This is a genomic window from Sporolactobacillus terrae (assembly GCF_019930545.1).
Taxonomy (GTDB): domain Bacteria; phylum Bacillota; class Bacilli; order Bacillales; family Sporolactobacillaceae; genus Sporolactobacillus; species Sporolactobacillus terrae.
The window spans coordinates 2,593,260-2,650,930 of record NZ_CP082837.1; the positions used below are offsets into that span (position 1 = coordinate 2,593,260).

Annotated in this window: 52 protein-coding genes and 1 pseudogene (2 of these 53 cut by a window edge); 25 read left to right on the top strand and 28 right to left on the bottom strand. The window is 43.4% G+C overall.

Annotation, left to right across the window (positions count from 1 at the left end; translation table 11 throughout):
* Positions 1-1,631, top strand: partial view of a hybrid sensor histidine kinase/response regulator gene (locus K7399_RS12375; protein ID WP_223362610.1) — the 3' portion only. The gene continues 1,414 nt to the left of window position 1, outside the view; 1,631 of the gene's 3,045 nt are visible here — the last part of the coding sequence; its start codon lies off the left edge, out of view; the stop codon is at positions 1,629-1,631.
* A gap of 127 nt (positions 1,632-1,758) precedes the next feature.
* Here the strand turns inward: K7399_RS12375 and helD are convergent, their stop codons facing one another.
* Positions 1,759-4,089, bottom strand: coding sequence for an RNA polymerase recycling motor HelD (helD, locus tag K7399_RS12380; RefSeq protein ID WP_338061687.1), 2,331 nt, complete (start codon positions 4,087-4,089; stop codon positions 1,759-1,761).
* 494 nt (positions 4,090-4,583) lie between these two features.
* Here helD and K7399_RS12385 point away from each other — a divergent pair, with 494 nt between their 5' ends.
* Both K7399_RS12385 and K7399_RS12390 read left to right on the top strand, forming a co-directional pair.
* A complete protein-coding gene (locus K7399_RS12385; protein WP_010025380.1) occupies positions 4,584-4,976 on the top strand; it encodes a hypothetical protein in 393 nt (130 codons plus the stop codon).
* 55 nt (positions 4,977-5,031) lie between these two features.
* The gene (locus K7399_RS12390; protein ID WP_028978064.1) at positions 5,032-5,514 is read left to right on the top strand and encodes a hypothetical protein; all 483 of its coding nucleotides are present in this window, start codon (positions 5,032-5,034) and stop codon (positions 5,512-5,514) included.
* An 83-nt stretch (positions 5,515-5,597) separates the two neighbouring features.
* Here the strand turns inward: K7399_RS12390 and ybaK are convergent, their stop codons facing one another.
* From ybaK to K7399_RS12420, 6 genes are all read right to left on the bottom strand, one after another.
* Positions 5,598-6,080, bottom strand: coding sequence for a Cys-tRNA(Pro) deacylase (ybaK, locus tag K7399_RS12395; RefSeq protein ID WP_223362313.1), 483 nt, complete (start codon positions 6,078-6,080; stop codon positions 5,598-5,600).
* 523 nt (positions 6,081-6,603) lie between these two features.
* On the bottom strand, positions 6,604-7,650 hold the full coding sequence (locus K7399_RS12400) for a PTS sugar transporter subunit IIC (protein WP_028978066.1): 1,047 nt from the start codon (positions 7,648-7,650) through the stop codon (positions 6,604-6,606).
* A gap of 498 nt (positions 7,651-8,148) precedes the next feature.
* Positions 8,149-8,748: a DNA-3-methyladenine glycosylase gene (locus K7399_RS12405; protein ID WP_028978067.1), complete on the bottom strand. Its 600-nt coding sequence runs from the start codon at positions 8,746-8,748 to the stop codon at positions 8,149-8,151.
* A 28-nt stretch (positions 8,749-8,776) separates the two neighbouring features.
* Positions 8,777-9,427 carry a M15 family metallopeptidase gene (locus K7399_RS12410; protein ID WP_028978068.1) on the bottom strand — a complete coding sequence of 217 codons (651 nt, stop codon included), beginning with the start codon at positions 9,425-9,427 and terminating at the stop codon, positions 8,777-8,779.
* A gap of 93 nt (positions 9,428-9,520) precedes the next feature.
* The gene (locus K7399_RS12415; RefSeq protein WP_223362314.1) at positions 9,521-10,294 is read right to left on the bottom strand and encodes a TerB family tellurite resistance protein; all 774 of its coding nucleotides are present in this window, start codon (positions 10,292-10,294) and stop codon (positions 9,521-9,523) included.
* 285 nt (positions 10,295-10,579) lie between these two features.
* A complete protein-coding gene (locus K7399_RS12420) occupies positions 10,580-11,917 on the bottom strand; it encodes an MFS transporter (protein ID WP_420854104.1) in 1,338 nt (445 codons plus the stop codon).
* A gap of 197 nt (positions 11,918-12,114) precedes the next feature.
* On the opposite strand from K7399_RS12420, the gene K7399_RS12425 reads away from it, so the two are divergent.
* The gene (locus K7399_RS12425) at positions 12,115-13,500 is read left to right on the top strand and encodes a hypothetical protein (RefSeq protein ID WP_223362316.1); all 1,386 of its coding nucleotides are present in this window, start codon (positions 12,115-12,117) and stop codon (positions 13,498-13,500) included.
* A gap of 146 nt (positions 13,501-13,646) precedes the next feature.
* On the opposite strand, the gene K7399_RS12430 is transcribed toward K7399_RS12425, so the two are convergent.
* The 3 genes from K7399_RS12430 to K7399_RS12440 are packed head-to-tail and all read right to left on the bottom strand — an operon-like array spanning position 13,647 to position 16,310.
* Positions 13,647-14,666 (bottom strand): ABC transporter substrate-binding protein, encoded by a 1,020-nt coding sequence (locus K7399_RS12430; protein WP_081791819.1) that lies wholly within the window; start codon positions 14,664-14,666, stop codon positions 13,647-13,649.
* An 8-nt stretch (positions 14,667-14,674) separates the two neighbouring features.
* Positions 14,675-15,493, bottom strand: coding sequence for an ABC transporter permease (locus tag K7399_RS12435; RefSeq protein ID WP_223362317.1), 819 nt, complete (start codon positions 15,491-15,493; stop codon positions 14,675-14,677).
* A 49-nt stretch (positions 15,494-15,542) separates the two neighbouring features.
* Positions 15,543-16,310 (bottom strand): ABC transporter ATP-binding protein, encoded by a 768-nt coding sequence (locus tag K7399_RS12440; RefSeq protein ID WP_223362318.1) that lies wholly within the window; start codon positions 16,308-16,310, stop codon positions 15,543-15,545.
* 290 nt (positions 16,311-16,600) lie between these two features.
* Here K7399_RS12440 and K7399_RS12445 point away from each other — a divergent pair, with 290 nt between their 5' ends.
* Both K7399_RS12445 and K7399_RS12450 read left to right on the top strand, forming a co-directional pair.
* Positions 16,601-17,398: an ABC transporter ATP-binding protein gene (locus tag K7399_RS12445; protein WP_223362319.1), complete on the top strand. Its 798-nt coding sequence runs from the start codon at positions 16,601-16,603 to the stop codon at positions 17,396-17,398.
* Between the two features lie 3 nt (positions 17,399-17,401).
* On the top strand, positions 17,402-19,036 hold the full coding sequence (locus tag K7399_RS12450; protein ID WP_223362320.1) for a hypothetical protein: 1,635 nt from the start codon (positions 17,402-17,404) through the stop codon (positions 19,034-19,036).
* Between the two features lie 548 nt (positions 19,037-19,584).
* Here the strand turns inward: K7399_RS12450 and K7399_RS12455 are convergent.
* Positions 19,585-19,773, bottom strand: a complete 189-nt coding sequence (locus tag K7399_RS12455; protein ID WP_139692242.1) for a hypothetical protein — start codon at positions 19,771-19,773, stop codon at positions 19,585-19,587.
* 357 nt (positions 19,774-20,130) lie between these two features.
* Here K7399_RS12455 and K7399_RS12460 point away from each other — a divergent pair, with 357 nt between their 5' ends.
* Entirely contained in the window at positions 20,131-20,553 is a 423-nt protein-coding gene (locus K7399_RS12460) for a hypothetical protein (protein ID WP_223362321.1), read from the top strand.
* Here K7399_RS12460 and K7399_RS12465 read toward each other — a convergent pair.
* Entirely contained in the window at positions 20,546-22,378 is a 1,833-nt protein-coding gene (locus K7399_RS12465; RefSeq protein ID WP_223362322.1) for a glycoside hydrolase domain-containing protein, read from the bottom strand. The two genes, K7399_RS12460 and K7399_RS12465, sit on opposite strands and share 8 nt — an antisense overlap.
* A gap of 416 nt (positions 22,379-22,794) precedes the next feature.
* Positions 22,795-25,110, bottom strand: coding sequence for a glycoside hydrolase domain-containing protein (locus K7399_RS12470; protein ID WP_223362323.1), 2,316 nt, complete (start codon positions 25,108-25,110; stop codon positions 22,795-22,797).
* 226 nt (positions 25,111-25,336) lie between these two features.
* On the opposite strand from K7399_RS12470, the gene K7399_RS12475 reads away from it, so the two are divergent.
* Positions 25,337-25,825: a hypothetical protein gene (locus tag K7399_RS12475; protein ID WP_028978079.1), complete on the top strand. Its 489-nt coding sequence runs from the start codon at positions 25,337-25,339 to the stop codon at positions 25,823-25,825.
* Positions 25,826-25,965: 140 nt separating this feature from the next.
* Here K7399_RS12475 and K7399_RS12480 read toward each other — a convergent pair whose 3' ends face one another.
* Positions 25,966-26,496 carry a hypothetical protein gene (locus K7399_RS12480; RefSeq protein ID WP_223362324.1) on the bottom strand — a complete coding sequence of 177 codons (531 nt, stop codon included), beginning with the start codon at positions 26,494-26,496 and terminating at the stop codon, positions 25,966-25,968.
* Between the two features lie 436 nt (positions 26,497-26,932).
* Here K7399_RS12480 and K7399_RS12485 point away from each other — a divergent pair.
* A protein-coding gene (locus K7399_RS12485; protein ID WP_223362325.1) for an IS3 family transposase occupies positions 26,933-28,047 on the top strand; the annotation gives its coding sequence in 2 pieces (ribosomal slippage) (positions 26,933-27,185 and positions 27,185-28,047; 1,116 coding nt in all).
* 161 nt (positions 28,048-28,208) lie between these two features.
* Here K7399_RS12485 and K7399_RS12490 read toward each other — a convergent pair.
* Positions 28,209-28,307: a hypothetical protein gene (locus tag K7399_RS12490; RefSeq protein WP_338061688.1), complete on the bottom strand. Its 99-nt coding sequence runs from the start codon at positions 28,305-28,307 to the stop codon at positions 28,209-28,211.
* Between the two features lie 355 nt (positions 28,308-28,662).
* Here K7399_RS12490 and K7399_RS12495 point away from each other — a divergent pair, with 355 nt between their 5' ends.
* From K7399_RS12495 to K7399_RS12510, 4 genes are all read left to right on the top strand, one after another.
* Positions 28,663-28,824 (top strand): hypothetical protein, encoded by a 162-nt coding sequence (locus K7399_RS12495; protein WP_223362326.1) that lies wholly within the window; start codon positions 28,663-28,665, stop codon positions 28,822-28,824.
* Between the two features lie 67 nt (positions 28,825-28,891).
* A complete protein-coding gene (locus K7399_RS12500) occupies positions 28,892-29,773 on the top strand; it encodes an aKG-HExxH-type peptide beta-hydroxylase (protein ID WP_223362327.1) in 882 nt (293 codons plus the stop codon).
* The gene (locus K7399_RS12505; RefSeq protein WP_223362328.1) at positions 29,757-30,590 is read left to right on the top strand and encodes an aKG-HExxH-type peptide beta-hydroxylase; all 834 of its coding nucleotides are present in this window, start codon (positions 29,757-29,759) and stop codon (positions 30,588-30,590) included. Before K7399_RS12500 ends, K7399_RS12505 begins: the two co-directional genes overlap by 17 nt.
* Positions 30,587-31,414: an SAM-dependent methyltransferase gene (locus tag K7399_RS12510; protein ID WP_223362329.1), complete on the top strand. Its 828-nt coding sequence runs from the start codon at positions 30,587-30,589 to the stop codon at positions 31,412-31,414. Before K7399_RS12505 ends, K7399_RS12510 begins: the two co-directional genes overlap by 4 nt.
* A gap of 33 nt (positions 31,415-31,447) precedes the next feature.
* Here K7399_RS12510 and K7399_RS12515 read toward each other — a convergent pair whose 3' ends face one another.
* The gene (locus K7399_RS12515) at positions 31,448-32,683 is read right to left on the bottom strand and encodes an MFS transporter (protein ID WP_152080804.1); all 1,236 of its coding nucleotides are present in this window, start codon (positions 32,681-32,683) and stop codon (positions 31,448-31,450) included.
* A gap of 433 nt (positions 32,684-33,116) precedes the next feature.
* Between K7399_RS12515 and K7399_RS12520 the strand changes: the two genes are divergently transcribed.
* From K7399_RS12520 to K7399_RS12530, 3 genes and pseudogenes are all read left to right on the top strand, one after another.
* The gene (locus K7399_RS12520) at positions 33,117-34,088 is read left to right on the top strand and encodes an IS110 family RNA-guided transposase (RefSeq protein ID WP_223362330.1); all 972 of its coding nucleotides are present in this window, start codon (positions 33,117-33,119) and stop codon (positions 34,086-34,088) included.
* A 682-nt stretch (positions 34,089-34,770) separates the two neighbouring features.
* Positions 34,771-34,884: a recombinase family protein gene (locus K7399_RS12525; protein ID WP_223362331.1), complete on the top strand. Its 114-nt coding sequence runs from the start codon at positions 34,771-34,773 to the stop codon at positions 34,882-34,884.
* Between the two features lie 136 nt (positions 34,885-35,020).
* A pseudogene (locus K7399_RS12530) lies at positions 35,021-36,381 on the top strand (IS4 family transposase).
* Between the two features lie 30 nt (positions 36,382-36,411).
* Here K7399_RS12530 and K7399_RS12535 read toward each other — a convergent pair.
* Together K7399_RS12535 and K7399_RS12540 are read right to left on the bottom strand one after the other, a co-directional pair.
* Positions 36,412-36,558 carry a hypothetical protein gene (locus tag K7399_RS12535; protein ID WP_176557809.1) on the bottom strand — a complete coding sequence of 49 codons (147 nt, stop codon included), beginning with the start codon at positions 36,556-36,558 and terminating at the stop codon, positions 36,412-36,414.
* Positions 36,558-36,962, bottom strand: coding sequence for a hypothetical protein (locus K7399_RS12540; RefSeq protein WP_139692245.1), 405 nt, complete (start codon positions 36,960-36,962; stop codon positions 36,558-36,560). The genes K7399_RS12535 and K7399_RS12540 overlap by 1 nt, the downstream gene beginning before the upstream one ends.
* Before the next feature lie 174 nt (positions 36,963-37,136).
* Between K7399_RS12540 and K7399_RS12545 the strand changes: the two genes are divergently transcribed.
* The 4 genes from K7399_RS12545 (at position 37,137) to K7399_RS12560 (ending at position 40,922) form a co-directional block, all read left to right on the top strand.
* Positions 37,137-37,763, top strand: a complete 627-nt coding sequence (locus tag K7399_RS12545) for a hypothetical protein (RefSeq protein ID WP_223362332.1) — start codon at positions 37,137-37,139, stop codon at positions 37,761-37,763.
* Positions 37,764-37,971: 208 nt separating this feature from the next.
* The gene (locus K7399_RS12550; RefSeq protein WP_223362333.1) at positions 37,972-38,760 is read left to right on the top strand and encodes an ABC transporter permease; all 789 of its coding nucleotides are present in this window, start codon (positions 37,972-37,974) and stop codon (positions 38,758-38,760) included.
* Between the two features lie 844 nt (positions 38,761-39,604).
* On the top strand, positions 39,605-40,273 hold the full coding sequence (locus tag K7399_RS12555) for a hypothetical protein (protein ID WP_223362334.1): 669 nt from the start codon (positions 39,605-39,607) through the stop codon (positions 40,271-40,273).
* Between the two features lie 13 nt (positions 40,274-40,286).
* Positions 40,287-40,922 (top strand): ABC transporter ATP-binding protein, encoded by a 636-nt coding sequence (locus K7399_RS12560; RefSeq protein ID WP_152080808.1) that lies wholly within the window; start codon positions 40,287-40,289, stop codon positions 40,920-40,922.
* Positions 40,923-41,190: 268 nt separating this feature from the next.
* Here the strand turns inward: K7399_RS12560 and K7399_RS12565 are convergent, their stop codons facing one another.
* Positions 41,191-42,135, bottom strand: coding sequence for a nucleoside hydrolase (locus K7399_RS12565; protein ID WP_420854098.1), 945 nt, complete (start codon positions 42,133-42,135; stop codon positions 41,191-41,193).
* Positions 42,136-42,287: 152 nt separating this feature from the next.
* Here K7399_RS12565 and pepT point away from each other — a divergent pair, with 152 nt between their 5' ends.
* The gene (gene pepT, locus K7399_RS12570; RefSeq protein ID WP_223362336.1) at positions 42,288-43,520 is read left to right on the top strand and encodes a peptidase T; all 1,233 of its coding nucleotides are present in this window, start codon (positions 42,288-42,290) and stop codon (positions 43,518-43,520) included.
* 89 nt (positions 43,521-43,609) lie between these two features.
* Here the strand turns inward: pepT and K7399_RS12575 are convergent, their stop codons facing one another.
* Positions 43,610-45,007 carry an MFS transporter gene (locus K7399_RS12575; RefSeq protein WP_128167230.1) on the bottom strand — a complete coding sequence of 466 codons (1,398 nt, stop codon included), beginning with the start codon at positions 45,005-45,007 and terminating at the stop codon, positions 43,610-43,612.
* Between the two features lie 174 nt (positions 45,008-45,181).
* Here K7399_RS12575 and K7399_RS12580 point away from each other — a divergent pair, with 174 nt between their 5' ends.
* From K7399_RS12580 to K7399_RS12595, 4 genes are all read left to right on the top strand, one after another.
* Positions 45,182-46,354 carry an MGDG synthase family glycosyltransferase gene (locus K7399_RS12580; RefSeq protein ID WP_028978092.1) on the top strand — a complete coding sequence of 391 codons (1,173 nt, stop codon included), beginning with the start codon at positions 45,182-45,184 and terminating at the stop codon, positions 46,352-46,354.
* Positions 46,355-46,580: 226 nt separating this feature from the next.
* A complete protein-coding gene (locus K7399_RS12585) occupies positions 46,581-47,297 on the top strand; it encodes a DUF2271 domain-containing protein (protein ID WP_028978093.1) in 717 nt (238 codons plus the stop codon).
* Positions 47,298-47,299: 2 nt separating this feature from the next.
* On the top strand, positions 47,300-48,241 hold the full coding sequence (locus K7399_RS12590; RefSeq protein ID WP_223362337.1) for an FAD:protein FMN transferase: 942 nt from the start codon (positions 47,300-47,302) through the stop codon (positions 48,239-48,241).
* 18 nt (positions 48,242-48,259) lie between these two features.
* Positions 48,260-48,943: a hypothetical protein gene (locus tag K7399_RS12595; RefSeq protein ID WP_028978094.1), complete on the top strand. Its 684-nt coding sequence runs from the start codon at positions 48,260-48,262 to the stop codon at positions 48,941-48,943.
* Between the two features lie 263 nt (positions 48,944-49,206).
* On the opposite strand, the gene rlmN is transcribed toward K7399_RS12595, so the two are convergent.
* The 8 genes from rlmN to K7399_RS12635 form a co-directional block, all read right to left on the bottom strand.
* Positions 49,207-50,286 (bottom strand): dual-specificity RNA methyltransferase RlmN, encoded by a 1,080-nt coding sequence (rlmN, locus tag K7399_RS12600; RefSeq protein ID WP_223362338.1) that lies wholly within the window; start codon positions 50,284-50,286, stop codon positions 49,207-49,209.
* A 142-nt stretch (positions 50,287-50,428) separates the two neighbouring features.
* Positions 50,429-51,463: an AI-2E family transporter gene (locus K7399_RS12605; protein WP_028978096.1), complete on the bottom strand. Its 1,035-nt coding sequence runs from the start codon at positions 51,461-51,463 to the stop codon at positions 50,429-50,431.
* 319 nt (positions 51,464-51,782) lie between these two features.
* On the bottom strand, positions 51,783-53,123 hold the full coding sequence (locus tag K7399_RS12610; protein WP_263282747.1) for a C1 family peptidase: 1,341 nt from the start codon (positions 53,121-53,123) through the stop codon (positions 51,783-51,785).
* Positions 53,124-53,199: 76 nt separating this feature from the next.
* Positions 53,200-54,210, bottom strand: coding sequence for a 5-oxoprolinase subunit C family protein (locus K7399_RS12615; RefSeq protein WP_028978098.1), 1,011 nt, complete (start codon positions 54,208-54,210; stop codon positions 53,200-53,202).
* A complete protein-coding gene (gene pxpB / locus K7399_RS12620; protein ID WP_223362339.1) occupies positions 54,207-54,923 on the bottom strand; it encodes a 5-oxoprolinase subunit PxpB in 717 nt (238 codons plus the stop codon). Before pxpB ends, K7399_RS12615 begins: the two co-directional genes overlap by 4 nt.
* 646 nt (positions 54,924-55,569) lie before the next feature.
* A complete protein-coding gene (locus K7399_RS12625; RefSeq protein WP_010027616.1) occupies positions 55,570-56,367 on the bottom strand; it encodes a putative hydro-lyase in 798 nt (265 codons plus the stop codon).
* 17 nt (positions 56,368-56,384) lie between these two features.
* Positions 56,385-57,146, bottom strand: a complete 762-nt coding sequence (locus K7399_RS12630) for a LamB/YcsF family protein (protein ID WP_139692261.1) — start codon at positions 57,144-57,146, stop codon at positions 56,385-56,387.
* Positions 57,147-57,220: 74 nt separating this feature from the next.
* Positions 57,221-57,671, bottom strand: the 3' portion of a protein-coding gene (locus K7399_RS12635; protein ID WP_152080812.1) for an NRAMP family divalent metal transporter. It continues 758 nt past the right edge of the window; 451 of the gene's 1,209 nt are visible here — the last part of the coding sequence; its start codon lies beyond the right edge, outside the window; the stop codon is at positions 57,221-57,223.

The window sequence follows — 57,671 nt, forward strand, 5'->3', positions numbered from 1 at the left end:
TTGGTTACCGGCTGTCCGACTTGGTCAACGATATTTTAGATATTGAGAAATTAAAACATGGCACTCTAGCTGTCCGGCCGGTTCCGCTTGACGTCGCTGCAGTCGTTCAAGCAGAACTCGCCTTCTATAAATTGCTTGCGGAGAAAAAAGGCTTGTACTTAGTCAATCAGATTCCAACCGATCTTCCGCTTATCTACGCTGATGAGAATCGGTTTCGTCAGATCATCAATAACTTGGTTGACAATGCGATCAAGTACACCCAGTCCGGCAAAATCACAATTCGTGCGAAAAGGAACACAGACGGCGTTGAACTGATTATTGCCGATACAGGCTCAGGGATCCCCCCATCCGAAATGGAGACAATTTTTCATCCATTTGAACGCAAAAAAGTTACCCAAGTTGAAGGCACAGGGCTCGGCCTGAGTATTGTCAAACAACTGGTTGCGCTTCAAAAAGGAAAACTATGGGTTGACTCTGAAGTAGGTGTTGGCTCAATCTTCCATGTCGTTCTGCCAATCATCAGAAGCGAACACATCATTGATTCGCGATTAAGTACGAATCACGCAAGACATACGCATCAAAGCAAAGGGCAAATTCCGGCCGCCAAGGCGCTCATCACCCCTCACTACTCACATTCCGTGAAAGCCCCTGCAATCTTAGTTGTAGATGATGACTTAGAGAATTTGTCCATTCTGATCGATATGCTGGAAGGAATTCCTTATAACGTCACTGCCGTAAAAAACGGCAAGGAAGCGTTGGCTGAACTTGCACGCGCAAAGCCGGATTTAGTCATTACCGATCTCATGATGCCGGGCATGTCCGGCTTTGAGTTGTGCACTAAGATTCGTAAGCAGCATCGTTTAACCGAACTGCCCGTGCTGACGTTAACCGCGGCAATCAATAATGAGGATAAACATCTTGCTTTTCGCGCCGGGGCAAATGACATTTTACAAAAACCGTATAACTTCTCTGAGTTTGCAGCGCGGATCCGCGGCTTGATTCTGATGAAACAAGCCGCCGCCCAGGCGACAAATATGGAAGTCGCCTTCTTGCAATCACAAATCAGACCGCATTTTCTCTACAACGTGCTTAATTCAATGATTGCGCTGAGTTATGAGGATATTGAAAAAACGCGTGACATGATCACTCAATTTGCTGCCTATTTGCGCGGAAGTTTTGATTTCCAAAACACTTCGTCGATCAGTTCCTTAAAAAAAGAGCTTGAGCTGGTCAAAGCTTATTTGGCCATTGAAAAAATGCGCTTTGGTGAGCGTGTGCGCGTGATGCTTAACGTTGATGGAACCCTTGATTTTCCACTGCCTCCTTTAATGATCCAGCCACTTGTCGAAAATGCTGTGCAACACGGCATTGGAAAACGCAAGACAGGCGGACAAGTGCGTGTAACCGTTCGGCACGAAAAAAACCATTACATTATTCAGGTTGCTGATAACGGTGTCGGCATGTCACAGGAAGAGCTTGAAAGCGTATTGGACATCGCAAACGGACGGCGCAGCGTCGGTTTAAAAAACATCAATAATCGTTTAAAACACTTTTTTGGAACGGAGTTGATGATTGAGAGCCGCCTTGGTTCCGGTACAACGATCACCATGCATCTACCGGATCGTTCCTGACGTGAAGCGATTTCCCCACTCGCCAATCAGTGCCTGGATAGGGTTACAGTTTTCCACAAAAATGAATACCTCCCAGCCTAAATGAACTGAGAGGTAGGTTATGCTTATATGGATTTATGCTGAACTATCACAACTGCATGCGTGTGTAACGCTCCGATGGAACCGTATCAAGAAATGGGCTTGCCGCCCCGCTTGAGAGCAAAACCAGTTCATGCATCGCACGCGTACACGCTGTGTAAAAGAGTGTCCGCTCACTTTCATGGCTGTAGTTGCTTGCCGAAGCATCATAGATAATCGCTGCGTCAAACTCAATACCCTTGGCCAAATAGATCGGAATAATGATAAAGCCCTTGTCGAATTGATACGTTTCTTGCGTGATCAACTTTACATTCGTCCGATGCTGAAGCAGATCATAAACTTCTCGGCATTCCTTCATTGTTTTTCCAATCAATGCGATGGTTTCATGACCGTTTTGTTTGAAATCATCGATCTTATTTAAGATGACCTCTGTTTTCTCTGATTGCTTATGCGTATCAATCCACTCCGGAAGCCTGCCGTTGCGATCAAATGGTTCGATAACCTCCCCCATTGGGACAATCGCTCGCGCAAAATTCATAATTTCTTTCGTTGATCGATAGCTGCGCAGCAAGGTCAATTTCTGCACGTCGTTCGGGTCGTATAAGTGCTCCGAAAGCATCGTGTCTTCGCCCAGACTTTGCGCATAGATCGCTTGATTCACATCGCCGAGAATCGTCATTTGGCAGCGCGGAAACGCCGCCTTCAAAAATGCCAATTGAGCCGGCGAATAGTCCTGCGCCTCGTCAATGATTAAATGGCGGATATCCCGATTACCCTTTCGTCCTTGTATTTTTTCCTTCATATAGAGGTAAGGTACAGCATCTTCCCAAGGACAATCGCCTTCTTCAAAGCGCATCCGCGTTACGCGGCAAATTGCGTTCCATTCTTTAGGTACGGCATCCACACTGTATTTCTGATAGAAGATCTCGCTATATACCTTTTGTGTGTTAACAAAATCCAGTTCCTTCACTCGGCGTCTCAACCGTTTCAAGTGCCGGTTCATCACGATTTTGCGCAGCAGCAACTCTTCTCGATCATAGTCGTCAAAGGTTGCATCACTAAACTGCTTCTCTTGCTGCAGCTTATCAAAGATATTTTTATAGTCTGATTTGTCGAGAAGACCGGCTTCCTCCAGCACCCAATCTTCCTGGCGTTCATGCTTTGAGAAGATGGCGATACGGCGCAAGAGCCAATCTCGCACGTGTTCTAGGCGATTGAGCAACGCCCGATCTTGCGGCAGCGCATAGAAATAGACCTCGATCTCTTTGCCTGAAACAATGATCCGATCACGAAACGCCACATCACGAAAAAACATTCCGGCACGCTTCAAATGGTCGAGCCAATGATCAATCAGATCGCGATAGGCCAGCGAAGCTTTAAAATGGATCCCCGCAATTCTGTTCTTAAATTGTGGCCCCTCTTTCATCGTCAGACAAGCTTCTGTCTGATCAAACGGGTTCTCCAGCTGCAGCTCCCCGCCCATTCGTTCCTCAATAAAGTCTTTGAATGTGGTCTGAATAACATTTTCCTCACCAAGTTCCGGCAGTACCGAGGAAATAAAACTTGAGAAAAGTGGATTCGGTGAAAAGAGCAGCATGTTATCCGAACGCAGCGTTTTCCGATAGCGGTACAACAAAAAAGCAACGCGCTGCAGTGCAGCTGACGTCTTGCCACTTCCGGCTGCACCTTGAACAATCAGATAGCGATCTTTCTCATTACGAATGATTTGGTTTTGTTCGCGCTGAATCGTCGCGACAATACTTTTCATGTGTGTGGATGCCCTACCGCTGAGTACCGCTTGAAGCAGCGAATCGCCGATCGTCAACCCGGTATCAAACATCCCCTTGATCTGTCCGTCTCGAATCATAAATTGTCGTTTCAGCGTCATGCTGCCTTCAACTTCACCATCAAGCGAGGTGTACTTTGCCGGGCCCGGAGCATAGTCGTAGTACATGCTCGAAATCGGCGCTCGCCAATCATAAATCAGAAAATCCTCATTTCGGCTGTCCATTAATGAGCCAATACCAATATAAAGCGGCTCCACCTGATCCTCATACTCCTCGCGAAAATCAATGCGTCCAAAGTAAGGCGTTTCCTGCAATCGAAACAGCGTTTTGAGCGCTTTCGTCATCTGACCGTGACGTCGCTCACGTTCCGAAAGCAGCTCTGCTTGTTGCTTAATGCTGGCCTGTGTTTCGTAAACATCATCATTTTCATCGAGATTGACGGTAACATCATCCCAAAAGGTTTTTCTCAGATCGACAATTCTTTTTCTCACTTCGCCCTTTTTGCCTGTGATCTTCTCAATTTTTTCTGTGATGACATCGACAACTTCATTGACACGTTCCTGCTCCTGCCTGCGTTCACGTTCCGCCATCATGCAAACACCTCTTCATTCAATCATTCAAAAAGCGATGATAATTTTAATAAAATCGATTTATTTCCCTTGACAACATTAACTTTTTGTGTTATGTTATAATTTGGTTTTGTTGTATAGATTTTCATTGAGTAATAACTATAACATGCACGGATTGAAACTTCAATACTCATGTACCGTTGTGCTTTTTCATTTTCTACGATTGATTAACGCATCATTCTGTTTCGATCATGCATGAAAAAAATCTTTGATGAATAAACACCGGAATCCTTTTTCAAGGTACAAAAAAAAGACGATCTTCATAAATAGATGATGCCACGTGACGCCTGTCTGTTCAAGTATGTAGCATTTATGGGTGTATTACGCAAAAAGCAAACGCTTACTTAAAAGAAGCTATTCAAATTCGGACAGACAGTGTTTCGCTATCCTAAGCGAAGGCATATAATAAAAAGAGAAATTTCCGCTAGGATCCAAATGACGAGGAGGGGTTCACTTCTATGAAAACAATAAGCAGCATCCAGGATCTCAGAAAAGCGCAAACTGCCATTGATAATTTCAAGGTCAGCTACCCAAACACTTTTTACCGACTGTTGCACCTTGTGAACTTCACACGCCAGCTTCAGTTTAAATATGAATACCTGTGCGGCTTAATGCTTGGAAAAGATGCCTACGCCATGCAATATGCTCCCCACTTTGTCCAGAGATCGATTATTGACCTATATAAGAACGAGATCGAGAAGATTCATAAGCATCCGCAAGGTCTGCGTGCTTTGGAACAATTAATGAATGCACATCTTGAAATAGGTTACGAAAATTTCTGTCTGCTTGTTCGTGGAAAATCACCGGAAGAAATCAAGGGCATCTACTCAAATAATCGGATCATCAAGTAAATGCCCGTTTTGAGAATCAATGCATTGCTCATGAGCACTGAAAGAAGGAAAAGTAATGATATGTGTGCCCGTTTTCTTGAATAGCATTGCATCACCGATCTTTATGTACTATTTTCTCCCCCCAATGATCGGTATCGCAGCAGCGATCAATCTCATTCTCGATGCATTGATTTTCAGTTTGGCGCTTTTGTTTTTCAATGTGAAAATGACGTTGTCCCGTTTCTTCCGAACACTTATCGGTCTATGGTTCGTGAACATGATCGCCAATTCAGCTGCTTCGTTGTTACTCGCATTAATCGGTACAATCCGTTCAAAATACCACTTGTATTTGATTGATTATTATACCATCTACTCGTCGCCATTTAGTACAATCAGCTTTTTGCTTGCGGTACTGTTGGCGGGACTGATCATTTATTGGCTGGGCTATTTCTACTTGAAGGGGCATTTTTCGCAAAAACAAGCCGCAAGAATGGCGCTTGTCTTTGCGTTGCTTGCGGCTCCCTATCCATTTTTAATTCCTGCTACCTTTTTTTACTGACACGATACTCATGGATGCTCCGCAAGAGATCGCGCTTGCTTCACCTTTCGATAAACTTCACACTCACTAATCCCTGTTCTTCGCTATTTAGTGATGTCTGCCAAATCGGCATGTGCAGCTTTGATCAAGTCATCCACGGTCAGAATGATTTGCGTACCCTTCTTGCCGCCGCTGACAATGATATGGTCAAGCGCACGGGCGGACGCATCGATGACCGTTCGGTACTGTTTTTTCATACCAATCGGCGAACAGCCGCCACGCACATAGCCGGTGTGTTTTTGAATGTCTTTGACGTGGATCATTTCCACCTTTTTCTCGGAGACTGTCGTAGCCGCTTTTTTCAGATTTAACGCTTCAGCAACCGGAACAACAAAGACATAGAATTCGCCGCTGTGTCCTTGTGTGACCAGTGTTTTAAACACAAACTGCGGATCTTCTCCTACTTTCTTTGCAACGGAAACGCCGTCAATCAATCCATCACTAATCGTGTAAAGCTGCACCTGATAAGGGATGCCCTCTGAATCTAAAAGACGCATCGCGTTCGTTTTCGATTTCGATTTTCCCATAAGACCTGCACTCCTTTTACCTGTTCATTCTAACATAGGCATCGGGAAGACGCACAATGCCCAGATGGTACTTAACGGCAAGGAAAAAAGCGCCCGGTCCTTACTTCTGCAGGATGTGACGACTTTCGCGTTGCATACAGGACGTATGCGTACTTAGCGAAAGGTCCTTTAGGAAAGTTCCCTTAAGAAAGTTTCCTTAAGAAAGTTTCCTTAAGAAAGTTTCCTTAAGAAAGTTCCTTTAGGAAAGGTCCTTTTGCTGCGGCTTTGATTCATTGTGCCTGACGGGCACTACAGCCGCTCGCTTGCCGTGGGCGCACCACGAGCCTCCGCAGACAGGCAGGAACCTGCGCGATCTCGCTGACGCCAGCGCATCTCCGCTTTGATTCTTAGCCAAGACACTGGTCTATGGGTTTGAAGATGGGGCAAAATCTTATACTTCCTTTTCCTGCAAAAAAACCGAAGCGGCCCCCTTTTCCGCTTCGGTCATTTCTATTTATCTATTTCGTAATCTTCTATCTCTTTGTTATTGCACTTCCATGTGCAGATCTCCGGCTTTTACCCAACCAGCGACCTTGATTGCGCGGTAAAGCACATAAGTGATGATGCCGGGGATCAGGATACCCGCAACAACGAAGGCGAGCAGTCCTTTAACCCCCTGAATGGCCAGTATGTTCAACGGAGCGATGAATGAACTGAGGCCAAGTCCGCCAAGTTCGTAAGGAACCTGGAAATGAAGGAGCATCGTTGCAATCGGTGCACTAACGATTGCTGCGACAAATGGAGGAATGACCAGCTTCGGATTTTTCACGAGATTAGGGAATTGTACCTTAGGCGTCACAAGCGCTTGCGCAAAGAAACCGCCGAAATCATTTTCTTTAAACGACATCACCGTAAAGCCAACAAATTGTACCGTACATCCAATAAGTGCTGCCGCACTCGAAACCGGATCAAGCTGCAGGGCAATTGCCAGTGCGGCCGATGACGCCGGGGACATCAGGAAGATGCTCCATACCAGTGCGATGACCATCGATGCAATCAGTGGAGAGCCTTGGACGGAGTTCGTAATCTGACCGCTCACCCAGTTCAGCGCCGGTGTAACAACAGCTGCCAGGCCGACACCGCAGAGACCGCCGACAAATACGGAACAGAACGGAATCGCCATCATATCGAATTTCGTTTTGCCACTGATCTTCTTACCAATGTAAGTCGCGATGACTGCCGCAACCACTCCGCTGACCGGCTGCCCCGGTGCAATCGTCAGTACTTGAGGTGCCGCTGATTGAATCACAATTGCATTCGCACCGATCGCCGCACATGCCATCGCGCTAAACATGGTCAACGTATTCGCCCTGAGCTGATAAGCAATACCTGCACCGATTGCCGGGGCGAGCAGAACCTTTGTCGCGCCTCCGATAACCATAAATGGATGATAGCCCGTGAATTTTCCCAGCGTTTCAAAGAGAAGCCCAATCCCTAATGTTACTAAAATTGCATTTGCAATCCCCGCCGAACACTTATACATTCGATCCATGAAATAATCCTTCATTCTCTGTTTCCTCTCTGTCTTCATCCTTTTTCGCTCCTTAATAAATTTTCTCTCATGCAGAAATAATCAAAATATTCCGCCACAAAGAGCCCCAATTGATTTTATAATGCCCTCTTACAGCAACAAAGTGTTCCGCCAATGCGTAAAAAAGCCGAATAAAAAAACCTACCCGCGTTCCGGATAGGCGCCTCTGCGATTGCTTGAGCGCCTACTTTTAAAGATGAAAAGCCGGACTCAAACAATTCCATTATGAAAACAATGGTCTTTGTTTCAGCCCTTCATGTGCGCAATCGCAAAATAATTCGAATCAAGCCGTTCACTACTATGCGGTTAACACGATGTGCCATGATTCTCACTCCTGTTTTCTGACTTTTTGTGGTTGACACTGATATTATCAGAATTTTGATCACTTGTAAATACCCAATCTACGTTTTAATTAAAAATTTTCTGTGAATAATACATGAACATTAAGAATCGCATTAGATCAGGCATAACTCGATCTGATTTGTTAGATTTTCTTACCTAATTGCGCTTTCTTATCTTGGATACATAAGGATGATCCGTCACCCAGTATCGCCAAGGATAGTTTCGTGCCTCACCGGTGTTCTCAATACCAATACGCGGCCCCCGACTCACATGCTGAGGGATAAAGCCATGTGCAAGATAAAGTGGCGGCTCGGTGAACCGTCGGCCATAATCGTCACGAGTAATGTTCAGAGCCTGGGTAAGTTTGCCGGGCCCATTTGTTCGGTCGATGGCACGTGCGACCGGCCTTCGTGAAGCGATAAGCGCCTGTCCGTCTACCGGCTCGACAGCACGAATCAGGATGGCCTCAGGCACGCCGATCGGCCCGCTCACTACGTTCACAAGTGTATGGGTATGCATGGTGTAGGTGTAAACATGACCTGCTGAAGAGAACATGATTTCCGTTCGTTTCGTCCGTTTATTGCCGAAACTGTGTGCAGCACGATCCATCGCGCCCATGTAGGCCTCGGTCTCAACGATATAGCCGGAAGCCGTGCCTTGCGCCGATTCTTTGACCAACAAGCAACCAAGCAGTGCCTTGGCTAACGCTTGCGTCGGTTTTTGAAAAAATGTACTCGGTAAAATTTGATCAATCATCCTGAAGCCTCCACCAAGTTATATCGTTCTAACGCTCAGGGACAATCCCGCCGTATAGCTGAGTCTCGTGATGCGCCTGTGCCCAAGAACGATCGCCATAAGAATAATGCCACCATTCCGACGGATTATGCGTGAAGCCGGCATCTTCCATCAATTGTTTTAATCGGCGTCGATTATCCCGCGCTTGCCTTTCCTTAGGACTCAATTCTGTTTTCCCTTCGTAATAGTCCAAATAGGCGACCTCGGTAAAGTCATCAAAATCGGTACCCATCTCAAGCCAGCCTTTCTCATCGGCAAGCGTCAGATCGATTGCTGCTCCAGTTTGATGCGGTGCCGGTTTCGCAGGGTCGGTTGACGGATAAGCCACAAAACCGGGCATTTCCTTTTTGATCTTTTCCTCTGAATGCCCTGCTTTGCGAAATTGGGCCACCGTCTGCGTATAGATAAAGCGTTGTGTTTCGAGAGAGCGCCATCCATCAATCAGAACAAGCTTTCGTCCCTCAGGGAGTTGCGCCGCAATCGCGAGTAGTTTATCCGCAACGCCTTTTCTCAGAAACAAGTCCTCAGCCGTTCCCGGCATTCCTTGCAGAAAATAGGAAGGGTAAATGGTCATCTTCGAAGAACTGCCGGCCATTGATACCAATGGTTCACTCTGTTTTATAAATGCTTGCTGCATCATGTTCCCTCCTCAACCTTTCTTCCATTTATTTGTTCTTTAATTCACTCAAAGCGTCGCCTTTACCTACCCATTCGGCCGGAATACCGGCACGGATTATGAACGAGCTGCCATAATCTGTTCATAGGCGCGTTTGATCTGCGCCACCTTTTCATTCGCTGCTTTAATGTCCGCTTCTGATGCACCTTGGCTCATCAGACGATCAGGATGATTGTTCTTAATGAGCTGACGGTATTTTTTCTTGATGACTTGATCTGAATCACTCGACGTGCAGCCAAGCAAGCGATAGCCTTCCTCAAGGCTTGTCTTATTTGACGTCCTGCTGCCGGAAGATTGTCCAAAAAATTGAGCCTTAATCACTTCATAGTGACGAGCAAGACCGAATATCCCGGCAGCCGTGCCGATCATTGCATCTTCCTCCGGGCGTAGCGCCCCGTCGGCGACAGCAATGGCAAGAAGTGCCGTCACCGTGTCTACCAGTACATCGCGGCGACCGCCCAGCGAATCATAGAGATTTTGCGCAATCGATTCAAAGGACTCATCGGAATAACGCGATTCATTGAAGATGGTCATGATCTTGCGCCGCTGCTGCCTGCTCGGTTGAAACGCCTGGCGCACAATCAAGTCCACCTGGCGTACTTCGTTTTCCGAGACCACGCCATCTTGTTTTGCCAGCTTGGCAAAAAGCTTTACGATCCACTCCACTTGGGGCATGAGTGTTTCCTCGTCCGCCTGATGCGTTTGTCCATCAGTCCCGTATGTAAAGGTTTGCCCACAATTTGGACATGTCCAGCGCCCTGGAATATCGTCGATAACGACTGAGCTACCGCAGTAGGGGCATGTATGCGTGACTTTTCGGGTCCACTGCATGCTCGGACCCCTTCTCCCTGCCGCGCTCCTCCGTGAAGAACCGCTTTGCCGTATCGTCCTGGGCAGAAAAAATAGAATGATCAGTGCAAACACTTTAAAGAAGAAGCCTGCAATGAACCAAAGCACCACATTCCTTCTCTTTGTCGACGCAAACAACGCGCAAGCAATGCCGAATAAAATTCTCCATGTCACAAATGCTCAAACCCTTCCACACTTTCGTTCGTGCAACTTGATAATTCAATAATAGCAGAAAATCCTTAAGCTTTGATAAATGTCGCAGAATGTTTAATTGAAATCCGACTGCCGCTTTCTCCGAAAAAAGCAAACGCTGATCAACAGTGCAAACACGCTGATGACAATCAAAAACCACGCAAGTTCGGATAAGTGCGCTTGGGTAACGGAACTGCCGAAAATCAGTCCAAGTATGGCTGTAGATCCAATTGACCCAATGAACCGGCATGTTTGAAAAAGGCCTGAAGAAATACCGACTGCTTTTGCCTGTGCGGCATCAAGCATCGCCGCTTGAAGTGCTACATTGCAGATTCCGTAACCGATACCGAAAAGGACGAGGACGGTGCCGATGAACCATAATCCGCTTTCTGCAGCAAACAGCAGAAAAACAGCACCTGCGGCAGTTAAGGCAGCACTAACCTTAATTGGCATTTCGGTCCCCTTTCGCTCAATCCAGCGCCCACAAAGAAGCGACACAACCACACTGGCCGCCGACATAAACAACATCATCGCCCCGCTGGTCCGCACACTCAATCTCAGTCCGCTTTGAAAATAATTCGGCATCCCGTAAAACAAACAATAATTGACAAGATTCATGAGGATGAACAGCAAATAAACCACGGACAAGCGATGGTTTTCTTTAAGTAAAACCACATCAATAAATGGACGTTTGCAATGCCATTCAAAGCAGGCAAGGGCGGTAAAACAGATCACCGATACGATTAAAGCGAAAAAATGCGGCGCATGTTCCAGCTCGAGTAAAAACCACAGCAAGCTAACTATGCCAAATGAAAACAAAGCGATGCCGATGAGATCCAGCCGTGCAAGCAGCGTTCGTATCCGCAATTTTTCCTCCTTCACGTCCCTCGGGATGACCAAGCATCCAAGAATGAAACTGATGCAAATAAACGGCAAATTGACATAGAAAATACTTGGCCAGCCGCCCCAGACAATCAAGAATCCGCCAACCGTCGGGCCGAAAGCAGTCATGACCGAAGCGCTGATCGCAAGAACCGCCAGTGCTGTGCCTTGTTTTTCATGGGCAATATGATCATGGACCAGAGATACGCCGGAGGGATAAACCGAGCTGCTTCCCGCCGCCTGAAGCAGTCGAAAAATCAGCAGAAAAGCGAACGCCGGCGCAATAGGCGCAGCGAGTGACGCGCACGCGGCAATGACCAGTCCGGTCAGGAACAAGTTCTTTCTGCCGATCAGATCCCCCATTTTTCCCGCAACCGGCTGACCGACCGCACTCACAAGATAGAAACCCGAGATCAGCCACGAAACCATGGCAAATGAAAGCTGATAATCGTCCTGAATGCTGTGCAATGCGAGCGCAATCATCGATGAGTTTAAGGGATTCAGCAGCGTCCCCGTGGCAATAGCTGTCATGAACACCGTAGCTTTTTTCTTATTTCTTGTCACAGACGTCGCCTACTTTCAAAAATCTGATCCTTAAAATCCATGGATTTGGTTAGCATCACATTAGTATTTTTTCCCCGGTTGTGCAAGTTAAAAAGGGTTACTGTTCTTTATCAGGATCAATGCCCACAGACAAAACTGGCAATGAATCATCAGGAGGTACTTTATTGATACGCATTTTATTTCTTATGGCAATGATTAGCTATATATTGGCCACTTTGTTGCCGCAGCAGCAAATCTTGAATCAATCCGTTTCGGTTCTGTGCATGCTGATCGTGCTCTTCAGCTTGCGCCGTGTGCGCGGACTGGCGATGGCATTCGGCTTGTCTTTCTTATGCTTAGGCAGTCTCATGCTCCTCATCAGCCATGCAGCAGCAAGCTCATTTCTTTTGTCGTTCGGCGAAATGATTCAAATGGTCACGCTCTTTACAATGGTACCAATTCTTGCACTTCCGATTCGCCTCGGCCGCTACGCACAAGAGCTCCATCTCATCATCAGAAAAAAGGTGGGCAGCCCGTCTCATCTTTACAGGCTCATTTCATGTATCGCTTTTTTCTTCAGTTCCTTCATGAATCTGGCTGCTCTTCCGCTTGCTTATCATGCCGTTGCTTCATCAATAGATTATTTTCGCATTGAACATAAGAGCCGCTGGATCAACTGCGCCATCACTCACGGCTACGCGATGCCGCTCTTATGGAGTCCGATCACGCCGATCGTCGGCACCGTACTCTACTTGACCGGGACAACTTATGCACAGATTCTGTTGCCGCTTATCTTATTGAGCATTTGCGGCTTATTGCTTGATTGGCGGCTCGCCGGAAACGGAACATCCCGCTTAGACTATGTTTCAGCAGAGCAGGAAACGGCCGTCGCGCGTGCTGAAACCGTCCATTCCGGCCAGCCCAGACGCAAACCCTGGCAGATCGCTGCGGCCGTACTGGCACTGAACGGTGTGATCCTTTTGCTTGATCACCTCTCTTCATTCAGCTTTCTATTTTTGGTTAGTGTGATTGTTTTCCCGTTTGCACTGCTCTGGTGCTGGTTAATTGGCCAAGCCCGCCCATTTTTCACTCGTGTTAAGGACCATTTCTCAACCTATATTCCCCATATGCAGAATCAATTTTTTATTTTCCTGACCGCCGGATTTTTTATCACGGCGCTTCGCATCTCGCATACCGATACGGTGATTACTCAGGGGGTGGAGGTTTTGATCCAGTTCACCGGATTGAGGGCGTTCCTTGTGCTTCTGCCGCTCATTCCATTCCTGCTGGCCTTCATTGGTCTGCACCCTGCAGTTGGTCTTGCGCTGATTGCCGAAGCGCTTAAAACGCAAGCGCTGCTTGATGCACCAATCGTAGTTACCGTTGCCATGCTTGGCGGCGCAATTCCCGCCTTTCTGATGGGCCCTTACAATGCAACGCTCGGCATGATGGCTGCATTAATCAATGAAAAACCTCTGACGCTCTCTAATTGGAACTTTCCGTTCACATGGCGTTATCTGCTCCTGTTGACCCTCTTCGTACAGCTGCTCTACCTCTGTTTCAGTACGTAATGCAAGTCCGGCAACTTGTAATGAATCAAGCTGAATTCGGAACGCATCAAAACTGTAACGAAAAGGGTTGCTTCTCCCAAGTTTTTCGCGCACTACAAAAAGCAGATGCAATGGCGCACCTGCTCCATACGTATTTATTTTTTGAATTATTTATCCTGAGCTTTCTCGACAAACTGCATATCGACCAGCTTGCTGTATTGATAACCGTGCGTATAAATACCAGTTTTCTTTACGACATCCATTGGTTTTGCAACGGAAGCTTTCGTAATATAACCGTCCTTGCTCCAAAGATTGTCTTTGTAAGCGCGATCCATGGCTGCTTTCAAGCTCGCGTCCGGGGTGGTTGGGAATTCTTTTTTGAGTACCTTGTAAGCCTCTTCTTTATCTTCATTGACCACTTTCAGCCCTTTAAGCATTGCGTTGACAAACTTTTGAACGGTTTCAGGGTCCTTTTTGATGGTCGATGCTTTGACACTGACGACCGAATAAGCGTAGTCACCCAGACTCGGGAAGCCGTAGAACGGTTCGTTCCAAGCGCCTTTTTTAATCCCTTCATTGATTTGCGGTTCCCCGCCGTTCGCTATATCCGCTTTGCCTTGTGACACCAGTGATACAACGGCCGCTGCATCTGCCGGCTCATCGAGTTTCACGTCTTTATTCGGGTTCAAACCGACGTTCATGAGCAAATAACGGGTGAGTAGATTCGGGCTGCCCCCGTAGCGTCCGGCCGCAATCGTTTTGCCTTTCAAAAATTTGGCAAGTGCTTCGTCACTGCTTCCGCTCAGTTTCAATTTCTTGTTCGCCATTAAGTAAACATTGGCACGATTGACGACATTGACGACGGACGTAATCGGGTCTTTGCTTTTATAGTTGGCAATCTGATTGGATTCCGGTCCGCCAATCACGCCCCAGGCATCACCGCTGACCACCGACGTCACGTGGGCGCCGCCTGTTGCCGTCACCGCCTTAACGTTTAGGCCTTCTTCCTTGAAGTAACCTTTATCAATGGCAACATAGAGCGGCAAATAGGCAATTAAATGTACCGGTTCGGCGATAACTAAGTTCTTGGTCTTTTGTTTCGACCCATGCGATGCGCATCCGCTCAGCACGAGCGCAGCCAGAAGCAGCAGGCTCACAGCCCATTTTAATCGTTTCATTGTATGCATTCCTCCGATTAAGATTTAGGGGTTCTCCCTTTCATCAGCACATGTTCCAACCAAACGGTCCCTAAGTACATGACAATCGACAGAATGGAAAGAACAACCACGCCTACCCAGACAAGGTCAATATCAAGCACTTGGCCGGCATATAGGATCATGCGGCCGATGCCTTGTCTGGAGCTGATAAATTCACCGACAATGGTTCCCGCAAGTGCAAGCGAGATGTTGATTTTCAAGATGCTGACAATCCATGGTAACGTTGTCGGCACCACGACTTTCATAAAAACATGGCGACGTTTTGCGCCAAGTGAAACGAGCATTTTCTCAAGGTCTTTATCGACATTTTCGACGCCGCTGTATGCGGCAATGGCTGCGACGATGATCGTCATCAAGAAGGCGAGCACCACCTTAGAATCAAAACCAATTCCGAACATGATGACCAAAACCGGTGCAAGAGCAAGCTTTGGAACCGCATTAAAGGCGATTAAATAAGGTTCGAAGATACGTGAATAGAGATCCGACCACCAAAAAGTCAGTCCAAGCAGATAACCGGCCGCCGTTCCTAGGATGAAGCCAAGGATGGTCGATCCGGAGGTATATGCTAAATCCTGAAGCAGATTCCCCTGTACGATTGCCTTCCATCCAGTACGGACGATCGTACTCGGGCTGCTCCAATAATAGCTGTCCAGCCATCCAATCCGGCTAGATAGTTCCCAGAAAACAATAAGCAGCACCCCAAGAATGATTTGACCGACAATCGCTCGCCGGCGCAGTTTCGTCTGCTCGACGGTTGGATCTTCAATGATCAACTCACTTTTGTCTTTTTCTTCCAACACAATCACCTCCATTCTCGGCAAACTGTTCCCCGTATTTAATGCAATTTCATTCCGATATCCGCTCTTCACGAAGCATTAAAAGCAGCTCCCGCTTCAATTCAAGAAAACGGTCGTTCATCAATGTCTTCTCATTGCGCGGCCGCAGCAGATCAACCTCAATTCGTGCCTTAATCTTGCCTGGGCGATGCGTAAACACATAGATTTCATCCGACAAGTAAATCGCTTCATCAATATCATGGGTAACAAAAAGAATGGTCTTCTTAAAATCCTGCCAAATCTTAAGCAGCCAGTTCTGCATCTGCATCCGTGTTTGTGCATCGAGCGCGCCGAATGGTTCATCGAGCAGAATCACATCTTTGTCATAAAGTAGCGTACGAATCAGTCCGGCTCGCTGCCGCATCCCACCGGACAATGCATCGGGATGGTCGTATTCAAACCCGCCAAGTCCGTAATGGCGAAGCATCGGCAGTGCCCGCTTACGTGCTTCCTTTTTCGGAACGCCGCGAATCTCCAAACCGATAATCACATTGTCTAGAATCGATCGCCATGGAAGAAGCAAATCCTTTTGCAGCATGTAGCCGACGTGGCCGCTTTCCCGGGTAATATCGTTGCCGTCAAGCAGCACCGTGCCGCGGGATGGTCGAATCAGCCCGGCGATAATATTAAATAAGGTTGACTTGCCGCAACCGCTCGGACCAATGATGCTGATAAAGCGCCCGCTTTCGACATGCATGTCGGCTTTTTCAAGCGCGCACATCGGCTCACCGTTTTTTTTGTAATATTTGCTGCAGTTCACAATCTTGAGCTCACTCATACATGACCACTTCCTTTCGCGGCTTGCGCAGCCTTTTCATTAAAGCAGCGCATCCAAATGAACAGCCACGCGGGATTCGATCCGCTCAATCGTAGCGGCGATCGATGCACGCGCTCACGTTCACTAAATTAGGCTCTAATCATGGTATATGCAGCAAATGGGCGCCATGACACTGATTTAAAAAGGAGAAAGGTCATTACTCGGGAAAATGGTCTCGCCAATGCCTTCATTTCGTTACGGACAACGCACCGGAAACATGTTAGGCTTAATGGGATAACAAATAATGGGAGATGATGATCATCGAAACCGAACACGCCCCCATCCTATCCATGGAAAAGCTAACCATGAGTTATAGCGGCACTCCGGTATTAAAAGGGGTCAATCTTGAGGTAGAAAGCGGACAGGTCATTGGCTATATCGGACCAAATGGCGCTGGAAAAAGTACGACCGTACGCATTTTACTTGGACTTCAACAAGGCTACGGCGGAACGGCGCGCCTGTTTGGCGAGGATATTAAAACTTCCGGCATCGCCTACAAACGGCGCATCGGCTATGTGCCGGAAACCGCCGAGGTCTACGATATGCTCACCGCGCGTGAATATCTGGTCTTTACCGGCGGATGCTACGGACTCGATGCTGCGAAAGCCGAAAAAAAGGGGCAGCAGCTCATGAATCAATTCGGACTCGCTAATGTTTTCGACACCCGGCTCTCTTCCTTTTCGAAAGGTATGCGGCAAAAAGTACTGATCATCGCCAGCCTGCTCCATAATCCCGATCTGCTCTTCTTCGATGAACCGCTCAGTGGTCTTGACGCAAACAGTGTTCTCGTCTTCAAAGAAATACTGGCTAAACTTGCCGAAACCGGAAAAACAGTCTTCTATTCCTCACACATTATGGACGTCGTCGAGAAAATCAGCGATCGAATCGTCCTGCTCTATGACGGACAGATTGCCGCAGACGGGTCTTTTGAAGAACTGAACGCGCAGAATAAAGAAGGAAGTCTTGAAGACCTGTTCAATCAGCTAACCGGATTTCATCAGCATGCGCAAATTGCCGAAGACTTCGTGTCGCTTGTGGAAGAGGTGTGACCGATGAAGGAAAGTCGTTTCTTAAAAATCACGGACTTGATGCGCCCTGTCTTTGAAAAGTTAGGCGTCAATTATGCAGTGATGCGCCATGTGCTTGCCGTTAAGTTGCTGATGGATGCGCGCCGGATGCCGATTGTCCTTGCAAGCGGCAGGCAAAAAAAGAAAAAGGACAGCAATTTGTTTCTCAAATCACTATGGGTTTATGCTCTAGTCGGCTTGTTTGTCGTCCCGTTTATTTTTCTTAGCAGTGATTACTTATTTAAAACCAGTCTGATTTTCGCCATCATCCTGTTTATGGTGATGACCGCAATGATCGCCGACTTCTCGTCGGTGCTGCTCGATACCCGTGACCAAGCCATCCTGTGGACAAAGCCGATCGATGCGCGAACGTTGCATGCCGCAAAAACCGTCCACCTTTGCATCTATCTGATCTTGCTGACCGGGGCGCTCGGTCTGCCAGCGGCAATCGCCGGGTTGATGCGCTTCGGTTTGGGATTCTTTCTTCTTTTTCTCTTGAATTTGATTTTTATTGATCTGATTTCCTTATCTTGCACGACGTTTGTTTATTTACTTGTCCTTAAATTTTTTGACGGTGAACGGCTAAAGGATATCATCAACTACGTGCAAATTTTTCTTTCGCTCGCGGTTGCGGTTGGCTACCAGTTTGTTATACGCGCTTTTGACGTGACAGCCACACATATTACGCTCACCCCGGCCTGGTGGCAGCTGTTTGTTCCGCCGCTTTGGTTGGCCTCAACCATTGAATGGGTGATTGGCGGGCAGCGAACCGCTTTCCTTAGCCTGCTTGCACTACTTGGCCTGCTGATGCCGTTTATCCTTTTTTCCATTTACCAACGATTCAGCAACGCCTTTGAGCAAGCCGTCATCAAATTAACCGTGCAAGCGGGAAAAAGCAGAACGCAATCCGGAAAGCTAAATCACTTACTTGGCAAACTGCTCTGCCGCAATCTGGAAGAAAGAACGTTCTTCCGTTTCTCTTCATTAATGATGAAACAGGACCGTACCTTCAAGTTAAAAGTCTACCCATCACTTGGAATGGCGCTTGTTTTTCCGTTTATCTTTCTCATTAACAATTTTCACGGATCTTCCTGGCATCAGATTGGCCAAGGATCAGGATTCTTTTACGCGTATTTCAGTCTGCTCGTAATTCCAACGGCGCTGATGATGCTGCGCTGCTCAAGTACCTTCAAAGGCGCTTGGATCTACGGCGCAGCACCGATTAAACAGCGACATTCTATTTTTTCCGGAGCGCTCAAGGCAATGATCACGCAGCTCTATTTGCCTGCTTATTTCCTTTTGTCCGTCGTTTTCCTGCTTCTTTTCCGATGGACAATCATTCCTGATCTCATCGCTATTTTACTGACTGCATCAATCTTCACCATCATCTGCAGTCATTACTGTCTGGGCGAATCGTTCCCATTCTCCGAACCGTTCGATGCGCAGCCATCAACGGGAAACTTTATGGTTTTATTCCTGTTTCTGATTGCCGGTCTGTTTGCTGCCGCTCACGCGATCGTGCGCGCCATCCTTCCCGGTTACGGTGTGTTTATCTACATTGCGTGCCTGCTGGCTGCCAATTTACTCGTTTGGAAAACAGGATTGAGAGGAAAAGATTAAGAGAAGGAACTCCATTCGAAACAAACAAGGCAGCCACATCGTCGAAAAGCGACGGGTGCGGCTGCCTTGTTTTTAAATGACTCAAACATATATTTGTGAGTATTTGCTTTTATATTTAAAACCAAACCTACAGCAACCATATTGATAATTAAAGAACTTCCCCCATAACTTTGGAATGCACGAAAAGAGTGTAATTGGTCAACTAAAATAATCAAAAATCGCTGCTGGATAAAAACGAATAGTTTTAATGAGGTGGTTGTGTTGCTAGTTTTTCCATACAGTTACACTGCGTCTATCTTTGGGGGGATACTGGGTCAACACTAAATCAAAATTTAGGTGTAGAAGCTTGTATTCAGTTGATGCTGGATCGTCTAGTGACCTACGCATGCGAACATAGGTCATGCTGAATCAGTGTATCAACTGCATAAGTACAAGTATAAAAGCCAAAAAGGAGATCAAGTTCTTTTCGGCTTTTTTAAATGGGATTGTCTACTGTGTCACAAAGTTCATTCAGAAACATCATGTTACACCAATCAGCAACGTGAGAACTATTGACCGATATTTTTTGTATCCTGCTTAAGTGGATCAACCGTATTGCCATTCTTATCCATAATCTGTGTCTTTGGCTGATCTTGTTGAGCTGTTTTGATTACAACAGCACTTCCAATTGCGCCAAGAATCAGCACAGCTAACACGACTAGCCTGACCCTGAAAGTGACATCAATAACTTTCTTCATAGAAGTGCCCTCCCTCTATTAAAAATGTCTATTCCAATCACCGTAAATCATATAACCTCAATTGTAAATAGGATCAGACAGCCAAAAGAATGTGTCACTGTAGATAACGGTGCCATCTGGATTGAAAAATGAATACAGTTGCGTCACTATCCCCCTATTACTTGCCTGTTAATCCCAGAATTTATTTTTATAACTAACCGACCTGCCAACCTAAAAACATTAGGGTACGTCCATTCCCATAAAGCAGCTCACCCATTTTAATACCCGTTCGGGTCATGTATAATTAAGGAAAATAAAACTTTTGGAAAATACGAATCTCATTAATTGTTTACCCAATCATCAATAAAGGAGAGTCCTATGGAAAACCAACAAATTATCGACACCTATAAAAAATTACTCGCTTTTGCTGATGAAGATGATAGTGATAAAAAAATCATTACTTATTTACGAACGCTTGATACAGATCGGTTACAACAACTGCTCACGCTTTATGACTTCCCTAAATACAGTTCCTATTCCACTATGCAATCGGTATTTGCTGCCGGAACAATTGTTGCTGCAACATTTTCTTTTCCAACCGTTAATGACCTTAGATTAATTGCGCTCAAAGTTTTTTACTCGCTTTTCATTTCAATAGCAGCATTTGTGGTGATGATTCTAAAAACTTACGAATCAAGAATAAAGAAAAAGGCTGCTTTGTCAGCGAAATTTTTTAAACAAAAGAAAGTACAAACATGTATCACGTTTGTACTTAATGAGAAATACAAAAAGATTAGTTGAACGCATTAACAAAATTTTGTAAAAGCAACGCTAAGCCAACCAAGGCAGCACCAGTCGCAGTAGCAGTCAATAGAGCTGGCGCAGTAACCCACAGAACCACACCTAAGAGTACAATTACAAGTGCGACCCCTGCATCAACAATCAAGTCTACAAAAAATGAATTGTAATTTGCAAATTCATTCTCAGCGGGCACTCTTGCGCCTTCTGGAACGCTTGGATCATTGTAATCAATCGTGTACGTTATTGAAACGGACAAGACTGTTTGATAGGTCTCCGTCACAGGTATACTGTCCAAACTTGTTGAGATGGTATAGCTTACTGTATTTGCAGGGGTATCATAAGAGACTTTATTCACAATATATCCTGAATTTGTTGCTGAGGCGATACCATCCATCGTTGATTGATATTGCTCTGAGTTTGGTACTTCAACCTTTTGAGTTAAGGCCGTCAACCCTTCAGTAAATGGATTCTGAACTTTACCATTTTTTATAGTCAGAACATGATCAACAGGGTTAGTTGGTTCAAGCGATTCAGACAATGTGATCGTAACTTTAAGTAACCCGGTGCTAATTTCAAATGGAACGTCATACTGAATTTTGGGCGGAAGTTCAAAATTTTCAATAGCAGAGATGTTTTTCTTAATTTTGTTGAAAGCATTAACTCTGGCTGCATCTAATTCATCTTGAGTTGGAGTAGTATTCACAGACTCCTTAACATAGTTGATCCCTTTGTCTCTATCTGAGTACCCATCCATGTCCACTTCTACAAAGCCTAATGTTGCGTTACCAACTGTGATGGTGCGGAATTGATCGTAACTCCAATTGCTAGGCATTTTGAATCCTAGATTTCCACTCCAGCCGGTGGACATATCGGATACAAAACTTTTCACCGCATAGCCAGCTTCTGTTACTCTTGAGCAGACATTTCTTGTCCCGTAAACACCAATTCTGTAATTAGGGTAATTATCACTGGTAAATCGCTTTTTCAATCCTGAAAAATATGGAATAATATTTGACGTTATTTCTCCATCAAGGGCATCAGCATCAACAGCGAAGTAAATAATCGTTCCCTCAGGAAGACCCAATTGAACGGCTGCATTAATTGCTGAAATTGCATCGAATACTCCCTGAGTTTCATTAAAATAATTAATACCTCCATCTTTGGGAAAATCTTCATAGATAGGAAAAGCATTTAGTCCGGCATCAAAAATATAGTTCAGCTCTTGTCTCGTTAATGCTTTTGAAGTAGAGCCGCCAACTGTTCCCGTTAAGTATCTTCCCACATAACTAAATCCGGCTCTTTTAAGCACTTGTGCTGTTGAAGCGGTTAATCGTGTGGCTGTATCGCATGCCAAGGCATCACGGTTTGTATCTCCTGCACTTGATAGAAGTCCCTTAATCGTTGTCATGTTTGCGATCCCGGTTTCAGGTAATACCATAAAACTCTGAAATGATTTTACAGCTGACTTCACTGATTCTGAATAGATACCGTCAAAGGCTCCATTATAGAAATCATTAACACAAAGCGCATATTGTAGAATTCTCACAAATGCTTTTCGTGAGTCCCCAGGTTGTAACGTCGGGCATTTGCTTGTTGTTGATGGGCCAAATGCACCATTAGCTACTGACGGTGATAAGCCTTCCTCGGCTTGAAGGGCATAAATTAAAGCGGTGTTGGTTTGTCGGCCGTAAAGTCCATCGCAAGGTTGCAGTCCTGTATAGGCTAAATAGTCGTGGTTCAGATTTTGTTGAATCGTTCGAATGCGGCTATTTCCGCCTGGTACGAGAAATACCAATGTCTCAAAGTCAACTGACTTTTGAGACATTCTCACTTCACCGTAAAAGGTAGGCTGATATTACACAATTAAAGTTCTAAGCCATTATCCTCCTATATTATCTGTTAATCTCAGGACTTTTTACGGTCCTTGCCAATTCCAGTACATTATGACAAAAAAAAGTAGACACAAAAACATCAACACACAGGGTACTAATATTAAAAATGTGAGATATTTGAAAATTCCTTTTGGGGACTTAATTGCTAAAATCGTACTTAGTACAATCCCCAAAAATACCGAGAATGTCCAAAGTATATTTTCTGAATTTTTCACAAAAAGGAAATAAAAAGAAACACTGGCGCTGATAAATGAAATGAAACCTAGATATTTTTTAATATTTAACCACCCACTTTCTTCTGTCCAATGTTACTTTTATACTATAATTTGCTCCATATGAAGCAAACAGTTTATTCACTTTGTACCTTTTCTAGTACTATATCGACAAAAGCACCTGCAATAATTTGGCCTTCTTCATCTGAATAATAGGGTACATTCATTCCCATAGAACCTCTAAGAGCCTGTCGGATAGCCCAATAATCATTATCACCGATCATTATTTTCTCTGCATTATTTCGCAGAGCGGACTCATTTCCATTAAATCTATTTTGATAAAAATGACTAAATCGAGTAAAAACTTCGCTCTCGTTATATTCATTAACTGCTGTTAAAATAGGTTTTGTTCTATCCATTTTTAGTATATAAGCAATGTTTATTGCATCAATATCTGCTAACAAATCCGAGTAACTTAAATTACTTTTTAATATTTTTGAGCCAATATAATCACGTGCGGCCTGATAGGTTCGCTCGTTTAGATTTCCAGTGTACTTATCTTTTTCCCTGTTTTCAAAAATATTTGCCGTTGCCGTAAATAAATCCCCTCCCCATCCTGCAAAATCTGTTGTTGAATCTTCAACAATTGGAAGAGTATTATACAGTAATGCTGATAGTGTGGCCAAAAGATGCGGTGAATCAATTATATCAGATTTTGAAACTGGATCGGTTTCCATTACAAAACTATTGTCTCCAATCGAATTATTTACAAATGTTTCGAAATCTTCATTAAAATCGCCGGATGTCATCGTCCACGATACGCCTTCATATCTTCCTCTTCGATAATAATTAGTTGTAAGATAATTAGCATCCTCAATATTTCTATCAGCATACTCAAGAGCTAAAAGTTGAATCTGACCAAGCTGTTTATAAAATTCCTGATTAAAATTATCTGAAACCTCTATTCTGGAAACCCCATGATCACGTCCGGACTTTATATTATTATCAATTTTAATTAATGAATCTCCAGAGCCGATATTAATCGTTGAAATTTGATCAAAAGCCCAGTTTGTTGGTAATGGATATCCTAAATTAGCACTAAAGCCTGTAGACATGTCACTGACGAAACTTGTAGCTGCCCAACCTCTATCAGATACCTGTGTACATACATTTCTTGGCCCATAAACACCTATTTCATAGTAACTATCAAGGTAATTCATTTGCTGATTAATTCCTTGGAAATAGGGAAGGATATTATTCGTTATTTCATTACCTAAAGCATCAAAATCTACAGCAAAATATATTGTGGTGCCGCTTTTAAAGCCATAGTTTTTTGCAGCAGTGTAGGCATCTTGGACATCAGCTTTCCCTTGAGTTTGATTAAAATATTTTGCCTCATTACCAACGGTTTGATAAATTGGAAATACGGTTAATCCATTATTAAAAATAACATCTAACTCGTTTGGTTTGATTTTTTTATCAATTCCTTCTACAACATTTACAAGATAACGCCCCACCGTTTTATATCCAGCACTTTTTAATGCCTGTGCTCTAGGATAAGTAATTTCCGTGACACAGTCACAAGCTGTTCCCTTACGATTGGGATCCCCCTTGCTCTGAAGAAGAGATAACCAAGTTTGCTTTCCAGCAATTCCATCAGCTGTTAGTGCAACAAAATTTTGAAATTCAATAACAGTATTTTTCATCCCATTTCCGTAAATTCCATCAAAAACTCCCGAATCATAACCATTAACATATAATGCATATTGTAATAATTTAACGAATACCCCATTACTTCCAACCTTTAAAGTTGGCAGTCGTTCTGTTGTTGCTGGACCAACAGAACCCGTTTGCTGTTCCGGATCAATGTCTTCTTCCGTCTGAATGCCATAAATTAAAGCTCTGTTTGTACCTCTTTGATATTGGCCATCTGTTGGTTGAACACCAGAGGTTGTGTAATAATTGTAATTGAGATCCCGTTGCATCTCTCTAATTCTTGGATCACCATCAGGAACCTGAACATAGGCATCCATGATTAAAAATGCTTTAAAAATATAGTCATAAACCTTCCCATCTCTAATTGGTAGCCCTGCATTCGTTTGAAGTTTAACTACTTCTCTTTTCGTTCCTTCTCCAAAAGTTCCGTTAATAGCACCTGGACCATAACCTTTACAGTACATAGCTGATTGAAGTATCTTCACAATATTGATGCCCTTCTGATCAACCGGAACACTACCCATCTCCATCTCGCCCCACTGTCGATAAGCAGTGGCTGTTCCATCTCCGAAATTATCGGCTGGAGTACCAATTCCCAATTCAATTTGTAAAGCCCTCGTTAGGGCGTACATTGTTGACCACCCCGTTTGTCCGGTTGTTGGGGCTGGAACATATCCTGTTATCCCAGAATAAGTATCGTTCACCCATAGTTGCGCTTCTAATACCATTTCATCCATCAAATCACCCACTTAAGTTTTTTTAATCACTTACACCTCAATGTGTCTCTCAGAAACTTGTTTTGTGACGACGTTTTCCACGAAAGTTTTGCAACGCCTTTATTCGGGCTACTATTCGACTTATCCCCTTGTTGAATTGTTTTATCTTTCTTTAACTGTGATCGTCTTCCATATTGAAAAATGAATGCGGTTGCGGTACGGTGGTAGGAAAAGGAGGGAGCTATGAATGGACAAAATAAAGCTGTTCACACTGGGAACGTTACTTGTTGTGCTTTTATGCCTGATAAGTCTTCTCGTATATAGGCCGTGGTCAAGTAACGCTGAGGTTGCCACCACTAAAAAGGGGCCTCAAGTTTCATCTGCACCTTACCAAGATAAGAGTAGTAATCTGCCCGGTTCTTATGGCCTTGATGTATTTATGAAAAAAACAAATAACAATCAAACGGTGATTACATCCGGTTTCGACCGATCGCATAATACGGATCCCAAAAATCTAATCGACGATCATTACTTTCAAAACTATCTATCTTTCATGGCAAACGAACCTGATCAGATCATTGATACTACAGTTGCAGGTCTGCTGTATGCTCTGTCTATCCGTCAAGACGAACTGAAACATGCCGATATTTATGCAGACATTTTATACCGTTGGAAAAGCAAAGACCTTTCACAACTTGCATCCGATAAACAAAAAATTCTTGATCTACAAGAATAAATACCGTCGAATCAATTGCCGATCCGACTCAATATTTGATCGTTGAAATTACGCAGAAGAAACTTCTCCATTTCACAAGAAAGATCACTTTGTGAAAAGTATGTATAAAAAAAAACGACCCGAGGATCGCCTATAATAAATCACCAAGTATTCAATCCATGTTCAGAGGGCCACTGAGTAGGATCATGATCTATGAAGCCAGACTGTAAATGATAATCTCCATCAGGATACTGCCAGCCAGAAACAAATATCTTTCCGTGAACGTCCCATGACGGTGTATATCCATAATTACCATTAGGAATCAAAATTTTGCAATCTTTTCCAATATATCCAAAATTATTCCCGTTATTATCATAAATATTTACCCCTTCATTAAGACCATATTTTGACCCATCAAGATACCGATATCCTGAACCATGTCTGTGAACATTAAAGTCATACGGTGGACATAATCTCATAATAAATCCTGCTCCATAAGTATAATCCCATGCCTCAGTTTCAAAATGATCTGAGCCAGCATCCCAAGCATAAAAATCAGGATAGTTGTCATTAGGAACAGTATTGTGTAAATCTCGAATACTGAAGCGAACGCCGTTTGAAGTCCATCCTTTCAGCCAGCATATCTGCCCAAAACGCGCTCTAATTTCTGAACCGTCAGTGGCGTGTAGCATACAATCCCATCCGGGCTGTCCTGAATACATAAGATAACAACGCATTTATATCACCTCAATTTATTTAAATTAGCAATGGTGAAATCACCACGCCATCATTATCCGTAAATATCCTTTGCTTCATCGACAATCGAATTTTATCGAAAGTTGATCAAACGATGCGACATGACGATGTAGAATGAAGAATTCGATCAGGGCGTTGTTCCTCTTTTGTTTCAATGATTAGACCTTTTGCTGATGCGCTTTCGACACCAGGCCAAATAAGCATTATCACACCTCCACTCGCGGCAAAGTTTTTTCTCTTTAATTCATGAATACCCCTTACCTTTCGGCATATACTGTTGTCTTACAGTTGAAGGTGTCGGTGGATAGGTTACACTTAATTGGACAGATATCATGTACACTTGGTTCAAATATACCAAGGGAGACCGGAAAAATGAAACGGGAACGGAGAAGCTTCTCAAAAGAGTTTAAAGAACAGATTGTCAGTTTACATGCTTCAGGAAAACCGAGACATGAAATCATCAAAGAATACGATCTCACGCCTTCGGCCTTTGATAAATGGATTCGTCAACACGAGACGAGCGGTTCCTTCAAGGAGCAAGACAACCGAACGCCTGAACAGGAAGAACTCATTCATTTAAGAAAAGAAAATCAACAACTGAGAATGGAGAATGATATTTTAAAACAAGCCGCACGGGTCTCGGGACGAAAGTAGATGTGATCCGTCAGAACCGTCACAAATACTCGGCAAGCGCAATGTGCGACGTCCTACAACTTTCTCGCAGTACGTACTATTACGAAGCTACAGCCCGTGAAGAACAAGAGCAAGTCCAGGAATTGACGCGTCAAGTGGTTCAAATCTTTAAAGACAGCCGGTCGATCTATGGACAGCGGAAAATCAAAAAAGAACTTGAGAAATCAGGGAAGCAGGTCTCACGGCGACGCATCGGGCGAATGATGAAAGAACAGGGGTTAGTCTCAAAATACACCATCGCTCAGTTTAAGCCGCATAAAACGGGTTGTAACGAATCTCCCGTTGGAAATACGTTGAATCGTCAATTCCATCAGGAGAAGGAACTGAAGGTTGTTGTCAGTGATCTGACCTATGTTCGCGTGCAGCAAAAATGGCATTATATCTGCGTGCTGGTTGACTTGTATAATCGCGAGATTATTGGCTATAGTTCGGGCCCAAATAAAGATGCCCGCTTAGTCTACCGTGCCTTCTCCACCGTAAAAAGCGATCTAAGCAGCTTTGAATTATTCCATACAGATCGAGGCAATGAGTTTAAGAACAAGCTCATTGACCAGGCGCTGGAAACATTTCACATCGGCCGCTCATTGAGTCACAAAGGGACGCCTTATGACAACGCCGCCCGCGAGGCTACGTTCAAGACGATTAAAACTGAGTTTATCAGTAACCGCGTTTTTCCTAACCAACAAGTACTTGATCTTGAATTATTTGACTATGTGAACTGGTTTAACAACATCCGAATACACGGTTCACTAGATTACCAGACACCGACTGAATACAAGTTGACACACCTTTAAAAAATTGTTCGATTTAGTGTTGACATACCAATTAGTAGAGTTTTACTGCTAAGGTTTGCTAAATAAATAATCAACCTTGTCGTGATAACCGTTTACCGAATTGGAATACCCAATAAAGGCTATATCTGGACAGGCTATTCCATGAGAATAAATAAATCAACCTAGTTGTATAAATTGCGCTTAGATCTTGCCAATGTGCTCTTACTGATCCCAGTCAACTCAACTACTTCTTTATAAGAGTGGTTTTCGAGTAATTGCATCGCATGAAGGATTTGCTGACGTCCATATTTCTTTAGGCTGTTACTTTTAATTTATTTTCGCGCATTCTTTAAATTATATTTTGCACCAAGAACTTCCTCCAATAAAAAAACCTGAAATTCTTTGTACGTCTAAAATTTTTCCGTCAAGTCCTTATCTATAGATTTGTTCTCCCGAATTTTTGAATCAATAAAAATCCAATGGAGAATCAATAGCAAATAAGCAATCACTTTTTATGTTGAAAATATTGTCTAAATATTTTTTAATATGATATTAGTCACAACTATTGAATTATTTTGTTGCGGATATTAGAATAAAGATGTTTTAAAAATACAACATTTTATGGGAGGTATAAGAATGTCAACTCAATTAAATGCTCTTTCCTTGGATTCTCTGTTAAATGAAGTGGCAAATGAAATTACTGATAAGGACGTAAACGAAGCGAAAGAAATGAGTAAAACAGTCGCGAAGAACGTTAATATCTTTCGTATGTTTGCTGCTGAACCAGAAAACAAATAAGCATGAAAAGTATCATGGTAACTCCAAATTTACCATGATACTTTTTTATTTTAAAGGAGGGACATTAATGCTCGATTTACTGGGACTAAAAGAAAACTTGAAAATAGTTCAAGTGTTATCCAAATCATACTGTACCAATCAAAATCTAATTAACTATCAAAATTTGAAGAAGGGGTACAGGAAATTTTTGAGCGAAATTCAACCTGATGTTCCTCATTCAAAAACAAATGAAATTAATTTTGTGGAGAGCAACGAATTAACTCGATCCCTCAGTAGTATATTTGGGGCTAAAAGTCTTTTAGATGATGTTGATTATGATCTAGGAGATAGCCAGAATAAATTTAATTATAAAAAAAACTTTGCTTTAAAAGAGACACATTCAGCAATGATTGAACTTGGGGAAAAATACAAATCCTTTAAATGGTTATTCAATCTTGCTATGGATTCTGTGTTCTACGCGCCCTCTCAATCCGCACAAGGCGGAACAACAAGTAACGCAGTTGGTGTGTTATGGGTGAATCCATCAGATAGGTGGAATAAAATAGATTACTATGAATTGTTAATTCATGAGCTATGCCATACAATGATTTTCCTATACGAACGGTGTTATGGTATTTTCACAAATAAAAATAAGCTAACTGATCCGGAGACATTTGCGGTGTCCGCCATTAGGGGGAAAAGAAGACCACTTGATAAAGCGTATCATAGTGCAATAGTTGCCACAGAAATACTAATGTTTCGAAAAAATATAATTGGAGATGTGGTACCACATGTACTTCATCCAGAGACAAACGATCTTATTTCTATGACTTTAGTCTCGCTGAAATCTATAAAATCCGTAGGCATTGAAAAAAAGATGTTAAATGAACGAGCGATTAAAATGTTAGATATTTGTTTATCGAAGTTAAAATTAGTGGGGGATGACATAAGCCATGTATGTTCTCACTAAAAGTGAAATTCTGAAAAATATTTATACTTTTTCTTATCCATATTTGGATGAAGATAAAAAATTAACTATCCCTGATTTAAAAAAGGGGTTTGCAAATTTTCTTTCTGAAGCAAACCAAGTTATATCAACTTCGACAAACTTGGAACTCCTTACTTCAGGAAAGAGATGGGAGTATTTAGTCCACACATTTAAACTCGATCAATGTGGGCAACCAAATGAGCAAAAAATGGATTTATTTTGTCTGAAAGTAAACTCAGCATTAGATTATCTAAAAAAAAACGATTCCGAATACTATGAAATATTTAGTATTGTGGTAAAAACTATATTTATTACTGATTCAGTTTCCATTGCAGGATCATCGTCTAGTCCTAATACCCTTGGGGTTATTTGGATACAGCCAAACAATAATTGGACAAAGCTTGATATTATTGAATCTTTAGTTCATGAGTTTACGCACAATGTTCTTTACTTAGACGAAAGTAGGTTCGGGCATTATATTCAACCAGAAAAATTAAATCAAAAGCAATACTGGTTACCTTCTGCGATAAGAGATACAAAAAGACCATTGGATGGGGTGGCGCATAGTATATTGGTTGCCACCGAAATTTTAAATTTACGAAAAAATTGGAACTATTCATTGGATAATAATTCTGTCCATGGAGAGAACAGTTCTTTATTACGCAAGGGATTATACTCCTTAACTGCGATTAACAGCCATGAGGCAGCCCGGGATATTCTAGGAGATCGTATGAAATACCTTTTAAAAAAAGCCTATGAATGGCTAAATAAAAACAGTGGAAAGAAAGTGAATTTATGATAGCGCATCCGTATAATATGAATTCAATAGATACCTTACCCGTTGTGAATATTTTAGGCACGGGTGTAAGGGGAGCGAAACAACTCACCTTGGAGGTGATAGATGTGATTCGCAAATCTTCAAAGGTTTTATTTTTTCCTTTTGAAAAAATAAACAAAAATTGGCTGGAAAACTTTTTGAATGTCCCTGATCCTGAAAATCTAGGTGACCTCTACAAAGAGGGGGCACGAGATCAAGATAACTATAGACGAATAACAGAAAGAATAGTAGAGAAGGCGCGGAATTTTGGAGATACAGCTGTTTTAGTACCAGGTCATCCACAAGTTGGGGTAAGTTGGATAAAAAATTTACAGAAACTAGAGGAAAAGGGAGAAATATACTTAAATAAATTCGATGGTATATCAAGCTTTGATACTATGATTAATGACTTGTCAAGAGATCCACTTGACTATGGGGCTGTAATACTGGATGCAAATAGGGCTTTACTTTATCAACTACATCTTGATCCTAGAATGGATTATTATGTGTACCATATATGCTCGGTTGGTAATGAACGGACGGAATATTCAAATCTTTCGCTGCATAATCATTTAAATCTATTTAAAAACTTCCTACTTAAAACATTTCCACCAGATCATAAAGTAAAATTAATTAGGTCAATTAATAAAAATGGAAAACAGGCTATAGTAACAAATTGCCCAATATCAGATCTGGAAAAGCTTAGTGACTTTATAACAGTTGATTCAAGTTTATTTATACCAGGAACACCCGTTGAAATAATTAATAATAAATTTTTAAATGTATTAGAAAAAAGCGAAGGATGAAATCATCCCTCGCTTTTTTCTTTCCGTGATTAATTACTCATCCGCTCTGACATCTTCAGGTTTAACAAGATAATTTTTGGAACCCATAACATATATAAACGAAATAAACAAAAGCCCACTAGATAAAGTGAAAACAAGTTGAACTCCGATTTTATCGGTGAGATATCCAAAAACCAAAGTGGCTATGCCATAAGACAATGAATACATCGCATCTTGAGCTGAATAAACTTGTGCCAATAAATCTGACTTGGTATTTGTTTGGATGAGCGTTTCAAAGGTCACATTTCTTAGCTGGTCGAAAATCCCAACTACAGCCGAAAAAATCAATGCAAGTAAAGGGAACGTATTCCATCCAAAGAGCATTGTAGCAATGCCAGTCATGAACAAGCCCACTAAAGAGACAACTTTTAAATGTTTATTTATATGGTCAGAAAGTCTAATACTGATTAAACCACCAACAATAAGGCCAGCAAAAAAGCTGAAATTTATAAATCCCCACCACGATTCATTGACCCGTAATGCCTGATGAACGAATACTAAAACAATGGCTGCCATCCAAACCACTGAGGCAATGGTTCCGATCATATCAGTAATACTGATGATACGTAAAACAGGCTTATGCCAAATAGCATGCCATCCTTCTCTCATTACTTCAAAATGCCCAACTGATGAATTATTTTTTCGGGAATTATTAATTGAAGTATCGATCTTAATCATGAACATAAAGATGGATGAAATAATGAACAGAAAAAAAGTCGTCCAAACTATATTTGCCCCACCTATAAGCGCTGCCAACATGCCTCCCAATGCCCATCCACTTAAATTAATAGATTGATCTAATATCGACAAAAAGCCATTAGCATTTACCAACCTATCCCGGTCTATAAGCATTGGAACCATGGCATTTCTGGCAGGTGATGCCCAACCATCAAGAAAGCTGATACAAGCAACAAAAAAGAACACGACAAGAAAATTCGGTCCAAAAAGATGGAGGGTTAAAGTAAGCGCCATAAAAAATAAAAAGAGGGTCTTACCAATTTGTGAGCTAACTAAAGTACCTTTTAAGCCCAATTTATTCAGAATTAGTGGAGCCAAAATGCCGCTGATAAATCTTATGACTGTAGTTAAAAAAGGAATGACAGTCATAAGAATAGCTGATTTGGTAACAACATAGACGACAGTCATCAATCCGACAATATAAAATACATCTCCACAATTGGCCAAAGATTGCCCAATCCAAAGAAATCTAAACGAATATTTTTTTGTCATTATCTAATTCCTTTCTGTTCTAAATGTAGCTCAAAAGAATGAGTAAATTAGCGTATATACTCACCGCTGTAGCTATTTAACAGACAAGTTATTATAACAATGACAATTCACATATTTTAATCACTCCGCAATATATATACGACAATACAAATATTATAATTTACGTGATTAGAAAAATCCATTTTTTGCACCCCAATATATTGAGTTATCATGAACAAAACTAGCCCCCTTGATTGTAGAATCGTGGATTAAATGGGGAAAAATGAAAGAGACTTTCAAATCCTCAAACAGAGCCATCATACGAAAGGGAGCTAGCACGCGGTTGCGGTTGCCGAAGAAGGAAGAAACCAGCCCCAGTACATCGCGATGATTCCTTATCGACCAGAAGCGATTCGGAAACAAATGAGCCGATTAGGGGATCCGAGCCAGTTGCGTGTCTGCTACGAGGCCGGACCCACCGGATATGGTCTTTATCGTTTACTTCAAGGCGATGGATATTTATTGCGAAGTCATTGCTCCGTCCCTGATTCCGCAAAAGCCGGGTAATCGTGTCAAAACAGATCGACGTGATGCTCTGCAGCTGGCAAAATTATATCGAGCAGGTGAACTCACCCCTATTTATGTTCCCAGTGAAGACGATGAAGCACTCCGTGATCTCGTCCGTGCACGGGAAGATGTCAAAGAAGATGAATTGCGCGCGAAGCATCGGCTTACGAAGTTTCTTTTGCGGAACGAAATCAAAGAACCTAGTGGAGTACGAAAGTGGACCCGAGCGTACAAAGATTGGCTCGATAAACTTTCGTTCGAGAAAAGCGCCTCTTTGGTAGTTTTTCAGGAATACTTGCACACACTCAAAGACATTGAACTTCGCTTAAATCGTTTAGAAAAGGAAATTGAGCGTCAAGCAAAAGAAGGACACCATGCGTCGATGATTCAGGCGCTTCAAGTTTTTCGTGGCATTTCAATCATCACAGCCACAAGCCTTGTAGCGGAAATAGGATCATTTCAGAGATTTCAGACTGCGCGACAGTTCATGGCTTATACCGGGCTCATCCCTAGCGAGCACTCGAGTGGCGAATCCCGGCGACAGGGGAAAATCACAAAAACAGGTAATCGTCATGTTCGACGGCTGCTCATTGAATCCGCATGGAGTTATCGTTATCAGCCGGCCGTTAAGGGTGCTTTGAAAAAGCGTCAAGAAAATCAACCGCCACAGCTTTTAGGCATTGCTTGGAAAGCACAGACGCGCTTGCACACAAAGTATTTCCGTTTAATGGGAAGAGGTAAGGAAGCAGGAAAAGTAGTGACGGCGATCGCACGGGAACTCGCTGGGTTTGTTTGGGCACTCACGCAACAGCTTGACGAACCGAAAACGGTCACTCTCAATGAGGAGCGCACTGCATGACCTTTGACAGGGAGCCTCTGTGGGCGCTGTTTTCCCGCAAAAGGTGGCCAGCTTGAGTTTTGCACGGCTTCCCAGCCTACCACGCCCACCTCTCCCTGTCAAAGGGTGCTCGTATCTTGTTTCGTTGTAGAAAAAATAAAAGAAGAGAAGGACTTGAGAATAGGGCTGGAAGGCAAAGATGAAAACCGTAAGGGATAACGCACGACTTACACATGTGCTCGCTTGAATTGAGGTGAATGCACGAAACGAGTTCGTGACAGATCCTGAGACGGAACGATAAAATGTGAAAACCCACGGATATCAGTATACTCATCGGCGAGGAGATTTTTGCCTTCGAGCCGTGCGCTCGAATCGCTCTAGAAAGTATTCGTTCATAAAAAAAGAAGGTGAATTCAAAAGAGACGCAGTGGAGTGATGGAGTTGAAAGAAAAAAAGAAGCCCAAGAGCTTCTCTTCTTAAAGTTGGAATAAAACAGCTGATCCAATCCAATGTAGTGGGGGTATTGACAGTTTTGTTCATATCAGTGTAATTGATCCAACAATCAACTCATAAACGATTGTTTTTGAGACGTTTTTCTTTTTGTCATAAGTTACAGCTATTTCGTTGAATCTTATGTATTAAAACATTGCTCATAAACTATATCTCTATAACCATTATTAAAGTCAGAAGGTGGTTTTTTATTATGGAATCTTATGTCTATGGTTATGCTCGAGTAAGTACACGTCAACAGGATTTAGCACGACAACTTGACTTACTAAAAAAATATAATTGTAATGACTCAACTTTCGCAGAGTAAAAATCCGAAATAGCCCTTGATATAACGTGCTTTGTAGCCTATTCATTACACTCCTTGACAAAATAGAAAGACACCTCAATTTTTAGTATAGTGATATTGACGAAATACACGACCAAAAAGAAGAGGTGCCCTCTATATGATAGCGAAAAAAGGTCAAAATAATCAACTGCCATCAGAAATAAAAGTGAATTTTAATGAGTTGAGAATTCTAAAACATTTACGTCAGGCAGGAATTCAAAAATCCTTCGGCTTTTCCAGTGGTTATCCTTTCCAGCTTATTTTTCGCCTGATCTTTACCCAAAGAAATTGGTATCGTTTACTGGAGAGTAATAAAGCTGATGGCTTACCAGGCAAGGATGCTGTTTATCGTTTTTTAAACTACCCGAAGTTTGCCTGGCGCCGCTTCCTGACTGCATTAAGCGTATTCACAATTATGAAAGTCAGTCGTTTGACGAGCGTCTGCCACACTAAAGTACTCATTCTGGATGATTCATCTTTTTATCGCGACCGCAGTAAGCGCGTCGAACATTTGGCTCATTGTTTTGACCATGCCAAGAGAAGACACTACAAAGGATTTCGTATGCTGACATTGGGATGGTCAGACGGATCAACGTTCCTGCCCATTGATTTTTCACTCCTTAGTTCAAGCAAAGAGAAGGCAAAAATTAACGATATCGATTCGACGATTGACAAGCGTTGTTCCGGCTATAAAAGGCGAATTGAAGCTTTACAAACAGCTCCTGAACAAATACCTGGCATGGTTAAACGAGCCTTGTCGAACGGAATTGATGCGTCCTATGTTCTGATGGACAGCTGGTTTACCCAACAACCTTTGATCAAGGCTTTGACCGATCAAGGTATCGATGTTATTGGTATGGTGAAACCAACGAATCAGCGCTATCGAGTAGGCTCTCAATGGGTTGGATTAAGAACGCTGTATCGACTGTCGAAGCCCGTAACCAGTCACAAAGAAATTTTACGTTCTATTCGTACCACAATGGCTAATGGAGTCCCGGTCAAAGTTGTGTTCGTTCAAAACCGCAATAAACAAAGTGAATGGCTAGCCATCTTAAGTACCGACTGCACACTTACAGAACGGAAATCATTCGTACGTACGGCATGAGATGGGACATTGAATTATTTTTTAAAGCAACGAAGTCATTTCTTAAGCTTCAAAAAGAGTTCCAAGGCAGATCGTACGATCTGCTGATTAGCCACACAACCATTGTCTTTACAAGGTTTATTCTCCTGTCTTGGCAAAACCGTTGCAGTACAGATAATCGAACTCTTGGTGGTATGTTTTATGAACTCTGTGACGAAATGAATGAACTGGATTGGGCTGTAGCACTGACGCAGCTCATGGATATTCTTCATGACGCCCTAACAAAAACAAAAAAATCAATCAAAAGATGGGTTACTTGTCAACTGACACAATGGATTGAGAGCTTACCCAACTATATCAAGGTTTATCTGCCCAAATTAGGGTGGGAAAGTTGAGTATAAATTGCTCCATATGGAGTAAACAATTTATTCACTTTGTACCTTTTCTAGTATTATATCAACAAAAGCGCCTGCAATAACTTGGCCTTCCTCATCTGAATAATACGGTACATCCATTCCCATAGAACCTCTAAGAGCCTGTCGGATAGCCCAATAATCATTGTCACCGATCATTATTTTCTCTGCATTATTTCGCAGAGCGGACTCGCTACTGTTAAATCTATTTTGGTAAAAATCACTGAATCTCGAGTAAAAACTCCGCTCTCGTTATATTCATTAACTGCCGTTAAAATGGGCTTAGTTCTATACATTTTTAGTATATTTGCAATGTTTATTGCATCAATATCTGCTAATAAATCCGAGTAACTAAAATTACTTTTTAAAATTTTTGATCCAATATAATCACGTGCGGCCTGATACGTTCGCTCGTTTAGATTTCCAGTGTACTTATTTTTTTCCCTGTTTTCAAAAATATTTGCTGTTGCTGTAAAGAGATTCCCACCCCATCCCGCAAAGTCTGTTGTCGAATCAGCGACAACGGGAAGACTATTATAAAGTAATGCAGATATTGCAGCCAAAAGATGTGGTGATAATTCGCATCTTCAATATTTTCATCGGCGTATTCAAGAGCTAGTAGTTGAATCTGACCAAATGGCGTCCCTTCCTAGGGGCGCCTTCTATTTGTTGGATAATTGCCACTATGGTAGTGTACTCTTTATAATAGATTTATTTTTTTAGGGAGGCTTGTATCCGTGAAGAGGATTTTCTCTATTGTCTCAATCATTAGCATGGTATTATTTGGACTGACTGTGAGCTCAGCCAATGGTGAAGGGTGGACCCGAACAAGTGTAATAACTCCAGATGGAAAGCTGCTTCTTCCTGCTTCAGAAAGCCATGAAAATCTGCCGCAGCGGGCCTGGAAAGAGCATGCATACAAGGATGCTTGGTATTCCTTCTCACTCACGTTAGACTACCCTCACTATAAGAATCAAGTGGCATATAAGGACAAGTCTGCGGCAAAGCAAACATTGCGCCGAGCAAAGACGTATCTGGACGAAGTGACCGTTAAAGGTCATGACTTTTCGGCTGCGAGCGACTTGCAACGCGATCCATCTTGGGAAAAATTTGGCGAAAATCTCGCAAAATTACAGAATCGGGATTTTGGAGAATCTGAGATTTTAAATGATCTAAACAATGCCGGTGCTTTGTTTCTTCAAGTTCAACGTTATGATGATGAACCATCCCTCCGTTACCTTTACGAGATCATCTCTGATCTAAGTCGTAAGCTAAACGGTGGTTCAAAGTTCTATGGTATCACTCGTACTTATGGCAATAAATCTGAAGCCATCCACAGCTACCTGGAATCAAAACTAGACTAAATTTTAGGCGTGTTCAAATTGAGTGAAAAGATCGCATCACTCTTTCTCCACCTTAGAATTTTTTGGTATGGCTTTGACTTTCATTTGATTTACTTCATACGATAGACATTAGAAATGAGCATGATTGTTGTGCATTAAATAAAAACGCGACGATTGTCATCCCTTTTGAACATCGATTTTATCTGGGAGAAAGGAGTATCAATAGTAAATGCTTGTCGCTCAGTTATTGACAGAATTAAAAAGAGCCATAACTTTTAGGAATCTTTTCGTTTGGATAACTATTATTGCATTATTACCTCTCGTAACATTCGGCATAAAAATGCACGGATACGTTTTTTTAAAACCTTTAGATGTTTTTTTCGCAATGCTTGATGGGTTTATTCCGTTATTATTTCCCATTTTAGTCATTGTCATTTATTTGATTAGTTTTTCTCAAGAGCAAAAAAATCATTTTATTTTGTTTACGCGGCCCAGAATCCCTTTAAATATTTATATTCTGAGTAAAGGGCTAATTAATGGATTCCTAACCGGTGCCGTAATCTTCTTTATGGTTTTTCTCTCGTTTCTTTTTGCTCTGTATATTGAACCTCATTTAAAACTCATTGATTATTCAACCATGTCTACAATGTATCGAGGAGAAGGTCGAGTGGTAACATTTTCGCAAGTTTTATCACTTGGTTCATTTACATATGGCGTATGCTATTCCCTTTGGGTATCAATAAACGCAATCGTATACGCAACACTAGCGTTTTTACTGATGCTGTTGATTAAGTCCACTTTTTTGGCATTATCAGCTCCGTTCCTCTTTTACCATGTTTTCAACTTTGTAACTGGTGTATTCGGTGTTCCACAATTTTCACCTATTAGTACGCTATTTCCGTTTAACATTGAACAGCAGCCCCTATGGACGGTACTACTGCCCTTTATATTTCTTCTTTTTGTTCTCTGTGTTCTCTTTTTCACCGCCATTCGTCATCAAGAAGATTGGATGATATAAAACGATGAGAAAATTAAAATTAATGATGGCAGCGTACTGCAAGTATGTAATAGATTTTAAATGGATACTATTAGGGGTGCTTATTTATTTATATGCCTCAGTAATAAAAAGACAGATAACATATAACGCTTCTCTTTCTCATACAACAATGAACAGTTGGGATGTTACCCTTAATTTGCTAAATGATATTTATCTGATTCTTTATTTTATCATTCCTCTTCTATTACTGATCTCTACGGTCACAATTTTGGTAGATTTTAATGATCAATCCTTAATTCGATTTGGATCAATGAAGCATTGGATCATTCAATCATTGCGAAAATTTTGGTGGAATATCTCGCCTCTTCTACTAATATGGGGGTTTTTATCTCTGTATATCACTATCGGAATCCATTTTTCTTGGCATTGGAGCCGCTTTAGCCAATTAAATTCTAGTTACCTCAATAAGTTCATTGATTTTTTTCAAACACCACTCACGTCGTTTATTTTTAACTTAGTATTTTTAATTCTAGTGTTTTCTTTGTTACATCTGATTTTATCTATATTATTTGTTCTGTCGAGGAACAAACATTTAATTTTATTGATTTGTTCAGTAATTTTTTTGGGTGGGATTGTAGGTTATAAATTATTACCTAGCAAATATGGGTATCTTTCCCTCTCTTCCTATTTTTCTCTTATACAGTCTATTGAGTCATTAAAATCACCATTTTTAAGTATAAACGTCATCCTAATCGTATTTCTTCTATACTATTTGTTTTTACAGATTCTTGACTTAAATAAGAGGTACATATTTTCAATAATCAAGCCATACTCTTTCGTGCTTATCTACTCGGTTTTATGTTTAATGGGGATTTTCTCAACCGCTCGTTTGCTTCATTCAAGTCAATATACCGTCATTGATTTCTTAGTGTTGTCTTTTAAAGGTGTGCGTTCAGAGGATTTTATGCTCTTTCCTTTCTTTTATTATTCAATTGTATTTTTTGGTTTTGTTTATTTGATGAATCGTAACATTGGTAAGGAAATGGTCTTGATGAGCTATTATAAAATGATTCGTTTCAGGAGTGTAACCAAATGGTTCTGGAGCTGGTTCTATGTGGTATTAATAAAAATCATTGGCTTCCTTTTCTATTTGGCTGGTATTTCCCTATGGATCGCCACCTTAATGCAAACGAAGATTAACTTTCATGCAACGATATATCGAAACACATTAATAGAAATTATATACCAATTTTTTATCAATGGGTTTTTACAACTTGTATTTTATCTACTTATTTTATTTATTATTTTATGGATTAGTAAAGAACCAACATATGGTTTGATTACGATAAGTATCTTCATGCTGTTCCTGTTGCCTGAAATGAATCCGGGAGGCTTTGTTCCTGTCGGATTAAATGGTTTCGGCTATTTACAAAATTATTCACCACTTCGTATAACGATTATCTTATTACTCGCCAATTTTTTTGCGTATTTAATTGTTGTGTATTTATTTAAATCAAAAAAGGCTAACTTATAGGAGGAACCACGTAATGTCTGTTATCTCGCTAAAAAAAGTAAGTAAAAGTTTTAAGAAAAATATTTTATTAAAACAAGTTGACTTAGAAATTGAGAAAGGACATATATACGGAATTGTTGGTCCAAATGGATCTGGCAAGACCGTATTATTTAAAATGATCTGTGGATTTATTTTTCCAGATGAAGGGTCAATCTTTGTCAACGGATCAGAAATAGGAAAGGAAATAAGATTTCCTGAAAACTTAGGGATCGTTATTGATCAGCCCGGCTATATTGCAAACAAAACCGGCTTTCAAAACTTAAAGGAATTATCTTTAATACAGGGTAAAATTGATGATCAAAAGATCATTGAAACGATGAGTCTTGTTGGCCTTGACGCTCATTACAAACAAAAAACAAAAAACTATTCTTTAGGCATGAAACAAAAATTAGCTATTTGTCAGGCTATTATGGAAGATCAACAGATTCTTATTTTAGATGAGCCGTTTAATTCCTTAGATAAAAAAAGTGTAGAAATTATGCACCGTTTATTATTGAAGTTCAAGGAAGAGGGGCGAACCATTTTACTTACTAGTCATAATCAAACAGATATTCACGCACTTTGCGATTTTGTTTATCAAATTAATCAATGCAAATTAGAAAAAATTTAGTTTCCACACGCATTTCTGTTTTTTATATTAAAAAAGTGTCCAAATCCACTGATATTAATGGCATTTGGACACCTTTTCTCTTACTGACTTTCCAAACATCGTTATTTTATACCGATGTCTATTTTTGATTTTTGAAGGTTGATGATTCTTTGTTTTCAATCAATGATTGTATCTCCAAGTTTCATTTGCAAATGCGAGCTGCTTTTGGATCCATTGCACCTCCTAACTGTTACCTATCATAAAAAATTTATGCTTCAAAACCTCAGCCTCACTGCCGTGCCTTTTTCGCGAGGCTGACGATGGATTCAAAGAATGCGTCCGCCTTCACGTCATAAACGATCTCGACTTCACGCCCATCCTCAGATTCTTCAATCCGTCCTTGACTTGGTTCTTCGGTATGGACGAGCGTACGCACTTTTTTCGCACGTACCAGTTCGGGGTTGCCCGCAGCCATTGTCGTCAGCACATCCCACAGGTAGTACGTTGAATTGGTTTCAAAGTGAACAAGCGGTGGAACTGCCGCATAGCACTGGCCAAGAAAATCGATGCCGCTATACTTTCGCAACGATGCCCATTGGTTGCGAATCGGCACGGTAAGCGGCACTTGATTGGTACTCTCCAGCGCGACCATCCGCACCGGAATGCTGCTGCGCCAAACACGCGCGACTGCTTCTGGATCCCAAAAGGCATTCCATTCGGCCGTCCCGTCATGCTCCGGCTCCTGCACGTTACCCATAGGATTCAATGTACCGCCCATCCAAATCAAACGCTCGATTTTCTTCTCAATGTCGGGAGCGAAGTCAAGCGCACGCGCGACATCAGTCAAGGGGCCGGTACATAGGAGTGTTGTTTTTCCCGCACATTCTTTGATCGTCTGCGCTAAATGCTCATGCGCCGGCAGTGTACTCAGCGGCGCTTCTACTTTTCCCGATTCATTTAATAGAGGAAGCGCATCGACAAAAAACGGATGCATGCGCCACTCCTTTGGAAACGGATTGTGCCCGCGAGAATTCGATCGTGCCACCTCAACCGTTTCTCTTCCAAAGCGGTCAATAATTTTCCGACTCGCCTTAACACCCGGCGTTAAATAGCCGTCGGCAGGGATCACGGAAACCCCCGTTACCTTCACTTGATCCATCTGCAGCAGCAAAAATAAAGAGACCAAGTCATCAATCCCAGCATCATGATTAAAATAGACATTCATTCGTTCCATTGCAGCATCCATCCTTCAAAATCAATTTTTCCTATTTCAAAAATAACAAACTCGGTTGAATAAGAGCAAGCAGGATTGGGCATGCCTGCAGACATGATCTATAGGCTTCGTAGTGGTAAAATAGGGAAAGACATTTAAGGAGGCTGACCCTTTTGAAAGAAGACTTGATTAAACGCTTCACTTCATATGTAAAAGTCAATACACAATCCAATGATGACAGCCCGAGCTGCCCATCGACCCCCGGACAGCTGACACTTCTGCGCCAGCTTGTTGCTGAACTGAAAAGTATCGGCATGCAAGACGTGACGATGGATCAAAACGGCTACGTGATGGCCACGCTTCCTGCCAACACAGATAAGAACGTCCCGGTTGTCGGCTTTATGGCGCATGTCGACACGGCGACCGATTTTACCGGTGACGGCGTCAACCCGCAGTTCGTCGAAAACTATGACGGCGGCGATATCGTCCTGAACAAGGAACAGAACATCGTGCTCAGCCCGAAAACCTTCCCGGAATTGCTTAATTACAAAGGGCATACGCTGATCACAACCGATGGTACCACACTGCTTGGCTCTGATGACAAGTCCGGTGTTACCGAGATCATTACAGCCATGGATTATTTGATCCAGCACCCGGAAATTAAGCACGGAAACGTCCGTGTCGCATTCACCCCGGACGAAGAAATCGGCCGCGGTCCGCATAAATTTGATGTTAAAGCATTCGGCGCATCATTTGCTTATACGGTTGACGGCGGTGCGCTCGGCGGCCTGGAATATGAGAACTTCAACGCCGCTGAAGCTAAGTTGATCTTTAAGGGCAGCAACGTCCATCCGGGCTCTGCAAAAAACAAAATGCGCAATGCCATCAAAATGGCGGTTGATTTTCAAAACCTGCTGCCCGCTGAAGAGGCTCCGGAACTTACAGACGGGTATGAGGGATTCTATCATCCGCTGACTTTCAGCGGCGATGTGGAACAAACCAAGGTGGTCTACATCATCCGTGACTTCGACAAACAAAAATTTGAATCGAAAAAAGCATTTGTTCAAGAAGCCGTGAAGAAGCTTGAACAAAAATACGGTGAAGGCACGATTGACCTGCAACTCAAAGATCAGTACTACAACATGAAAGAAATCGTTGAGCAGAATAAAGAAGTCTTTGACGTTGCGTATCAAGCAATGAAGAATCTGGACATTGAGCCGCAAGTGCTGCCGATCCGCGGCGGCACAGATGGCGCGCAGATCTCTTACATGGGACTGCCGACACCAAACCTGTTCACCGGCGGCGAGAACTTCCACGGTAAGTACGAATACCTGTCGGTCAACGATATGATCAAAGCGACGCAAACCCTCGTTGAAATCGCACGATTGTTTGAAGAACAAGCCTGAGTTCAGCTTAAAGGACCGCGGGATCCATAACGGATCAGCGGTCCTTTTTTTATTTTGATACGCAAGCAGGCTTCGCAGCGACAGTGTTGTCAGACAATCTTCCCGCGTTTATCTAATGTATCCTTCACCTTGTGAATATCGCGAACGTTATACTTCGCCATAATCACATAGCATAGCGCGGATGGGATCAGCGGCAGCTGCAGAATCGTCATCGTCACAATGTAATCGCTTGGGCTGTCGAGATACATCGATAAAATTGCCAAAACGGCCCCAATCCCAAGATTGCCGACCGTACGTCCAAAACTGTTGAACAAATTAGCGATGCTGAAGACCGCACCACGATGTTCCGGTAGGTTTACATCGGTAATCAGCGCCAGCCAGTTCGGTGTATTCGCCGACTGAGCAGCCGACGCAAACAGTGATATGATGAAAAGCGTCAAAATCCAAGGATTGGTCACCAAGTCGCCCAGTAAGCTAAAAAATAAAATTACTGAATTTGTTGTATTTGGCAGTGATAATTGATCGATTGGAAAAATAAATAATAGAATATAAAGCGGCATGGTCAAAAAAACGAAAACAGCTGTAAGCAGCGCGCGCGCCTTGTAGCTCCTTCGCTGCAACTTGTCACCAAGGTAGCCAAAGTAAGAGGACAAGGTCCCGCCGACTTGAAAAATACCATACAGAAAGGCGGCGACAATCATCGCGATTTCCGGCCCATAGCCAAGCGCTTTAATCCGAGCGATATACAGGGTGGGCAGCCAAATTAAACTCCCCGTTGCAATGTTCATGAAAAAACCCTGCAGGAAAAGGAGCAAATTGCTTCGTTTACTGAGCATGGTCATGATCTGACCAAGGCTGATCCGGTACGTATAATTCATACCGCGATCCATTAGTTTCTTTAATTCAGGTTCCATGCTGCCGAAACGCGGCTCTTCGACGAAAAAGTAAAAGACGATGAGCAGCAGTCCAATAATTGCCAGAACCTCAAAGGGAAGCCGCCAGTTTGATAAGGACGAGATAATTGAGGCAATCAGCGCGCCTGCAATGCCCCCGAATCCTTGCGACATCCCCCAGAGACTCAAGACCATGCCGCGTGAATGATAAGGCACATAATCCGTCAGCGCGCTGAATCCGATCGATGCAACACAGCCGAGTCCAATACCGGTAATGATCTGACAAATCATCAGATGGATGTACGAGCTGCTGAGCGCGGTGAGGTACACACCGATCACCCAGATCAATGTACCCACGATGACCAGCCGTTTCCGATGAAACTTGCCCGACAAATAGCCCCAGAAAAGCGATGAAAATGCGGTAGCTAGAATATTAACAGCCGACACGACACCCATTGCTGAGATTGCAACATTCAAATCTTTCGCTATGTTTGAAAAGAGCGGCGGAAATAAGCCAATCACAATATTGTCAAAGGCAGCCAAGCTCACGTAGACGGATATTGCGTAAACGGTTTTAACTTTCTGCAGTGACATACAAACGAGATCTCCTTAAATTTAGTTGCGCAATTGTAAGCTTTTTGTTACGATTGGTCAATAACTTTCACAAAAAAATTGTTTCCTGTCCCAGTTTAGCATACAATGTAAGGTAGACAGAAGAGACTGCTTATCTAGCGAGTCAGTCCAATTGTTAGAGAAAGGATATCTTCGATGATTAAAAATATACTCATCATTTCTTCAAATTACACCGGACACGGTCACAAGAGCATTACGGAATCACTTAGCGAGAAATTCGACATTGTTCCGGATGTTAAGATTCATGTGGTCGATGGTTTCTCATTAGGCGGCAGCACCTTGCTCCGAGTGGGTAAGATGTACGGTCCCATCACGAGAAACTCGGAACATCTCTGGAAAGTGATCTGGGATATTACTTCCGTGAAGGTGCCATTTGTCAATCATTTGATCGAGATGAAAATCAAAAACAATTTCTTAGATCTGCTCGAAAAAGTTAAGCCTGATCTCATTCTGACCGTTCACCCGAATTTTAACGGTTCGGTGCTAAATATTCTTGAAAAAAACGACATTCACATCCCTTTTGTGACTCTGATTGCCGATTTGATCAGCATTTCTCCATTTTGGGCGGACAACCGTGCCAGCTATGTGATCAGCCCGACAAAAGAGGCTAAAGAAAAGTGCATTGAATTCGGCGTTGCATCTGAGAAAATTAAAGTGATCGGATTTCCGGTACGCGAACGTTTCTATCAACAGATGCCGAAGCAAATTGACCATTACTCACCGAACAAACCGCTGAACTGCCTGCTCATGAGCGGCGGTGAGGGGGTTGGTCATATGGGCAAAATGGCAAAAACATTGATCGACACTTTTAACTTCAATATTACTATTGTAGCCGGAAGAAATGAAAAATTACAGGAACACTTGAACAAAACACTTGTTAAGAAGTATGGAAGCGAAAAGGTGAAGATCTACGGATTCACGCGTGACATTCAGGACTTGATTGCAAGTTCCGATATTGCCTTTATCCGAAGCAGCCCGAACGTTATGATGGAAGCCGTTTCCTGCAATACGCCAATTGTGATCACAGGCGCTCTGCCAGGACAAGAAGCGGGCAATCCGATGTTTGCAGAAAAATACCATTTAGCGATCACCTGCGAATCGATGAATGATCTTGTGCCGACGATCAATGAACTGCTGGATAATAATGTTGCCATGCTCAAAGAGATCAAAAAATCGCAACAAGCGTATGTCGACCCTCAAATCCCGGAGAACATTGTCAACTTTATTTTGAATATCCCCGGCGAAGACCTGCAGCCCGCAGGTGTCGCTCACGAAGTTTCACTAAATAGCATTAACTATGAGTCTTAACGGACTGTAAAACAGCGTGTATCCCTATGGATGCTCGCTGTTTTTTTCTTTTGATCGCTATAACTAATGGTGTGCGCAGCAAAGGAAAAAAGGATCAATAACAGTTGTTCATAAATTCATAAAAAAAACAGCAAACCGATTATTGTGAAAATTTTCGCATTTGAACTACAATAAATAAAAGAAACTTTTTCTACAAAAATGAACAAAGGGATTAGGAGTGAGATCGATGAAAAAAGTACTGGCTCCTGTTGTCGGCACACTGGGTGCCGGCGTCATTGTTCTATCGGGTATGTCTCATTTTGCGCACGCCGATAATCCATTCTCGTACACGCAACCGTCAAAACCAGCAGCATCCTCTGCCACGTCCCAACAAAACGGATCGTCACAACAAGCCCCGGATGTAAAGACACTTGGACTCGTCTCAATCAGCTATCGGCTCAGTCATCTTGATCAGCTGGCAAGCAATCAGATTGCTTTTTGGATTGAGGATGAAAATGGAAACTATGTCAAAACCTTACGTGCCTCCAGTTTCACCGCGGGAGGTGGCTATAAGATGCGTCCGGAGTCGCTTCCAGAATGGCGCAAGTCCGCCGACTGGGCCCATGCATCACAAGCCGAGATCAATCAGGTTAAGCTGCCGGAACAAAGTGCCGGCAGCCACACCGTCTATTGGGACTGTACGGATGCCTCAGGCAAAGCGGTCAAGTCCGGCACTTACATCTATAAGGCAGAGGGCAACATCTACTGGCAGAATCGAGTGGTCTTCACAGGTAAGATTACGATTGGCAAGAAAAATGCGGACACAGCGGCACAAGCTGTCTATAAGCCTGCCGGTGCAAAATCACATGGCACACTGCTGGAAAATGTGCAGGCAAATTTCGATTCAGGCAAGCGCATCGCTTCCGTTCACCAAGACCCAACCACCAGTTCTCAAGGCTCATAATCATGGCTGAATTCCATCATCGCTATATGAACACGTTTGTGTCAACTTCCGGAATCAATCCGCCGGATGCTCAACGTGTTTTTGATCGGATGGCAGCAGCAGAGCAGCGCTATTCCAGATTTACGGTGAATAGCGAATTGAGCCGTGTCAATGGACAGGCCGGTCAGGAGACCCCTGTCTCACAATCGTTTGCAGCACTATTCTTCGAAGCCCTGCGCTTTTATGCTGAAACCGACGGCATTTTCAATCCATTTCTCGGTAATGTGATGCGTTCCATCGGTTATGATCGTTCGTTCGAACAGGTGGATCGTCATCATGCGTTGCGGCATAACGTCCCGCCGACGGCAAAGCAGTCTTCATTTGCTTTTGATCTTGAAAAACAGACGATTACCTTACCCGCGGAGATTGCCTTAGACTTCGGCGGTATTGCAAAAGGCTGGACTGTTCAAAGCGCAGCGCAATCGCTGCTTTCAATGCGTCGCCCCCGCGGTTTGATTAACGCCGGCGGAGATCTTATGGGCTGGACAGACAGCGATCACGCGCATTGGACGATTGATGTGGCCCATCCCTTCTCCGATCATCAATCCATCGGACGGATTGCCTTCGATTCCGGCCAACTCGGTGTTGCGACGAGCAGTACGATTAAGCGAAGCTGGAGCGATGGTACGCAGCTGCTTCATCACTTGATTGATCCACGAACCGGACTGCCGGCCGCTTCAAACATCATTCAAGCGACCGTCGCAGGGCCCAAGCTTCTGCCATGCGAAATCTATGCAAAATGTTTATTGATCTTAGGGAGCAGTCAAGGTCCGGCTTGGCTGGCAGCAAAGCATCCCGAACTTTCCTATGTATTTGTTGATCAATCGGGCAAGATAACCGCTTCAGAAGCGACAAACATGCCCCATATTCGTGTGGTGTTTTTAAAGCAAATCGACATTCCATAAAAGAAGGAGCGATCAATCGTGGAGCAAAAGCATAAAGGATTGAAATGGACCATTGGACTGGCCTTGATCCTCATCATCAGTCTATTTATTGAAATGGAACGCCATACCGGCTTCTTATCAGCAGCTGCCCCAACCTGGCTGATTGTACGCATTCTAGGAATTACTGCATACCTGCTTCTTTTCTGCGGGATTTGTTTGGGTATTATGGCTGGAATGCCGATTTGGCGAGGCAGAAAAAAAGCACGCAATCGGCTGCTCAAAACGCATTTCTTATTAAATACAACGGGTACATTTGTCGCTATGCTGCACCCGCTGCTACTTATTATCGACCCCTATGTGCCTTTTTCATGGATGCAATTACTCATCCCGTTCACCGCGCCTAAAGAACCGTTTCTCTACGGACTCGGAACGCTCACCTTGTACGGCCTGTTATTCATTCTGATCACCACGGATCTAAAAAATAAAATGCCGGTGAAGCTGTGGCGAAGCTTTCACTTAATTGCCTATGTTCTCTTTCTCTTAGCACTTACTCATGGGATTATGGGCGGGACGGATGCAAGCAACATCGTCATTTTTTCAATGTATGTCGTTACTTTTGTCGTTGTTCTCGCATTGATGATCGCGCAAATCCACATGGTCAGCGCAATTAAGAACAAGGCATTGCGCAACCAAAAGGTGACAGAACGCGGCTTGCACCGTTAACCTATTTTCCATATAAAAAACCGAGCAACAAGTGCTCGGTTCCTAATCTCCAGCCATATGTGATGGGCCCGTGTCTTCTCTGTGCTGAATCGTCGCGGTTACTCCCCTGTGCCGCGGACGCCAGAATACCTCCGTTTTGATTCTCGGTTAAGACACTGGGCTATTGGTTTGAAGACGGGACAAAGTCATAAATTTTCTTTACCTGTAAGAAAAACCGGAAGGATTGCGGCTTATGCCTTCTCCTTCCGGCTTTTATCGTCAATTCATCGTTTAACGGTGACACGTTTGGCTTTTTTAATTTGTTTACTGCGCAATTGACCGCAAGCCGCATCGATATCCGTACCAAACTCTTTGCGTACAACCACGTTAATCCCTCGCTGTCGCAGTGTCTCATAGAACGTGACAACGGCCTCTTTATCACTGCGCTGATATTCGGAATGCTCCTCAACCGGATTATACGGAATCAAATTTACATAGGACAGATGACGTTTATCCTTGAGCAGATTAGCCAGCTCAATTGCCTCTTCTTTATGATCATTAATCCCCTTCAGCATGATATATTCGAAGGTAACTCGCCTGTTGGTTTTCTTCAAATAATAGTCGACCGCTTCCATTAATTGCTCAACCGGATAGGCGCGATTAATTTTCATGATACGGCTGCGCAGCTCATTATTCGGTGCGTGCAGCGAAATCGCCAAATTGATTTGCCAATCGAGAGCCGCAAAGTCATAGATTTTCGGCACAAGCCCGCTCGTTGAAACCGTGATATGGCGCGCACCAATTGCCAGCCCGCTGCCATCGTTAATAATCTTGAGAAAGTTCACGACGTGATCAAAATTATCAAACGGTTCGCCGATGCCCATGACTACAAGATGTCCAACCCGTTCGTCCTGTCCTTTAGCATCCAGACTCTGTTGAATTTTCATCAGCTGCTCAACCATTTCTCCGCTGGTGAGATCACGATTTTTCTTGAGCAATCCGCTCGCGCAGAAACTGCAGCCAATGTTGCAGCCGACCTGAGAGGTGACACACACCGATAACCCATATTCATGCGGCATCAGTACGGTCTCAATCAAGTTGCCGTCGGTCAGCTTAAAAAGGAACTTGGTCGTGCCGTCCTTTGCTTTTTGTTCAATTTGTGTCTCCAACGTCCCCAACATAAAATAATCTTCCAATAACTGGATCGTTTTCTTGGATACATTAGTCATTTTGTCGAAGCTATTCACCCGTTTGACGTAAATCCAGCCCCAAATTTGTGCTGCTCTGAATTTTTTTTCGCCATGGGCGACCAGCCAATCGCTCAATTGGTCTATGGTTAATCCGTAGATGGATGTTTTACTCATTATTTAATACCTCTTTTTGAAAAGTGCATATGAGTTCATATTACTGAAGATGCAGTGTTCACGCAAGCCCGACAAACCATTTACCAATAAAAAAACAAAGGGCAAGGCAGGGAAGTTCCGCCTTGTCCTGATCCGAGCACGTTTATTTTCTATGCTTAAATACTAACTTTTTTATCGGCCGTTTGTACTCGACGCCGAGTACATCAATAAGGAAAACAAAAATTGGCAACCCGACAATCAGCCCCCAGATTCCGAAGAAATGTTCGGAAAAGATCAGCACAACAAAGGTGTAGAACACTGGAAGTTCGGTCTTCGCCGACATCAGCTTTGGATTAAGCACATACGCTTCAACTGCGTGTACGAGCAAGATGGTGATCACCATATAGATCACATCTTGAACGCCGCCGATCGTGTAGCCAATGATGCAGAGCGGAATCAAGGAAATGACGACCCCGGCTACCGGGATCAGGCTCAGCACAAAGACCATGAGGATCAAACTGAACAGCTGCGGGAAATGCAGCACTGCCAAAATAATCGCAGTAATGGCCGTATTAACCAGAGCAATCACAAATTGAGCCTCAATCACTTTACCAAAGGTTTGTACAAAACGAGAACCGAAAAACGCAACCTCATCATAGAGGAAGCCGATCTTGCTGGTTTTAAATCCACGAGAAAAGCGAAGCAGCCGATCTTTTTCCAGTGAAAAGAACAAACTGAGCAGCAAGGCAAGAAACACATCAATTGTAAAAGAACCAAAGGAAGAGAAGGAATCAATAACAAATTTGACGCCTGACTTCAAGTAAGATTCAACATTGTATTTCTGCAACTGATCAAGGACTGCATTGCCCACAACGGATCCGCGAAATTCTTTAACCGTCTTCAAGATTGAATCAAACAACTGAACGGTCTGATCAGCAATGATCGGCAGATAGATTGTAATCGCCGCATAAATACCGATGACGATCAGCGAATAGAGTACAATGACCACCAATCGTCTCGGTACCTTCAACTTCTGATGCAGGAACGTTTCAAGACGATCAACCAGAAAACAAAAAATAAATGTGAGCAGCAGCAAATCAATTAAACTGCGCACCAAGTAAATCAGAAAAATAAGCAGTGCAAAAATTAGAACACGCCGAACCGATTGTTTCTGCAAATAGCCCATCAATACATTCATAGTTTCTGTATTCCTTTTCCTCATTTTTATGACGTTATCTCGTGATGTCTTGTCATAAGCACAGCTACTCTTTTATATTAGTGTTTTTTCGTTTCCGTTGCAAAAGGAAAAATTCATCTTTATATCCTATGTCTCAGCTTAAATACGAAACAGATCGGCAGGATGTTTCAAAATGAATTTCTCATTTTTGTGCTCTTTTCATTGAACGATGTAGTACCACTTAAACCACCTGTGACCCATGAACGATGTTTTTTCCGTTAACTCACGTATCAAAAAAACCCGCTCCGATCAATCAGAGCAGGTTTAAAGGCGTATTTAATTACTGCATCATGGCCAGTGCACCCATTGGATCCCAAGGTTTCAATTCAACCGGATCCTGCGCGAATGCAGTTTTCAATTCGTCGGACAGATACTTCTTATTAATGACGACTTGATAGGTGTATTCATCCATCCAAGGATCACTCATAACGAAATAGCCTTTAGTTCCGACCTTCTCGCCCCAGCTGTTCTCAACCTTCCAGCGGTTCGGCTTTCCGTCAACGAGGTTAACACCGGTCAGCACCATCGCATGCGTTAGACAACTATGTTTGTTGTCCAATCGTTCCGCTTTTGTCATCTGGAAATCCGTGTCGAATGCCGTTGCATAATCAAACAATGCTGTATCCAGAATCCCGTGCTTGCTTTCGGAATATTGAACAACATCGCATCCAAACCAGACGGATTCATTATCTTTAATCTGGCTGATTGCAAGTGACTTCAGCGTTTCCATATCAACGTTCAAATACTTGATCGGATGTCCGCCGACAACCGTACCGAGATACTGAACGGTATAAGTTTTCTTATAAGGTTTATCTTCGGTCGGTGCATTAATAACCGGAACATAATCTTCCAATTTAATCCCAACATATTTCTTGAAAAACTGCTGTGGTGTGATGCCCAAGTCTCTGTGAAAATTCTTGTCTTCATCGCGATACTCAAAATCAAACGTCTTTGGCGGTTCACCAAGAGAAAACGCCAGCAGACGATAAATGTCGCTCAGCATTTCTGTTTTTGTTTTTTCAATTTCATCTCTCGATTTTCCTGCTGCACTTAACTCACGTAAAACACCTGCATCCTTGCGAAGCTTAGCATTCAGTAAGCGGTTCAGTTGCAGTGTGCGGCTGCTCTGAAAGGTTTCCGGCATTGCTTGCTTCGGAACAACACCGTACTTTTCAATAATAGAAACAAGCATATCCCATTGACCGCCATCCTGCTGTGGCGTTTCCATCAGCCAAGAGACAAGCCGTCCGTCAAGCGGTTCAGTTGCTGTATCAATAATACTTTCAAAGAAATAGTTTGCTTTCTCAAATTTATCCCAGAAGAGGGTATAGTTTTGCGAGAGTTCGAAGTCTTTGAGATTAAATGTACCGCTTAATTTATGACGGAATGTATTTAGCGCCGCAAACATCCAGCATCTGCCGCTCTGTTTTTGATCCGTTACTTTGCCGCTTTCAACTTCTTCAGAGAATACTGGATTCATAGATACAACGGCTTCGCTATTCATCGTCGCCGCATTGATCCCATTATTCATGATTGCATCTTGAATCACTTTATTTTGTGCGACACTCTGAATTTTGTCTGAAAATGCGTTGATCATTGATGTCGAGATTTCTTTTGCCATTTCAACGTCCTCCTTGTTCCAATGTTCACATAGACCATTATAGGCCTTCAACGAAGATTCGGAAAGTAACTCATCGTCAATCGCTAAATCCTGTGATCTGCTTGACAATACCCACACGGATACAACGGTGCAGCTGTTCCAGCTCCTCCTCCTGACGGACAAGCGCGGCTTCTCCCTGTTCTGAGGAAATCATTTGAAACCGAAGTGTGCTGCCCGGCGGCAATTGGGCAAGCAAAGGCAGATCCGCTGATGCAACCTGAGCAATGCGCGGATAGCCTCCGGTCGACTGGTGATCGGTCATCAAGATAATCGGCTGTCCATTTCTCGGGACTTGAATCGATCCATTGGTAACCGCTTCGGAATAAAGTTCCAACGGATTGTCAAGGGTTAACTCAGCACCATTCAACCGAAACCCCATTCGGTCGGATGATGGTGTGATTTGGTATTCTGTTTTTAGAAAGGCTTCTCTGCTTGCTGTCGAAAACCGTGGCCACAGTGTATCGGGTATCACGCGAATGGTCTGTGTCTCCTGATACTTCCGACGCGGCAATGCAGACCAACGGACGGTTTGCAGCTTAGCTTCAGCCAATACAGCCATCACGCGTCTCGCCTCTTCTGAAGGCTTCCCCACCGGAATACGATCATGCTCTTCAAGCAGTCGTCCTTCAAACCCGCCGCATCCTGCTTTCTCATAGGTCGATCGACTACCGAACCACAGCGGTGTGTCTACACCGCCAGCTACGGAAAGGTAGCCTCTGCTTCCATGAACCATTCCGCCAATCACCAAAATCTGACCTGCACGTGCAAGGCATGGGCGTCCCGTCCCAATGCTGTTTCCGTCCAATGTCGGGCGGCAAACGGCACCGGTCAACGCAAATAAGCAATCTTCAGTAAAAAGAATGCTGGGACCAAGGAAGGAAAACTCAATCATGGCTGCTGATTCATGGTTTCCGGTCAACCAATTCGCCAATTTTGCCGACGGCTGATCCATGGCGCCGCCAACGATCATGCCGTACCGCTGATAGCCGTAGCGCCCCAAGTCCTGCACCGAAGACGCAAAGCCCTTTTGTATGACAATCAGTGTCATGCCTGTTCCTCCTTAATCCGCAAATACTCCGGTTCTGAAATCGCATCAAACACAACCCGGTCTCCCGCTTTAAGCAAGGTTGGCGGATCGGATTCTGGCTGAAACAGCGGGACAGGCGTTCTGCCGATGATTTGCCATCCCCCAGGCGAATCGAGTGGATAGGCCCCCGTCTGTTTTCCAGCAATGCCGACGGATCCCGCAGCAATTTTCAAACGTGGATTTGCTCGGCGCGGCGTTGCCAGTTCTTCAGGCAGCCCGCCTAAAAAAGGAAAGCCAGGGGCAAATCCAAGCATATAAACAAGATATTGTGGTTTCGTGTGCTTTTCAATGACCTCACGGGGTGTTAAATGATGCACATGCGCGACCTCGTCTAAATCTGGACCGAACTCGCCTCCGTAGCAAACAGGGATATGTACAACCCGTCTTTTTGCTTCTTGATCGGGTTCATTGCTCATTTGTTCACTTAATTGGTTGAGATAATCGATCACCTGTTGCTGAGCGGACGAGCCATCCTTTTTCCCGCTTCGGCTTACTTCTATTGGATTATAGTAAAACACGACATTCGTGTAAGCAGGTACATATTCAACAAAGCCTTTGAAGGGACTTCGGTCAAATCGTTCCGTGAATTGATTGATTTTCATTTGTATCTCAGGTGCGATGCGATCCCCGAAAATGACACGAACCGCTTGATCTCCGAACGGTTCAATAACCATTTTATAAATTCCTCCTTTGCTAAGAATCGTGCAGACCCATTGTGCCTTGATTCTCTATACTCATTTCTGGTTTCCGTGCGGGCAGTGCGGCAGACTTCTCACACCTGTCTTTTGCTTCCAGCAAAGACGCTGTGTTAGGGCCAATGGATTTTATTAGAAAACTTGGCTTTGCCATCGATCTTGTGCCTGACGGACACTACAGCTGCTCGCTTGCCGCGGCCAGTCCAGGAGCCTCCTCAGACAGGCAGGAATCTGCGGGGTCTCGCCGGCACGCATCAACTAAGCACGATCCCGCAGGCGCCAGAGCTCCTCCGCTTTGACGCTTGGCCAAGACACTGGGCTATTGGTTTGAAGACAGGTCAAAATCATATACTTTCTTATCCTGTTAGAAAACTTGGCTTTGCCAAGCCTCTGGCGAAGGCAAAGTCGCCGCCCGCGACGGCCATGGACGGCCTAGTGTTCGGTGAGCCGCAGGACGCGGCGTTCTACGAACCACTTACACTCGTTTCCTTAAATCTTTTATTTTCTATCCTTTCTTACCAGTGTAAGAAAAGGAACTTGCCGAAAACAGCAAGTTCTCATGATCATCCGTCATCCATTTCTTTGTCGCTTCCGCTTGTTGCCGCAAAGCATGTTGTCAAGCGTATCATAGAATACTGTACGCTGTATCTTTTTGATCCGTTATGAACATATGGCCCGGCGCATGCGTAATCGCAATTTCCGGTTTGCTGTTCATCACCGCTGCTTGCGGCGTTACGCCGCAAGCCCAGAAGACCGGAATCTCTCCATCCCGAATCGGCACCGGATCGCCAAAGTCCGGATGTGCCAGATCGCTGATCCCAATCTGAGCTGGATTGCCGAAATGAATCGGCGCACCATGGACGGAGGGATAGCGGCTGGTCACCTGTACCGCCCGGATGGCTTGTTTTTCCGTCATCGGCCGCATACTGACGACGACGGGACCGGAAAACACGCCGGCAGGGGCGCAGGCAATGTTGGTGCGATACATGGGCACATTGCATTGTTCTTCAATTTGCCGGACTGGAAGATTATTTTCAAGTAATGCCTGCTCGAAACTAAAGCTGCAGCCAATCAGAAAAGAAACAAAATCTTCTTGCCAGTAGTCCCCAATCGTTGCTACCTCTTCAGACAGCTCCCCATGACGGTAGATGCGATATTTGGGAATATCCGTCCGTATATCCGCACCGTTTGCCAGTTGTTTCACAAACGGACTGCCTGTATCCAGTACTTCCAGCAGCGGACAAGGTTTGGGATTACGCTGGCAGAACAATAAAAAGTCATAAGCTATATTTTGAGGCAAAATGACGAGATTGGCTTGCGCATACCCATTTGAAAGACCACTGGTCGGGCGCGCCCACACTCCATTGCGTATCAAGGCGCGAACTTCAGACGGCGTCCGATCAGCAAGAGATAATTCATTCATCCCACTCACCCTCACCGTTATTTTTTCCAAGAATCAATCTTAATTCCTCGCGTTTGCAATGCTTCACGTATCGTCGCTGCGAATGCAAGTGCGGCAGCTCCATCGCCATGGACACAAATCGTTTCTGCGCGTACCTTGGTTTTCCGACCGGCTACAGTCGTGACCGTTCCCTCGCGAAGCATCTCAAGCACTTGCTGAAGTGCCTGATCTGTATCTGTAATCAGTGCATCCGCCTGAGACCTTGGCGTTAATGAGCCATCGGGCTGATAGGTTCTGTCCGCATACGCTTCATAAACGACATGAAGACCTGCGTTCTCACCGGCAACGGTCAGATAGGTGCCGTCCATACCAAACAGAAGCAGATTCGGGGCGACGTCATGTACCGCTTGAACCACAGCATCCGCATATTTTTTTTGATCGGAGGCCATATGATACAATGCACCATGCGGCTTCACATGATTTAAATCAACCTTCTGCGCTGCGGCAACGGCTTGGAGTGCGCCGATTTGATACACGATCATATCGTAGATCTCAGTCGGAGTTATATCCATCTCGCGCCTGCCAAACCCTTTAAGATCCGGCAATCCGGGATGCGCACCAATGGCCACCCGATTCTTTTTTGCGCGAAGAACCGTGCGCCGCATTTCCGAATAGTCGCCGGCATGAAACCCACAAGCGACATTTGCCGATGAAATAAGCGGCAGCACTGCCTCGTCATTCCCAATCACATAATGTCCGAAGCTTTCTCCCAAATCGCAATTTAGATCAACTTGATTCATTCTCTGTTCCTTCCTTTTTGTTCATCAACTTGATTCCTTGAAAAGCTATGCAGCGGATGCAGCTAAACGCTCTCTTAGAACAGTGATGAAAAGCCTTTAATCACTGATTCAACACCGGCATACGCCATAAAGACAACAATAATCCATCCGAAAATGGTCAGCCATAGTGGGTGCTTATACAACTCGCCCATTATCTTTTTCTTCGTGACAGCAACCAATAAAATGGCTAGAGCAATAGGAAGAATCAGGCCGTTAATTGCTCCGACAATGACCAGTATCTTCGCCGGGCTGCCGATAAAATAAAAAACAGCTGTCGAGAAAACGATGAAGAAAATAATTAAGACCGGGCGCAATTTATGAAAAATGCTCTCGGTGCCCTTGTCTTTCGAATAGTTTAAGAAAGACACCGAAGTAAAGGTTGAACCTAATGTTGAGGTCATTCCGGCAGCTAGAAGGACCAGTCCAAAAAATTTATAGCCAAAATTCCCGGCTGCTGCACTGAAAATACTTGCAGCAGGGTTAAGC

Excerpts from the sequence above, each read along its gene's own strand:
- helD (WP_338061687.1), bottom strand. The coding sequence starts at position 4,089 with ATGATGGCGGAACGTGAACGCAGGCAGGAGCAGGAACGTGTCAATGAA.
- K7399_RS12385 (WP_010025380.1), top strand. The coding sequence starts at position 4,584 with ATGAAAACAATAAGCAGCATCCAGGATCTCAGAAAAGCGCAAACTGCC.
- K7399_RS12390 (WP_028978064.1), top strand. The coding sequence starts at position 5,032 with ATGATATGTGTGCCCGTTTTCTTGAATAGCATTGCATCACCGATCTTT.
- ybaK (WP_223362313.1), bottom strand. The coding sequence starts at position 6,080 with ATGGGAAAATCGAAATCGAAAACGAACGCGATGCGTCTTTTAGATTCA.
- K7399_RS12400 (WP_028978066.1), bottom strand. The coding sequence starts at position 7,650 with ATGAAGACAGAGAGGAAACAGAGAATGAAGGATTATTTCATGGATCGA.
- K7399_RS12405 (WP_028978067.1), bottom strand. The coding sequence starts at position 8,748 with ATGATTGATCAAATTTTACCGAGTACATTTTTTCAAAAACCGACGCAA.
- K7399_RS12410 (WP_028978068.1), bottom strand. The coding sequence starts at position 9,427 with ATGATGCAGCAAGCATTTATAAAACAGAGTGAACCATTGGTATCAATG.
- K7399_RS12415 (WP_223362314.1), bottom strand. The coding sequence starts at position 10,294 with ATGCAGTGGACCCGAAAAGTCACGCATACATGCCCCTACTGCGGTAGC.
- K7399_RS12420 (WP_420854104.1), bottom strand. The coding sequence starts at position 11,917 with ATGACAGCTATTGCCACGGGGACGCTGCTGAATCCCTTAAACTCATCG.
- K7399_RS12430 (WP_081791819.1), bottom strand. The coding sequence starts at position 14,666 with ATGCATACAATGAAACGATTAAAATGGGCTGTGAGCCTGCTGCTTCTG.
- K7399_RS12440 (WP_223362318.1), bottom strand. The coding sequence starts at position 16,310 with ATGAGTGAGCTCAAGATTGTGAACTGCAGCAAATATTACAAAAAAAAC.
- K7399_RS12445 (WP_223362319.1), top strand. The coding sequence starts at position 16,601 with ATGATGATCATCGAAACCGAACACGCCCCCATCCTATCCATGGAAAAG.
- K7399_RS12450 (WP_223362320.1), top strand. The coding sequence starts at position 17,402 with ATGAAGGAAAGTCGTTTCTTAAAAATCACGGACTTGATGCGCCCTGTC.
- K7399_RS12455 (WP_139692242.1), bottom strand. The coding sequence starts at position 19,773 with ATGAAGAAAGTTATTGATGTCACTTTCAGGGTCAGGCTAGTCGTGTTA.
- K7399_RS12460 (WP_223362321.1), top strand. The coding sequence starts at position 20,131 with ATGGAAAACCAACAAATTATCGACACCTATAAAAAATTACTCGCTTTT.
- K7399_RS12465 (WP_223362322.1), bottom strand. The coding sequence starts at position 22,378 with ATGTCTCAAAAGTCAGTTGACTTTGAGACATTGGTATTTCTCGTACCA.
- K7399_RS12470 (WP_223362323.1), bottom strand. The coding sequence starts at position 25,110 with ATGGATGAAATGGTATTAGAAGCGCAACTATGGGTGAACGATACTTAT.
- K7399_RS12475 (WP_028978079.1), top strand. The coding sequence starts at position 25,337 with ATGGACAAAATAAAGCTGTTCACACTGGGAACGTTACTTGTTGTGCTT.
- K7399_RS12480 (WP_223362324.1), bottom strand. The coding sequence starts at position 26,496 with ATGCTACACGCCACTGACGGTTCAGAAATTAGAGCGCGTTTTGGGCAG.
- K7399_RS12490 (WP_338061688.1), bottom strand. The coding sequence starts at position 28,307 with ATGCAATTACTCGAAAACCACTCTTATAAAGAAGTAGTTGAGTTGACT.
- K7399_RS12495 (WP_223362326.1), top strand. The coding sequence starts at position 28,663 with ATGTCAACTCAATTAAATGCTCTTTCCTTGGATTCTCTGTTAAATGAA.
- K7399_RS12500 (WP_223362327.1), top strand. The coding sequence starts at position 28,892 with ATGCTCGATTTACTGGGACTAAAAGAAAACTTGAAAATAGTTCAAGTG.
- K7399_RS12505 (WP_223362328.1), top strand. The coding sequence starts at position 29,757 with ATGTATGTTCTCACTAAAAGTGAAATTCTGAAAAATATTTATACTTTT.
- K7399_RS12510 (WP_223362329.1), top strand. The coding sequence starts at position 30,587 with ATGATAGCGCATCCGTATAATATGAATTCAATAGATACCTTACCCGTT.
- K7399_RS12515 (WP_152080804.1), bottom strand. The coding sequence starts at position 32,683 with ATGACAAAAAAATATTCGTTTAGATTTCTTTGGATTGGGCAATCTTTG.
- K7399_RS12525 (WP_223362331.1), top strand. The coding sequence starts at position 34,771 with ATGGAATCTTATGTCTATGGTTATGCTCGAGTAAGTACACGTCAACAG.
- K7399_RS12535 (WP_176557809.1), bottom strand. The coding sequence starts at position 36,558 with ATGATCGGTGACAATGATTATTGGGCTATCCGACAGGCTCTTAGAGGT.
- K7399_RS12550 (WP_223362333.1), top strand. The coding sequence starts at position 37,972 with ATGCTTGTCGCTCAGTTATTGACAGAATTAAAAAGAGCCATAACTTTT.
- K7399_RS12555 (WP_223362334.1), top strand. The coding sequence starts at position 39,605 with ATGGGGATTTTCTCAACCGCTCGTTTGCTTCATTCAAGTCAATATACC.
- K7399_RS12560 (WP_152080808.1), top strand. The coding sequence starts at position 40,287 with ATGTCTGTTATCTCGCTAAAAAAAGTAAGTAAAAGTTTTAAGAAAAAT.
- K7399_RS12565 (WP_420854098.1), bottom strand. The coding sequence starts at position 42,135 with ATGGAACGAATGAATGTCTATTTTAATCATGATGCTGGGATTGATGAC.
- K7399_RS12575 (WP_128167230.1), bottom strand. The coding sequence starts at position 45,007 with ATGTCACTGCAGAAAGTTAAAACCGTTTACGCAATATCCGTCTACGTG.
- K7399_RS12580 (WP_028978092.1), top strand. The coding sequence starts at position 45,182 with ATGATTAAAAATATACTCATCATTTCTTCAAATTACACCGGACACGGT.
- K7399_RS12585 (WP_028978093.1), top strand. The coding sequence starts at position 46,581 with ATGAAAAAAGTACTGGCTCCTGTTGTCGGCACACTGGGTGCCGGCGTC.
- K7399_RS12590 (WP_223362337.1), top strand. The coding sequence starts at position 47,300 with ATGGCTGAATTCCATCATCGCTATATGAACACGTTTGTGTCAACTTCC.
- rlmN (WP_223362338.1), bottom strand. The coding sequence starts at position 50,286 with ATGAGTAAAACATCCATCTACGGATTAACCATAGACCAATTGAGCGAT.
- K7399_RS12605 (WP_028978096.1), bottom strand. The coding sequence starts at position 51,463 with ATGAATGTATTGATGGGCTATTTGCAGAAACAATCGGTTCGGCGTGTT.
- K7399_RS12610 (WP_263282747.1), bottom strand. The coding sequence starts at position 53,123 with ATGGCAAAAGAAATCTCGACATCAATGATCAACGCATTTTCAGACAAA.
- K7399_RS12615 (WP_028978098.1), bottom strand. The coding sequence starts at position 54,210 with ATGACACTGATTGTCATACAAAAGGGCTTTGCGTCTTCGGTGCAGGAC.
- pxpB (WP_223362339.1), bottom strand. The coding sequence starts at position 54,923 with ATGGTTATTGAACCGTTCGGAGATCAAGCGGTTCGTGTCATTTTCGGG.
- K7399_RS12625 (WP_010027616.1), bottom strand. The coding sequence starts at position 56,367 with ATGAATGAATTATCTCTTGCTGATCGGACGCCGTCTGAAGTTCGCGCC.
- K7399_RS12630 (WP_139692261.1), bottom strand. The coding sequence starts at position 57,146 with ATGAATCAAGTTGATCTAAATTGCGATTTGGGAGAAAGCTTCGGACAT.